Origin of the sequence: Mesorhizobium sp. Root102 (genome assembly GCF_001425625.1) — a bacterium.
Classification (GTDB): domain Bacteria; phylum Pseudomonadota; class Alphaproteobacteria; order Rhizobiales; family Rhizobiaceae; genus Mesorhizobium.
Genome location: NZ_LMCP01000046.1, coordinates 2,501 through 58,659, shown reverse-complemented (window position 1 = coordinate 58,659; position 56,159 = coordinate 2,501). Strand labels below are relative to the sequence as shown.

The 56,159-nt window shown below is 61.3% G+C and carries 55 protein-coding genes, 1 tRNA gene and 2 rRNA genes (1 of these 58 cut by a window edge); 25 read left to right on the top strand and 33 right to left on the bottom strand.

Features of this window, described 5'->3' with window-relative positions:
- The 4 genes from ASD12_RS28545 to ASD12_RS28530 all read right to left on the bottom strand — a co-directional run.
- A protein-coding gene (locus ASD12_RS28545; RefSeq protein ID WP_056594765.1) for a carbohydrate ABC transporter permease crosses the window boundary here: on the bottom strand, positions 1-939 show its 5' portion. The gene continues 21 nt to the left of window position 1, outside the view; the window shows 939 of its 960 coding nt (coding positions 1-939); its start codon is at positions 937-939; its stop codon lies beyond the left edge, outside the window.
- A gap of 1 nt (position 940) precedes the next feature.
- Positions 941-1,846, bottom strand: coding sequence for a sugar ABC transporter permease (locus tag ASD12_RS28540; protein WP_056594760.1), 906 nt, complete (start codon positions 1,844-1,846; stop codon positions 941-943).
- Positions 1,847-1,914: 68 nt separating this feature from the next.
- Positions 1,915-3,231, bottom strand: a complete 1,317-nt coding sequence (locus ASD12_RS28535; protein WP_056594757.1) for an extracellular solute-binding protein — start codon at positions 3,229-3,231, stop codon at positions 1,915-1,917.
- A 359-nt stretch (positions 3,232-3,590) separates the two neighbouring features.
- On the bottom strand, positions 3,591-4,286 hold the full coding sequence (locus tag ASD12_RS28530; RefSeq protein ID WP_056594754.1) for a TetR/AcrR family transcriptional regulator: 696 nt from the start codon (positions 4,284-4,286) through the stop codon (positions 3,591-3,593).
- A gap of 83 nt (positions 4,287-4,369) precedes the next feature.
- Here ASD12_RS28530 and ASD12_RS28525 point away from each other — a divergent pair, with 83 nt between their 5' ends.
- The 3 genes from ASD12_RS28525 to ASD12_RS28515 are packed head-to-tail and all read left to right on the top strand — an operon-like array spanning position 4,370 to position 6,870.
- The gene (locus ASD12_RS28525) at positions 4,370-5,566 is read left to right on the top strand and encodes a Tm-1-like ATP-binding domain-containing protein (protein WP_056594750.1); all 1,197 of its coding nucleotides are present in this window, start codon (positions 4,370-4,372) and stop codon (positions 5,564-5,566) included.
- An 11-nt stretch (positions 5,567-5,577) separates the two neighbouring features.
- On the top strand, positions 5,578-6,444 hold the full coding sequence (locus ASD12_RS28520; protein ID WP_056594747.1) for a phosphoenolpyruvate hydrolase family protein: 867 nt from the start codon (positions 5,578-5,580) through the stop codon (positions 6,442-6,444).
- 6 nt (positions 6,445-6,450) lie between these two features.
- Complete coding sequence (locus tag ASD12_RS28515) at positions 6,451-6,870, top strand: cupin domain-containing protein (RefSeq protein ID WP_056594744.1); 420 nt, start codon at positions 6,451-6,453, stop codon at positions 6,868-6,870.
- Positions 6,871-7,042: 172 nt separating this feature from the next.
- Here ASD12_RS28515 and ASD12_RS28510 read toward each other — a convergent pair whose 3' ends face one another.
- Positions 7,043-8,233 (bottom strand): Xaa-Pro peptidase family protein, encoded by a 1,191-nt coding sequence (locus tag ASD12_RS28510; protein ID WP_056594741.1) that lies wholly within the window; start codon positions 8,231-8,233, stop codon positions 7,043-7,045.
- 374 nt (positions 8,234-8,607) lie between these two features.
- Here ASD12_RS28510 and ASD12_RS28505 point away from each other — a divergent pair, with 374 nt between their 5' ends.
- The 6 genes from ASD12_RS28505 (at position 8,608) to ASD12_RS28480 (ending at position 14,240) form a co-directional block, all read left to right on the top strand.
- Positions 8,608-10,218, top strand: coding sequence for an ABC transporter substrate-binding protein (locus tag ASD12_RS28505; protein ID WP_056594738.1), 1,611 nt, complete (start codon positions 8,608-8,610; stop codon positions 10,216-10,218).
- A 129-nt stretch (positions 10,219-10,347) separates the two neighbouring features.
- On the top strand, positions 10,348-11,334 hold the full coding sequence (locus tag ASD12_RS28500) for an ABC transporter permease (protein ID WP_056594735.1): 987 nt from the start codon (positions 10,348-10,350) through the stop codon (positions 11,332-11,334).
- Complete coding sequence (locus tag ASD12_RS28495) at positions 11,331-12,161, top strand: ABC transporter permease (RefSeq protein ID WP_056594731.1); 831 nt, start codon at positions 11,331-11,333, stop codon at positions 12,159-12,161. The genes ASD12_RS28500 and ASD12_RS28495 overlap by 4 nt, the downstream gene beginning before the upstream one ends.
- Positions 12,158-12,955: an ABC transporter ATP-binding protein gene (locus tag ASD12_RS28490; protein ID WP_056594728.1), complete on the top strand. Its 798-nt coding sequence runs from the start codon at positions 12,158-12,160 to the stop codon at positions 12,953-12,955. The genes ASD12_RS28495 and ASD12_RS28490 overlap by 4 nt, the downstream gene beginning before the upstream one ends.
- Positions 12,952-13,737, top strand: coding sequence for a dipeptide/oligopeptide/nickel ABC transporter ATP-binding protein (locus ASD12_RS28485; protein WP_056594724.1), 786 nt, complete (start codon positions 12,952-12,954; stop codon positions 13,735-13,737). The genes ASD12_RS28490 and ASD12_RS28485 overlap by 4 nt, the downstream gene beginning before the upstream one ends.
- Positions 13,734-14,240, top strand: a complete 507-nt coding sequence (locus ASD12_RS28480) for an L-2-amino-thiazoline-4-carboxylic acid hydrolase (protein ID WP_056594719.1) — start codon at positions 13,734-13,736, stop codon at positions 14,238-14,240. The genes ASD12_RS28485 and ASD12_RS28480 overlap by 4 nt, the downstream gene beginning before the upstream one ends.
- 2 nt (positions 14,241-14,242) lie before the next feature.
- Here ASD12_RS28480 and ASD12_RS28475 read toward each other — a convergent pair whose 3' ends face one another.
- Positions 14,243-15,025: a DeoR/GlpR family DNA-binding transcription regulator gene (locus tag ASD12_RS28475; protein ID WP_056594716.1), complete on the bottom strand. Its 783-nt coding sequence runs from the start codon at positions 15,023-15,025 to the stop codon at positions 14,243-14,245.
- A 150-nt stretch (positions 15,026-15,175) separates the two neighbouring features.
- Here ASD12_RS28475 and ASD12_RS28470 point away from each other — a divergent pair, with 150 nt between their 5' ends.
- Positions 15,176-15,517, top strand: coding sequence for a hypothetical protein (locus ASD12_RS28470; RefSeq protein WP_056594713.1), 342 nt, complete (start codon positions 15,176-15,178; stop codon positions 15,515-15,517).
- Positions 15,518-15,569: 52 nt separating this feature from the next.
- Positions 15,570-15,956 (top strand): hypothetical protein, encoded by a 387-nt coding sequence (locus ASD12_RS28465; protein WP_056594710.1) that lies wholly within the window; start codon positions 15,570-15,572, stop codon positions 15,954-15,956.
- Positions 15,957-16,104: 148 nt separating this feature from the next.
- Here ASD12_RS28465 and ASD12_RS28460 read toward each other — a convergent pair whose 3' ends face one another.
- From ASD12_RS28460 to ASD12_RS28405, 12 genes are all read right to left on the bottom strand, one after another.
- A complete protein-coding gene (locus ASD12_RS28460) occupies positions 16,105-17,754 on the bottom strand; it encodes a GMC family oxidoreductase (RefSeq protein WP_056594707.1) in 1,650 nt (549 codons plus the stop codon).
- A complete protein-coding gene (locus ASD12_RS28455; RefSeq protein ID WP_056594704.1) occupies positions 17,718-19,232 on the bottom strand; it encodes an FGGY-family carbohydrate kinase in 1,515 nt (504 codons plus the stop codon). The genes ASD12_RS28460 and ASD12_RS28455 overlap by 37 nt, the downstream gene beginning before the upstream one ends.
- A gap of 22 nt (positions 19,233-19,254) precedes the next feature.
- Positions 19,255-20,073 (bottom strand): aldolase, encoded by an 819-nt coding sequence (locus ASD12_RS28450; RefSeq protein ID WP_200951027.1) that lies wholly within the window; start codon positions 20,071-20,073, stop codon positions 19,255-19,257.
- A gap of 14 nt (positions 20,074-20,087) precedes the next feature.
- Positions 20,088-21,785: a glycerol-3-phosphate dehydrogenase/oxidase gene (locus ASD12_RS28445; protein ID WP_056594697.1), complete on the bottom strand. Its 1,698-nt coding sequence runs from the start codon at positions 21,783-21,785 to the stop codon at positions 20,088-20,090.
- A gap of 21 nt (positions 21,786-21,806) precedes the next feature.
- The gene (locus tag ASD12_RS28440) at positions 21,807-22,802 is read right to left on the bottom strand and encodes an aldo/keto reductase (protein ID WP_056594692.1); all 996 of its coding nucleotides are present in this window, start codon (positions 22,800-22,802) and stop codon (positions 21,807-21,809) included.
- The gene (locus ASD12_RS28435) at positions 22,799-23,779 is read right to left on the bottom strand and encodes a sugar-binding transcriptional regulator (RefSeq protein WP_056594688.1); all 981 of its coding nucleotides are present in this window, start codon (positions 23,777-23,779) and stop codon (positions 22,799-22,801) included. The genes ASD12_RS28440 and ASD12_RS28435 overlap by 4 nt, the downstream gene beginning before the upstream one ends.
- A gap of 24 nt (positions 23,780-23,803) precedes the next feature.
- Positions 23,804-24,820, bottom strand: coding sequence for an ABC transporter permease (locus ASD12_RS28430; protein WP_244483006.1), 1,017 nt, complete (start codon positions 24,818-24,820; stop codon positions 23,804-23,806).
- Complete coding sequence (locus tag ASD12_RS28425; protein ID WP_056594676.1) at positions 24,810-26,345, bottom strand: sugar ABC transporter ATP-binding protein; 1,536 nt, start codon at positions 26,343-26,345, stop codon at positions 24,810-24,812. The genes ASD12_RS28430 and ASD12_RS28425 overlap by 11 nt, the downstream gene beginning before the upstream one ends.
- Positions 26,346-26,437: 92 nt before the next feature.
- Positions 26,438-27,469: a substrate-binding domain-containing protein gene (locus ASD12_RS28420; protein WP_056594673.1), complete on the bottom strand. Its 1,032-nt coding sequence runs from the start codon at positions 27,467-27,469 to the stop codon at positions 26,438-26,440.
- Between the two features lie 142 nt (positions 27,470-27,611).
- Positions 27,612-27,935 carry a hypothetical protein gene (locus ASD12_RS35910; protein WP_056594670.1) on the bottom strand — a complete coding sequence of 108 codons (324 nt, stop codon included), beginning with the start codon at positions 27,933-27,935 and terminating at the stop codon, positions 27,612-27,614.
- Positions 27,936-28,136: 201 nt separating this feature from the next.
- Positions 28,137-29,369: an MFS transporter gene (locus ASD12_RS28410; protein WP_056595228.1), complete on the bottom strand. Its 1,233-nt coding sequence runs from the start codon at positions 29,367-29,369 to the stop codon at positions 28,137-28,139.
- An 18-nt stretch (positions 29,370-29,387) separates the two neighbouring features.
- A complete protein-coding gene (locus ASD12_RS28405) occupies positions 29,388-30,053 on the bottom strand; it encodes a peroxiredoxin-like family protein (RefSeq protein WP_056594666.1) in 666 nt (221 codons plus the stop codon).
- Positions 30,054-30,163: 110 nt separating this feature from the next.
- Here ASD12_RS28405 and ASD12_RS28400 point away from each other — a divergent pair, with 110 nt between their 5' ends.
- Both ASD12_RS28400 and ASD12_RS28395 read left to right on the top strand, forming a co-directional pair.
- The gene (locus tag ASD12_RS28400) at positions 30,164-31,054 is read left to right on the top strand and encodes a LysR family transcriptional regulator (protein ID WP_056594663.1); all 891 of its coding nucleotides are present in this window, start codon (positions 30,164-30,166) and stop codon (positions 31,052-31,054) included.
- A gap of 147 nt (positions 31,055-31,201) precedes the next feature.
- On the top strand, positions 31,202-32,107 hold the full coding sequence (locus tag ASD12_RS28395) for a LysR family transcriptional regulator (RefSeq protein ID WP_056594659.1): 906 nt from the start codon (positions 31,202-31,204) through the stop codon (positions 32,105-32,107).
- On the opposite strand, the gene ASD12_RS28390 is transcribed toward ASD12_RS28395, so the two are convergent.
- From ASD12_RS28390 to ASD12_RS28375, 4 genes are all read right to left on the bottom strand, one after another.
- The gene (locus ASD12_RS28390) at positions 32,091-32,795 is read right to left on the bottom strand and encodes a peroxiredoxin-like family protein (RefSeq protein ID WP_056594656.1); all 705 of its coding nucleotides are present in this window, start codon (positions 32,793-32,795) and stop codon (positions 32,091-32,093) included. The genes ASD12_RS28395 and ASD12_RS28390 overlap by 17 nt on opposite strands.
- Before the next feature lie 284 nt (positions 32,796-33,079).
- The gene (locus ASD12_RS28385; protein WP_082525735.1) at positions 33,080-34,474 is read right to left on the bottom strand and encodes an NAD(P)/FAD-dependent oxidoreductase; all 1,395 of its coding nucleotides are present in this window, start codon (positions 34,472-34,474) and stop codon (positions 33,080-33,082) included.
- Positions 34,475-34,516: 42 nt separating this feature from the next.
- Complete coding sequence (locus tag ASD12_RS28380) at positions 34,517-35,674, bottom strand: patatin-like phospholipase family protein (protein ID WP_082525734.1); 1,158 nt, start codon at positions 35,672-35,674, stop codon at positions 34,517-34,519.
- A 26-nt stretch (positions 35,675-35,700) separates the two neighbouring features.
- Entirely contained in the window at positions 35,701-36,483 is a 783-nt protein-coding gene (locus ASD12_RS28375) for a 3-hydroxybutyrate dehydrogenase (protein ID WP_056594653.1), read from the bottom strand.
- A 278-nt stretch (positions 36,484-36,761) separates the two neighbouring features.
- Here ASD12_RS28375 and ASD12_RS28370 point away from each other — a divergent pair, with 278 nt between their 5' ends.
- Positions 36,762-37,673 (top strand): LysR family transcriptional regulator, encoded by a 912-nt coding sequence (locus tag ASD12_RS28370; RefSeq protein WP_056594650.1) that lies wholly within the window; start codon positions 36,762-36,764, stop codon positions 37,671-37,673.
- Positions 37,674-37,736: 63 nt separating this feature from the next.
- Here ASD12_RS28370 and ASD12_RS28365 read toward each other — a convergent pair whose 3' ends face one another.
- The 5 genes from ASD12_RS28365 to ASD12_RS35640 all read right to left on the bottom strand — a co-directional run bounded on the left by ASD12_RS28365 (position 37,737) and on the right by ASD12_RS35640 (position 41,534).
- The gene (locus tag ASD12_RS28365; RefSeq protein WP_244483017.1) at positions 37,737-38,180 is read right to left on the bottom strand and encodes a DUF302 domain-containing protein; all 444 of its coding nucleotides are present in this window, start codon (positions 38,178-38,180) and stop codon (positions 37,737-37,739) included.
- 63 nt (positions 38,181-38,243) lie between these two features.
- Positions 38,244-39,446, bottom strand: coding sequence for an MFS transporter (locus ASD12_RS28360; protein ID WP_056594644.1), 1,203 nt, complete (start codon positions 39,444-39,446; stop codon positions 38,244-38,246).
- A gap of 92 nt (positions 39,447-39,538) precedes the next feature.
- On the bottom strand, positions 39,539-40,021 hold the full coding sequence (locus ASD12_RS28355) for a cupin (protein WP_056594641.1): 483 nt from the start codon (positions 40,019-40,021) through the stop codon (positions 39,539-39,541).
- A gap of 194 nt (positions 40,022-40,215) precedes the next feature.
- A complete protein-coding gene (locus tag ASD12_RS28350; RefSeq protein ID WP_056594637.1) occupies positions 40,216-41,130 on the bottom strand; it encodes a LysR family transcriptional regulator in 915 nt (304 codons plus the stop codon).
- A gap of 245 nt (positions 41,131-41,375) precedes the next feature.
- Positions 41,376-41,534, bottom strand: coding sequence for a hypothetical protein (locus ASD12_RS35640; protein ID WP_244483005.1), 159 nt, complete (start codon positions 41,532-41,534; stop codon positions 41,376-41,378).
- Positions 41,535-41,868: 334 nt separating this feature from the next.
- Between ASD12_RS35640 and ASD12_RS28340 the strand changes: the two genes are divergently transcribed.
- The 6 genes from ASD12_RS28340 (at position 41,869) to ASD12_RS28315 (ending at position 46,279) form a co-directional block, all read left to right on the top strand.
- Entirely contained in the window at positions 41,869-42,711 is an 843-nt protein-coding gene (locus ASD12_RS28340) for a patatin-like phospholipase family protein (RefSeq protein ID WP_056594634.1), read from the top strand.
- A gap of 231 nt (positions 42,712-42,942) precedes the next feature.
- The gene (locus ASD12_RS28335) at positions 42,943-43,212 is read left to right on the top strand and encodes a DUF2282 domain-containing protein (RefSeq protein ID WP_056594632.1); all 270 of its coding nucleotides are present in this window, start codon (positions 42,943-42,945) and stop codon (positions 43,210-43,212) included.
- A 45-nt stretch (positions 43,213-43,257) separates the two neighbouring features.
- Positions 43,258-44,286 carry a DUF692 domain-containing protein gene (locus ASD12_RS28330; RefSeq protein ID WP_056594629.1) on the top strand — a complete coding sequence of 343 codons (1,029 nt, stop codon included), beginning with the start codon at positions 43,258-43,260 and terminating at the stop codon, positions 44,284-44,286.
- A 16-nt stretch (positions 44,287-44,302) separates the two neighbouring features.
- Positions 44,303-45,058, top strand: coding sequence for a DNA-binding domain-containing protein (locus ASD12_RS28325; protein ID WP_244483004.1), 756 nt, complete (start codon positions 44,303-44,305; stop codon positions 45,056-45,058).
- Between the two features lie 11 nt (positions 45,059-45,069).
- Complete coding sequence (locus ASD12_RS28320; RefSeq protein WP_056594623.1) at positions 45,070-45,546, top strand: DoxX family protein; 477 nt, start codon at positions 45,070-45,072, stop codon at positions 45,544-45,546.
- Positions 45,547-45,571: 25 nt separating this feature from the next.
- Positions 45,572-46,279: an NAD(P)H-dependent oxidoreductase gene (locus tag ASD12_RS28315; RefSeq protein ID WP_056594620.1), complete on the top strand. Its 708-nt coding sequence runs from the start codon at positions 45,572-45,574 to the stop codon at positions 46,277-46,279.
- A 189-nt stretch (positions 46,280-46,468) separates the two neighbouring features.
- Here the strand turns inward: ASD12_RS28315 and ASD12_RS28310 are convergent, their stop codons facing one another.
- The 3 genes from ASD12_RS28310 to ASD12_RS28300 form a co-directional block, all read right to left on the bottom strand.
- Positions 46,469-47,464 carry an alpha/beta hydrolase gene (locus ASD12_RS28310; protein ID WP_082525733.1) on the bottom strand — a complete coding sequence of 332 codons (996 nt, stop codon included), beginning with the start codon at positions 47,462-47,464 and terminating at the stop codon, positions 46,469-46,471.
- A gap of 195 nt (positions 47,465-47,659) precedes the next feature.
- Entirely contained in the window at positions 47,660-48,307 is a 648-nt protein-coding gene (locus tag ASD12_RS34985; protein ID WP_156398674.1) for a CGNR zinc finger domain-containing protein, read from the bottom strand.
- A 77-nt stretch (positions 48,308-48,384) separates the two neighbouring features.
- A complete protein-coding gene (locus tag ASD12_RS28300; RefSeq protein ID WP_056594613.1) occupies positions 48,385-49,317 on the bottom strand; it encodes a LysR family transcriptional regulator in 933 nt (310 codons plus the stop codon).
- Positions 49,318-49,435: 118 nt separating this feature from the next.
- Between ASD12_RS28300 and ASD12_RS28295 the strand changes: the two genes are divergently transcribed.
- From ASD12_RS28295 to ASD12_RS34500, 5 genes are all read left to right on the top strand, one after another.
- Complete coding sequence (locus tag ASD12_RS28295; protein WP_056594610.1) at positions 49,436-49,981, top strand: carboxymuconolactone decarboxylase family protein; 546 nt, start codon at positions 49,436-49,438, stop codon at positions 49,979-49,981.
- 213 nt (positions 49,982-50,194) lie between these two features.
- Positions 50,195-50,704 (top strand): DoxX family protein, encoded by a 510-nt coding sequence (locus tag ASD12_RS28290; RefSeq protein WP_244483003.1) that lies wholly within the window; start codon positions 50,195-50,197, stop codon positions 50,702-50,704.
- Positions 50,701-51,141: a GNAT family N-acetyltransferase gene (locus ASD12_RS28285; protein ID WP_056594605.1), complete on the top strand. Its 441-nt coding sequence runs from the start codon at positions 50,701-50,703 to the stop codon at positions 51,139-51,141. The genes ASD12_RS28290 and ASD12_RS28285 overlap by 4 nt, the downstream gene beginning before the upstream one ends.
- Entirely contained in the window at positions 51,138-52,124 is a 987-nt protein-coding gene (locus tag ASD12_RS28280) for a GNAT family N-acetyltransferase (protein ID WP_056594602.1), read from the top strand. The genes ASD12_RS28285 and ASD12_RS28280 overlap by 4 nt, the downstream gene beginning before the upstream one ends.
- Positions 52,125-52,150: 26 nt before the next feature.
- Positions 52,151-52,327 (top strand): hypothetical protein, encoded by a 177-nt coding sequence (locus ASD12_RS34500; RefSeq protein ID WP_156398673.1) that lies wholly within the window; start codon positions 52,151-52,153, stop codon positions 52,325-52,327.
- 282 nt (positions 52,328-52,609) lie between these two features.
- Here the strand turns inward: ASD12_RS34500 and ASD12_RS28275 are convergent.
- The 3 genes from ASD12_RS28275 to ASD12_RS28265 all read right to left on the bottom strand — a co-directional run bounded on the left by ASD12_RS28275 (position 52,610) and on the right by ASD12_RS28265 (position 55,906).
- A tRNA-Met gene (locus ASD12_RS28275) sits at positions 52,610-52,686 on the bottom strand.
- Between the two features lie 130 nt (positions 52,687-52,816).
- Positions 52,817-52,931: ribosomal RNA gene (gene rrf / locus ASD12_RS28270) — 5S ribosomal RNA — on the bottom strand.
- A 153-nt stretch (positions 52,932-53,084) separates the two neighbouring features.
- Positions 53,085-55,906, bottom strand: a 23S ribosomal RNA gene (locus ASD12_RS28265).
- Positions 55,907-56,159 lie beyond the last annotated feature (253 nt).

The window sequence follows — 56,159 nt, the reverse complement described above, 5'->3', positions numbered from 1 at the left end:
GGACATGCCGCGCAACAGATGGTTGCGAAGCAGGAAGGTAAAGATTGCGACGGGCAGCAGGAACAGGAAGGTTCCGGCGGCAATCACCGTCCAGTCCGGCAGACCGGAGCCGACCTGGCTGGGGATGAACGGCGGCGCGGTCTGGGCGCGGCGGTTGGTCATGATCAGCGCGAAGGCATATTCGTTCCACGCCGTGATGAAACAGAACACGGCGGTGGCGGCGATGCCGGTGGCGGCCTCCGGCAGCACGATCTTGAAGAAGGCCTCCATGCGCGTATAGCCGTCGACGAGGGCAGCCTCCTCATACTCCTTCGGTATCTCGTCCATGAAGCCCTTCATCAGCCACACCGAGAAGGATAGGTTGAAAGCGGTGTAGAGGATGATCAGGCCGATATGGGAATCGTTGAGGCCGACCGCCCGGTACATCAGGAACATCGGGATCGCCACCACGACCGGCGGCAGCATGCGTGTCGACAGGATGAAGAAGAGCAGGTCCGCCTCCCCCTTCACCTTGAAACGCGAGAAGCCGTAAGCGGTGAACGTTCCCATGCCGACCGCCAGCACCGTCGAGGTGATGGCGATGATCAGCGAGTTCAGGAAGCGGCTTGGATATCCCGACCACTGCACCTGGTCCTTGCCGTCACGCACGATCTTCTCGCCGCCGTCGAAGACGACGCGCTCCCACCATGGGGCGGCCGCATATTCTTCCGGCGTCGGCGGGCTGCGCAATTGCGAGCGCTTGGTGAACAGCTTCACGAAGGGCGAAATTTCCGGCTGGAAGACGACCGTCGGCGGGATGGTGGTGGCGAGATTGCGCGGCTTGAACGCAGTCGAGGCGATCCAGTAGATCGGTGCCAGGAAAATGATCGTCACCATCAGAACGGCAACGATGGCGACACGGTTGAAGCCGATTTCGGAAGAAGTGCGAACGGCCGCCATCTCAGCGCTCCTTCACCTTGTTGAGGTATTTGACGTAGATGTTGGTGATGGCCAGCACCATGATCAGCACGATGTAGGCGAGCGCGCAGGAGCGCCCCGTCTGCCACTCCTGGAACGCCATCTTGTAGAGCCGGATCGAGATCAACTCGGTGGTCGGCTGGCTGGTCAGGATGTAGGCGAGATCGAAGGTCTTGAACGCTTCCATGGTGCGGAAGATGACGGCGATCATCAGGATCGGCGCGACCAGCGGCAGCGTGATGCGGAAGAAGGTGTAGAACGGCCCGGCGCGATCGATCGCTGCGGCTTCGTAGAGGTGCTTCGGCACCGCCGACAGGCCGGCCAGCGACAACAGCATGACGAAGGGCGACCACATCCAGATGTCGGTCAGCGCAACGGCGTAGAGCGCCATCTTCGGATCCGACAGCCATTCGAAGGTGCCGAGACCGAGCGCGTAGTTGATGATGCCGAAGGACGGGTCGTAGAGCAGTTTCCAGAACAGGCCGACGACGGCCATCGACAGCATCATCGGCAGCAGGAGAAGCGTCGTCAGCAGACCCTTCAGCGGGATGTCGCGGTTGAGCAGCATCGCCACGCCGAAACCGACCAGCAACTGTCCGGCGACCGAGATGATGACGTACTTCGCGGTGATGGCGAAGTTGGACCAGACATAGGGATCGTTGAGCAGGTCGCGATAGTTTTGCAGCCCGACGAAATTCGCCGGCGCGTTGGTCGACGCACGAAAATCGGTGAAGGAATAGCCGAGCGAATAGATCAGCGGAAAGATGTTGAAGACGATCAGGAACAGGACCGTCGGAATGATGAAGAGGTTGCGGATCGAAATGTCGCTGAGGCCCCGCGCGGCCGCTCTTGAAGACCTGTCCAGTGTGGTGATCATCGTGGTCGCCAAGACCCTGCTCCCGTTTGCAGAAAAAGAAACGGAGGAGGCACCAACGCCCCCTCCGTGAGGCATGATTGTTACTGGCCGCGGCCGTACTTCTTGAAGGTCGCGGTCCAGTCGGCCGCCAGTGCGTCCAGCGTTTCCTTGGCGGTGCCTTCGCCGCCAATCATGTAGGGATAGACGCGCTGGTTGAGCTGCTGCAGCAGTTCGGCATATTCCGGCACAGCCCAGAAATCCTTCACCTTGAACATGGTCTCATAGAACGCCTTGTTGTAGGGCGTGGCATTCTGGAACTCAGCCGACTTCAGCACGGCCGCACTGCAGGTGTAGCCGCCAAGTGCCGCCCACTTCTTCTGGGTCTCGTCCTTGATGAACCATTCCAGGAACTTCATCGCCTCGTCCTGCTTCTGCGAGTAGGAGACGATGGAGATGCCTTGCCCGCCGAGCGCTGCGAACTGGTCGCCGCCAGGGCCGGGAGGATTGGCGAAGAAGCCGGTGTTCTTGGCGTTCGGGTTCGACGCCTCGTTGATCAGCGAGGGGAAGAACGCGAAGTAGTTCATGCTCATCGCGGCCAGGTTTTCGGTGATCGCCTGGTTGTCTTCGACGAAGAACGACTTGGCCCAGCCTGGAGGCGTGAACTTGTAGAGTTCCTTGTAGGCATCGAGTGCTGCGACCGCCTTGTCGGAGTTGATGAAGCCATCGACCTTGTAGGTCGAATAGTCACCCAGCTCGCCGCCATAGGAGAACAGCGCGTTCTCGAAGCCCATCGCCATCGCGTCATAGGAATTGTCGGTATAGATGGCGATCCCGTAGCGCTTCTGATCCGGCCGGTAGAAGAATTCGGCGATGTCGCGCAGCGCCTTGAAATCCTTCGGCACGTCCAGGTCGTAACCGTACTTGGCCTTGAACGCTTCCTTCTCCTTGGGGTCCTCGAACCAGTCCTTGCGATAGGACCAGCCGACGGCATCGCCTTCGAGCGGAATAGCCCAGTATTTGCCGCTGTTGCCGGGATATTCTGCGTAGTATTTCACCGTCGCCGGCGCCATCACCTCCTTCAGCTTGTACTTGTTGAAGAAGTCGGTCAGGTCGACATAGTGGCCACCGGTCGAGCCGGCGCCGAGCCATTGCGAGTCGCCGACGACCAAATCATAGGCGTCGCCATGGGCGTTGAACTCGGTAAAGGCCTTGGTCTGGAAGTCGGACCAGGGTGTGGTCTCCACCGTGATCTTGACGCCGGTTTCCTTCTCGTACTCGTTGCCGAGTTCCTGCAGATAGTTGGCCGGATCCCATTCGGCCCAGAAGATGGTGAGCGACTTTTCCTGCGCGTAAACGGACGTTCCGCAGGCAAGCGTTAAGCCGATACCAGCAAGTACGCTGGTCACTAACTTGCGCATAATGATTTCCTCCCTTGTGCGCATTCTACCTGGTCATGCGAGCCGGCAACGGGACCGGCCCGGGTAGTTCCTCCCGTGATCGCACCATTCCGGTTCTGAGCCTCCTCGCCCTGCCGGAAAATGGATCGCAGCCCTCACTTTCGATCCGCTTTTCTTACTTGATCTGGTATTACCAATTCTGCATGCGCGTCAAGCCCTTTCTTGGCAGCTCGACTTGCCCATTGCTATCGGATTCCGGCTTTATCTGCCTGTTTTACCAAGATTTTCCTACTCAGTGATACGCGCAGGTGTTGTCCCGTACCCCGCATTGCGGTTAATATCGGCAGTCGGCATGCCAATCTGGTCGAACCAGATAGGCGCTATTTCACGACTGCCGCCCGATTGATGTTGTCTCCGTCACCGATTGATTCCGCGACCGCCGCACGCACCAGCGCCCCGGCCGCCCATTGTGCGACCGACATCGTTCGGCGACTGTCCAACCCCCATATATCCTTGAGCACGATCAGCACCTCGACGCCGAACATCAGCGACAGCGCCTGCGCCAGCCGCTTGAAGTCGCGCGGCGGCAAACGGCCCTTGAGCGGCGCGATCGCCTCTTTCAGCAAGTCGATGCGGTGGCCGCGCGTGAAAGTCGGCTCGCCACCCAGCGTGCCGGCCTGCCGCCGTGCCCATTGATCGAGCGACAGCTTCAGTGCTGCCTTGAACGTGGCTTCGAAGGCCTCGATGCGCGGCATGGCCGTGTCGAACAGCTCGGCGATCCGGCGCTCGGCATCGACGGAGGTCGATTGCCAGGTGAGGATTGGCCCCAGCCCCTCGTCGACCACAGCTTGCACCAGTGCCGCCTGGCTCGGGAAATAACGATAGGCAGTGGCTCGGGAAACCTCAGCCGCCTCGGCGACCTCGCTGACTGACGGCGTGACGCCCGCCTGCATCAGCCGCGTCGCCGTCTCCAGCATCAGCCGTTTCGTGCGAGCGCGCGGGCCGCGCTCTATCGCCTGGCCGTTTCCTCGCTCAGCGTCGTCGCTCACCGTGGATTGTTGACGTGAGACTTCCATATCAATACGATACGCACGTCTCAAAAAATTGCAATGGCCTTCGCTTGCGGAAAGGCCGGGCAAACAGCCGGCGGGGAAACGCGATGAAGCGCATCTATGTGGTGGGCACCGCCGACACCAAGGGCGAAGAGCTTGCCTTCCTGGCCGATGCGATCACTGCTGCGGGCGCAGCAGTGTCCCGCGTCGATGTCGGAACGCGCGACGCAACCATTCCCGTCGACATCACCGCAAAGGAAATTGCCGGCCACCACCCCGACGGTCGCGGCGCCGTGCTTGATATCGACGACCGCGGAACCGCGGTTGCCGCAATGGGCATCGCCTTCGCCCGCTTCGTCCAATCGCGAAACGACATCGCCGCCGTCATTGGCATTGGCGGCGGCGGCGGCACCTCGATCATCACGTCGGGCATGCGCGCGCTGCCGCTAGGCCTGCCCAAGATCATGGTCTCGACGCTCGCCTCCGGCGACACAGCGCCTTATGTCGATGTTTCCGACATCATCATGATGCCTGCTGTGACCGATATGGCCGGACTGAACCGGCTGTCCCGTGTTGTCTTGCACAATGCCGCCCAGGCAATCGCTGGCATGGCAGCCAGGCCGGCGCCGCCACCCGACGGCAAACCGTCGATCGGCCTCACCATGTTCGGCGTCACCACGCCTTGCGTGACGGCCATCGCCGACCAGCTCCGTTCGACCTATGACTGCATAGTCTTCCATGCCACGGGCACTGGCGGTCGCAGCATGGAGAAGCTGGCCGACAGCGGCCTGCTGTCCGGGATCATCGACATCACCACGACCGAAGTCTGCGATCTCCTGTTCGGCGGCGTCCTGCCGGCGACCGAGGATCGTTTTGGCGCAATCGCCCGCACCAGACTGCCCTATGTCGGTTCGGTCGGCGCGCTCGACATGGTGAACTTCTGGGCGCCGTCGACGATTCCCGAACACCATCGCGGCCGGCTGTTCTACGAGCACAACCCCAACGTCACGTTGATGCGCACCACGGCGCAGGAATGCCGCAAGATCGGCGAATGGATTGGCACCAGGCTCGCCCTTTGCGAGGGGCCAGTGCATTTTCTCATTCCAGAAAAAGGCGTCTCGGCGCTCGACATCGAGGGCGGCGCCTTCTTCGACCTGGAAGCCGACGCCGTCCTGTTCAAAGCCATCGAGCGCACCATCCGTCCGAATGACACGCGGCGCGTGACGCGCCTTCCGCTCCACATCAACGACCCCGAATTCGCCAAGGCCGCGGTTGCGGCTTTTCTCGACATCGCCAAACAGTGAGACCCAAAAAAATGCCCGCCATACCGCGCAAGGACATACTGAAGAGGTTCCGGGGGATGATCGACAAGGGCGTGCCGATCGTCGGCGGCGGCGCCGGCACCGGCCTGTCTGCCAAGGCAGAGGAAGCTGGCGGCATCGACCTCATCATCATTTACAATTCCGGCCGCTACCGCATGGCCGGGCGCGGCTCGGCCGCCGGCCTGCTCGCCTATGGCAATGCCAACGAGATCGTCAAGGAGATGGCCTACGAGGTGTTGCCGGTGGTCAAGAAGACGCCGGTACTGGCCGGCGTCAACGGCACCGATCCCTTCGTCATCATGCCGCTGTTGCTGGCCGAGTTGAAGACGATGGGCTTTTCTGGGGTGCAGAACTTTCCCACCATCGGCCTGTTCGACGGCAGCATGCGGCAGAGTTTCGAAGAGACCGGTATGGGCTTCGGGCTCGAGGTCGACATGATCGCCGAAGCGCACAAACTCGACCTCTTGACCACGCCCTATGTCTTCAACCCGGGTGAGGCCCGTGCCATGACCAAGGCAGGCGCCGACATCGTCGTCGCCCATATGGGCGTGACGACAGGCGGCTCGATCGGCGCCACCTCGGCCAAGTCGCTCGACGACTGCGTCGTCGAGATCGACGCCATCGCCAACGCGGCCCGCTCGGTGCGCAAGGATGTCATCCTGCTTTGCCATGGCGGGCCGATCTCGATGCCGGACGACGCCCGCTACATCCTCGACCGCTGCAAGGGCCTGCACGGCTTCTATGGCGCAAGCTCGATGGAACGGCTGCCGGCCGAAGCGGCGATCGCCCGCCAGACGGCGGATTTCAAGGCCGTGACACTCGGTGGTGAGAAGACGATGCCAAAGAAAAAGAAGGGATGATGAGAGATGACCGACAAGAGCAAGGTGTTCGTGTACCCGAAGGACGTCAGCGCCTTCGGCTTCGACTGGGGAAAGTTGTCGTTGACGGTAGCGCCCGAAGTGAATGGCGCGACCCGGTTTTCAGGCGGCGTCGTCGACCTGCCGTCGGGCAAGGGCCACACGCGCCACAATCATCCCGGTGCCGAGGAAATCATCTTCGTCATCTCAGGCCATGGCGAGCAGATGGTTGAGGACGAGAAGGGCAATCCGGTGGTCGAGAAGGTCGGCCCTGGCTGCACCATCTATGTGCCGGAGAGCCGCTTTCATTCGACGCTCAACACCGGTGACGGGCCGATGCAGCTTTTCGTCGTCTATTCGCCGGCCGGCCCGGAGTTGGTCCTGCGCGAGCTGCCGGATTTCAGGCTGATCCCGGCGGGCGGGAAATAGCTATTTTTGGGCAGCGCCGCCCCTCATTGTCCTGCCGGACATTTCTCCCCGTAGAACGGAGAGAAAGACGCTGTCATAGGCGCTTTCGCCAATCGCCGGAACTGCTCCCTTCTCCCGTTCTACGGGGAGAAGGTGCCGGCAGGCGGATGAGGGGCGGCGCCAGCCTTCGTCTTTATAGGGTGCCACCCCTGTTCCAGCCTCGACCCCGGTCGCCGAACATCACATAGCCGGCGTCAGTCACCGCAAGCGTGTCCTCCAGCTTGATGAACCCCCGCGTCGGGTGGAGCATGGTTGTCTCCACCGACAGCACCATGTTCTTCTCCAGCGGCTTTGCCGAATAGGTGCCCTCATAAGTCACCGGATGGTTGGTCATCAGGAACGGCGCCTCATGCGTAATCAGGCCCATGCCATGGGCGAAGAAATCCGTGTAGGCCGCGACCTTCGAGGCCTTCAGCACGCCCTCTGCGTGCGAAATCATGTCGCCGCCCAGCGTGCCTGCCTTGACCTTTGAAAAGGCCGCCTGCTGCACCGTTTCGACCTCGGCCAGCAGATCTTCGAGCTCGGCATCCGGTTCGCCCAGAATGCCCATCCGGCAGAGGTCGCCTATATAGCCGTGATAGTTGCCGCCGGAATCGATCGACAGCACCTCGCCCCTCTTCCACGCCTGCGGCGAGGCGGCACGGTTATGGCTGGAGCCCAACGTCAGCAGGCAATATTCGAAATGGATGCCGCGATTGGTTTCCTCGCGCCGCAGCTGCTCGATCATCTCGCTCTTGGTCGTGCCTTCGCGCGCCCAGGCAATGGTTGCCAGCATGGAATCAGTGATCAGTTCGGAGGCCGTGCGCAGCTTCTCCAGCTCGGCATCGGTCTTGATGGCGCGCATGCGTTCCAGCATGTCGGTGGCATCGATCAGTCTGGCGTCCGGCAACGCCTTGCGGATCAGCGTATACGCGTCCGACGGCAGGAAGCCGGGCTCGATGCCGATGCGGGCATTGCCCTTGCCGATCTTCTGCAGATGCTCGACGGCGAGATTGGCGGCATCGAGCGTGCCCCAGCAGGCGGCGTGCAGCGTCGGCGTCCAGAACGGGTTGTTCTGATGCTCGCCGCCTTCCATGCGGTTGCCGATATAGGCGGCATGGTCCGGCCCGCCCTTTTCGTACACGACGATCGGCAGGTAACGGCTATGGCCGATCGCATCCATGGCGGCGAAGAAGATGAACTTGTAGCCGCCCAACAGATATTGCGTGTTGTGCTTGGAGGTGGCGAGCAGCACATCGATGCCGGCCTCCTCCATCAGCCGGTCGACCCTTGCCTGGTCGAACGGGATATTGCCGACGGCATTCTTGCCCGGAGCAATGTTCATCTCTCTCTCCCTGAATTGCCTGGGAGCGCCGGCCGTTCTGCTCCCGATCCCTTGGCTATGGCTCAAATCTGCACCATTTTGCTCACTCTGGTCCAGCCAGAAATAGGAAAAACAGCGCCGTTCGATGTCACCATATCGTCATCCGCCGCATGTCAGATGAATCTGGTCCTACCAGATTAGTCGAATTGAGCCGCTTCCCTCAAACTGGTCCAGCGGACGAAAATTTCAAAGCCAAGTGAGGATGCGCCAATTCCGTCTCTGGCGAAACCCTCGGCAAGGCTCATAATCGCCACCGCATGGATGCTGGCGGGCTTGCCGGCGTCTGGGGGGTATTGGCGCACCCGACCGGGTTGCGGAGAGGACGGAGTTCGATCATGTCAGGTTTCACGATTTCCAGACGCACGATGCTTGCCGGCTCGGCGATGCTGCTGGCCTCCACCGCCATGCCGACATCAGGCTGGGCGCAGACTCCGAAGAAGGGCGGACGGCTGGTGCTTGCCGCCGATTCCGAACCACGCAACCTCAACCCGGCGATCGTCGCCTCCAATGGCGTGTTCTTCATCTCCAGCAAGATCGTCGAAACGCTGGCCGAAGCCTCCTTCGACGGCAAGGACGGGCTCGCTCCAAGGCTGGCGCTGAGCTGGGAGGGTGCCGCCGACGGGCTCTCGGTGACGTTCAAACTGCGCGACGGCGTCAAATGGCATGACGGCAAGCCGTTCACCTCGGCCGACGTCGCCTTCTCGGCGCTGCAGATCTGGAAGCCGCTGCAGAACCTCGGCCGCACCGTGTTCAAGGATCTGGCCGCCGTCGACACCCCTGACGATCTCACCGCCGTGTTCAAATTCGCCAAGCCGACGCCCTTCCAGCTGATCCGCAACGCGCTGCCGGCGCTGAGCAGCGTGGTGCCGAAGCACATCTACGAGGTCGGCAAGATCGAGGACAACCCGGCCAACAACGCGCCCATCGGCACTGGGCCGTTCAAATTCGGCGAGTACAAGGCCGGCCAGTATTACCGGCTGACAAAGAACGCGGATTACTGGGGCAAGGACGAGCCCTATCTGGACGAGATCATCTATCAGGTGCTGCCGGATCGCACGTCCGCGGCGAGCGCGCTCGAGGCCGAGGAGATCCAACTCGCAGCCTTCTCCGCCGTGCCGCTGGCCGATCTCGAACGCATCTCCAAGGTGCCGGGCCTGAAGGTGATCTCCAAGGGTTACGAAGGGCTGACCTATCAGCTCGTCGTCGAGATCAACCATCGCCGCAAGGAGCTGGCCGACGTCAAAGTGCGGCAGGCGATCGCGCATGCCATCGACAAGGATTTCGTCGTCAAGACGGTGTTCCTCGGCTATGCCGCGACAGCCACCGGTCCGGTGCCAAAGAACGATCCGCAGTTCTACACCGCCGACGTACCGACCTATGCCTTCGACGTCGCCAAGGCCAACGCGCTGCTCGACGAGGCCGGCTACAAGAAAGGCGCCGACGGCAATCGCTTCTCGCTCAAGCTGCTGCCGGCGCCCTACTTCAACGAGACCAAGCAGTTCGGCGACTATCTGCGCCAGGCGCTCGCCGCCATCGGCATCGATGCCCAACTGGTCAACAACGACTCGGCCGCGCACATCAAGGCGGTCTACACCGACCACGCCTTCGACCTCGCGGTCGGCCCGCCGGTGTTCCGCGGCGACCCGGCGATCTCCACCACCATCCTGGTGCAGAGCGGCATTCCGGACGGTGTGCCATTCTCCAACCAGGGCGGCTACAAGAACGACGCTCTCGATGCGCTGATCGCCAAGGCATCGGAGACGCTCGACACGGCTGCTCGCACCAACCTCTACAAGGAGTTCCAGAAAGAGGTGGCCACCGACCTGCCGCTGATCAACGTCGCCGAATGGAGTTTTATCAGTGTTGCCCGCGACACGGTCGGCAATATCGCCAACAATCCGCGCTGGGCGGTGTCTAACTGGGCGGACACGTATTTGGCGGGTTAACCGCCAGACTTGCAGATCGTCGGTCTGGGTGCTCAGGTTCGACAATGAGAGTTCCTTCGCGCCCCCTCCTATCCTGCCGGATAGCGCCGCTGGCCTTACCCTCGCCCTTGTGGGGAGGGTAAGGCGACGATGACCCGCGCCCTCACCCTGCTCCGCCGTCGCCTCGTCGGCAGCATCTTCGTGCTGCTGATCGTCGTCGTCGGCACCTTCCTGCTGCTCGAAGCCGCGCCCGGCGACGCGGTCGACGCCTATATCGTCTCGACCGGCGGTGACGCCGGCATGATCGAGTTGTTGCGCCATCGCTGGGGCCTCGACCAGTCGGAGCTGACCCGCTTGGCCAACTACCTCTGGGCCCTGTTGCATCTCGATCTCGGCCAGTCGGTGACGTTCTCCCGACCGATCCGCGACGTCATCCTCGAACGCCTGCCCAACACGCTGCTGTTGATGGTCAGCGCCACCGCGCTCTCCTTCGGGCTTGGCTCGGCACTTGGCATCTATGCCGGCGCGCGGCCAGGCAGTTTCCGCGATCGCTTCCTGTCGATCGGCTCGCTGGCGCTCTATGCCGTGCCGGGTTTCTGGCTCGGACTGGTGCTGATCGTCGTCTTTGCCGTCGACCTGCGCTGGCTGCCGATCGGCGGCATCGAAACTCTGGCTTCTGACAAGACCGGTCTAGACCGTGCCGCCGACATCGCCGTCCATCTCGTCCTGCCTGTTTCCGCCCTCGGCTTCATCTATCTGGCGCTCTATCTGCGCATGATGCGTGCCGGCATGGCCGAGGTCTGGCGCCTGGATTTCGTGTTGGCCGCCCGCGCCAAGGGATTGTCACGCCGCCGCATCGTGCTCGCCCACGTCGCCCGCAACGCACTGTTGCCACTGGTCACCATGCTCGGGCTGCAGTCGGCGCAGATGCTCGGCGGCAGCGTCGTCATCGAGAGCGTCTTTTCCGTGCCCGGCCTCGGCCGGCTGGCGCAGGAAGCGGTGGCAGCGCGGGACACCCCATTGCTGCTCGGGATTATTCTCACCAGCGCCGTCCTGGTCATTGTCATCAACCTTGCCGTCGACATCGCCTATGCCTTCCTCGATCCCCGCGTCGGCGCTGGCGAGGCTGGCGCATGAGCCCGCTCCGCCGCTTTCTGCGCACGCCCGAGGCGGTTGCCGGCGCCATCCTCCTGGCGGTGCTGATCGCCATGGCGCTGTCCGCACCCTTGCTCTTCCCTGGCGATCCGCAGGCCATTGCCGGACCGGCACTGCTGTCGCCGTTCCAGGACTGGTCGCTGCCGCTCGGCACCGACCGGCTTGGACGCAACGTGCTGGCCGAGCTCTTTCATGGCGCCCGCACATCGCTGGCTGTCGGGCTCGCGGCCGCAGCCGCCGCACTTGTCGTCGGCGCGGTGGTCGGCACATTGGCCGGCTTTGCCGGTGGCCTCGTCGACGAGGTGCTGATGCGCATCACCGACGCCTTCCAGACCGTGCCGAGCTTCCTGCTGGCGCTGGCCTTCGTCAGCGTCGTCGGATCGTCGCTCGGCATCGTCGCGATTGCCATCGCGCTCGGCACCTGGACCGGACCTGCCAGAGTAGCCCGCGCGGAAGTCCTCTCCATTCGCGAACGCGATTATGTCGCCGGGGCCAGGGTCATCGGCATGCACCCGCTGGTGATCGCCTTCCGCGAGGTGCTACCCAATGCCTTGCCTCCGGTGCTGGCGATGTCATCGGTGATCGTCGCCGCCGCGATCCTCACCGAAGCGGCGTTGTCCTTCCTCGGCTTGGGAGATCCCAACCGGGTCACTTGGGGCGGCATGATCGCCGAAGGCCGTGCCGTCCTGCGCACCGCGCCCTTCCTGTCGATCGTCCCGGGCATAGCGCTGGTGCTGACCGTGCTCGGCGTCTATCTCGCCGGTGAAGGCATCGTCGAGACGACCGCGGTCAGAAGAGGCCTGTCGTGACCGCCCTGGCTACGATCCGCGACCTCACGGTGACCTACCGCCGCGACGGCAGCGAGGTTGCGGCGCTGAAGAGTATCAACCTCGACATCGCCGTTGGCGAACGCCTCGCCATCATCGGCGAAAGCGGTTCGGGCAAGAGCACGCTGGCACTGGCCATTGCCCGCCTGTTGCCAGCTTCTTCGGCGGTCAGCGGAGGAATCGAGTGGCCTGGCCTTGCCCACGCGCCCCTCGGCGGTCGCGACATCGGCTTCGTCTTCCAGGATCCTTCCGCCAGCCTCGATCCGGTGATGGCAATCGGCAAACAAATCGCCGAAGTCGCGCACACCCATCTCGGCCTCACATGGCCACAGGCCTATGCGAAGGCAAAGCACCTGCTCGAACGCGTCCGTCTGCCGGACCCGGGCTCGGCCTTGCGCGCCTTCCCGCATCAGCTCTCCGGCGGCCAGAAGCAGCGTGTGGCGATCGCCGCAGCCATTGCGGCCGGTCCGAAATTGCTGATCGCCGACGAGGCGACCAGCGCGCTCGACACCATCGTGCAGGCTGAGATCGTTGCCTTGATCCGACGATTGGTGACCGAGGACGGCATGACGCTGTTGTTTATCAGCCATGACATTGCGCTGGCGGCCGAGCTTGCAGAGCGCATCGCCGTTTTCCGTCATGGCCAGTTGGTCGAGCTTGGCACGACAGCGGAGATCGTCGGCGCACCGGCCCAGGCTTATACACGCACGCTGCTCGATGCCCATATCGGCCTCGACGCCAAGCCCTTGCTGAACCGAGCCGGGCTCGACGTATGAGCCTGCTGACCGTGTCCAACCTCACCAAACGCTACCATCGCGGCGACAAGACCATCGCTGCCGTCGACGATGTCTCCTTTCACATTGACTCCGGCGAAACGCTGGCGCTGGCCGGACCCTCCGGCAGCGGCAAGTCGACAATCGCACGGCTAGTGCTGCGATTGATCGAGCCGGACGACGGGCGCATCGACTTCGAAGGCGACGATTTTCTGGCTTTGAATGGCGCTGCGCTGCGCGTACGCCGCGCACGCCTGCAGATGGTGTTCCAGGACCCGTTGGCCGCCTTCAACCCGCGCGCCACGGTGGCGCGTGTGCTCGACGATCCCTTGCGCATTCATGGCATTGCCTCCCGCTCCGAGCGCCCGCGCCGCATCGCCGCCTTGCTGGAGCGCGTCGGGCTGACGGCTGACCTCGCCCCGCGCGCCATTCATGAAATCTCAGGTGGCCAGCGGCAGCGCGTCGCCATTGCCCGCGCCGTCGCGACGAAGCCGTCACTGATCGTGCTCGATGAGGCGGTGTCGGCGCTCGACGTTTCCGTGCGCGGACAGATCCTTGACCTTTTGCTCGACCTGCAACGCCAGGAACGGATCGCCTATCTCTTCATTTCGCATGATCTCGGCGTCATCAGGGCGATCGCCCACCGCGTCGTCCTTCTCGATGCCGGGCGGATTGCCGAGAGTGGCGATGCCTGTGCCGTCATCGACGCGCCGCAATCAGCCATTGGCAAGGCGCTGGTGGCGGCCGCACCGAGATTGAACCGGACCAAACAGGACGCATCATGACCAACGCCGAAGCCAGAGCCGAGAAACTGTCGCGCGAATTCGATTCCGCCTTTCGCAACCGAGCCGATCTGTACCGCCTGTTCCTCGAAGAACTGAACGGAGAGCTGGGCGCCGAAAAGGCCGAAGCGATCATGATCCGCGCCATCGAACGGCGCGGCAAGGAAGTCGCGGCAGCCACTTTCGCCAGCTTCGGCGCCAACGACGCCCGCGCGATCGACGAAGCCTTCCTGGCGGTCAGCCCGGATGGCGGCCTGATGTATCCGACCGATGTCGAACGCCACGACGACCATATCGCCTTCAAGGTGAAGCGCTGCCCGCTGAAGGACGCCTGGGTCGAGGCCGGTTTCGGTGACGAAAAACTCGCCGCGCTCTGCCGCATTGCCGGCGCCTTCGACCGTGGCCTGTTCGAGGCGACCGGCCTGCGTTTCGACAATGTCACCTGGACGCCGGGCCATGGCTCCGGCTGCTGTCATATCGCGCTGACAAACCGGGGTGCCGGATAGGCTCAGCCGCCGCCAAAGACGTGAAGTTCCGTTCCAGCCGATTCGATGACGGCGCGCAGCGCCGGCTGCGGCTCGCGATCGGTGACGATGTCAGAAAGCTCGCCGAGGCCGCACACGCGCTCGAGGCTGTTGCGGCCGAACTTGTCGTTGGTCACCACCAGCGCTGTCGACAGCGTTCGCGAGATCATCGCCCGCTTGACCGCCGCTGCTCCCGAGATCATGTCGCTGGGCCCATCCGCGGACAGACTCGAGGCGCCGATGATGGCAAGGTCGGCATTGTAGCGCCTGATGAATTCGACCGTATCCTCGCCGAACACGCTGGCTTCCCGGCTGTCATAGGTGCCAGGGCAAAGGACAACCCGGAAAGTCGGATTGGCGCCGGCTACCGAGGCCACGCCAATGGAGTTGGTGATGATGGTCAGCTCGCGCCTCAGCTGCGAGAGATTGCGCGCCACCTCATAGGTTGTCGAGCCCCCGTCGATCATCACGATCTGGCCTTTCTTGACCAGTCCGGCCGCGCCACGTCCGATCCGGGTACGCTCCTCGACCATGGTCTGGCTGCGCTCGGCAATCACCGGCTCCGACGTCACCAGCGAGATCGTCGCGCCACCATAGGTTCGGTTGAGCAGCCCCGCATCACCAAGCTCGATGAGGTCGCGACGGATCGTCTCGCCGGCGACCCCGAGGCGCATGGCGAGCCTGGAGATACGGATCGAGGCCGACCGTCGCACTTCCGACAAGATCAGCTCATGCCGCTCCTTCTTCGAAAGCCGGCTATGCTCCATGATCAATCCTCCGCCAAGTCGAGGACATTAGCGATGCGGGCGCCGGTGGGGAAGCAGCGTGAGTGGCTCAAAGCCGATATGGGCTGACAAGCGCGTTGATGGCTGGTCTGATGAAGCCTTGACGAATCCACGGGCCGTCAGGAGAGCCCAATGCATGTCGTGACATTGTTGAAAGCGAACATGTTCGATGTCGAGATCGACGGCAAGCCCGCTTCGATCGCCGAGGCTTTGCCGGACTGGAACCCGCATGCCCGTTTCGGCCTGGTGATCGACGACGCACTTGGCGGCATCGGCGCGACCCATCTGCCGCAGATCGCCATCACTTCGTTCTACGACGTCAAACCGAGCCGCCGCACCGAGTTGACGGTCTATCCGGAAATCTATGCATTCCTTATCGGCAAGGGCATGGCGCGCATGCGCCCTATGATTTCTGGCCGGCTCGGCGCGAGGTCATCACCTCGCGCGATCACCGTGAGGTCCTCGACGCATTAACGATCGCGGCATCACCTGGCTTGCCGTCCCCGATCGCCTGCCGCGAGACGTCGTGCACCGGCCGAAGGAAGTCGACGCGGCGCTCGACCGGATTGTCTCGGCATTCGTTTGCAGCCCGTCGGGCCGGGTTTCTGATCCCGACCTCGTCATTTGGGGCAACGACAGGCGAACTGAATACACCCCCAACAGCGCCTTGCGGCCTCGCTATGCCGACAACCGGCCGGCTTCGATTTCGACAGCGGCCAAGCCGGTCAAGGAGGTCGATCCGTCCTACCAGGAATGGCTGCGCAAGCGAGAGCACGACCTGACCAGCGAGGAACGCGCCTTTGTCGAACGCCGCCGCGAGGCGCTGAGACAGGACGGCCTCGTCCCCGAGACCCACCGGCGTGCCGGTGTCCGCGAAGCGCTGATGCGGCGGGCTCGGCCGGCCCTCGATTGAGGCTCGGGCGCCGCCCGTTCGATCAATTCGAGGTCGCCGGCCGCCGGCCCGGTTCCGGCCCGCCAAGGTGCGCGCCTTCGTCGATCTGCTCGCGGCCGCAGAGAAAAGACGATCGCGCGGTGGTGCCACGGCCTGAAGCCGATGATGGTCAGCGGGCCTCTTGCAGGATCATCTCGGCTGCCTTCTCCGCGATCATGACGACCGGAGAATTGGTGTTGCCCGAAACGATTGTAGGCATGATCGAGGCATCGACCACGCGAAGTCCGGCAAGCCCGTGAACATGCAGGCCGTCGTCAACCACCGCCATCGAGTCTGAACCCATCTTGCAGGTACCGACGGGGTGGAAGATCGTCGTGCCGATATCTCCGGCCTTGCGGATGAGGTCTTCGTCGCTGTCATATTGCGCGCCGGGCAGCATCTCTTCCGGCGAAAAGCGCGCCACGGCGCGGGCTTTCATCAGGCTGCGGACATGGCGCAACGAAGCGATGGCCACGCTGCGGTCTCCTTCGGTGGAAAGATAGTTTGGCCGGATCTTCGCCGCCTCCCGTGCATCGGACGAACCCATATGTACGGTGCCCCGACTTTCCGGACGCAGATTGCAGACCGAGACGGTGACAGCGGGAAAGCGATGCAGCGGCTCGCCCAGCCGGTCGGTGCTCAGTGGCTGCACATGATATTCGAGGTCGGGCGTTGCAAGGCGCGGATCGCTCCTGGCGAAGATGCCGAGCTGGCTTGGTGCCATCGACAGCGGCCCGCTGCGCTTAAGTGCATATTCCAGCCCCATCGACGCACGGCTGATCAGATTGTGGTAGCGCTGGTTGAGCGTCGCGGCATTGGCGACCTTGAAAACGGTGCGGATCTGCAAATGGTCCTGCAGATTTTCACCGACGCCCGGCAAGGCGTGACGGACATCCACGCCAATGCTCGAAAGCAGGTCGGGGCGGCCGATGCCGGAGAGTTCGAGGATCTTCGGCGAGTTGATGGCGCCTGCGGCGAGAATGGTCTGGCCGGCTGACACACGGTGCTGGACACCGTCTTTTCGGAAGACGAGTCCGGTTGCGTGCCGGCCGTCGAATTCGAGCCGCATGGTCTCCGCGCCAGTCACCACACGCAGATTCTTGCGCGTGGCAATGCCGCGCAAAAACGCCTTCGATGTGTTCCAGCGCACGCCTTTCCGCTGGTTGACCTCGAAATAGCCCGAGCCTTCATTGGTGCCTGTGTTGAAGTCCTCGGTGCGGGGAATGCCGAGTTCCTCGGCCGCGTCCCGGAAGGCGTCCAGGATCGGCCATGACAGGCGTTGCCGTTCGACCCGCCACTCGCCGCCGCTCCCGTGCATGGCGCTCTTGCCACCATGGAAATCTTCCGATTTGAGGAAGTAAGGCAGGACATCGTCCCAGCCCCAGCCGGCATTGCCGGCCTGACGCCAGCCGTCATAGTCGGCTGCCTGGCCGCGCATGTAGATCATGCCGTTGATCGATGAACAGCCGCCAAGCACCTTGCCGCGCGGATAGTTGAGGCTGCGTCCGTTGAGACCGGCTTCCGGCTCGGTCTTCATCATCCAGTCGGTGCGCGGATTGCCCATGCAGAAGAGGTAGCCGATCGGGATATCGACCCAGTGATAGCGGTCGCTGCCGCCGGCTTCGAGCAGCAGCACACTGTTGCGCGGATCGGCCGAAAGCCGGTTGGCGAGCACGCAGCCGGCGGAGCCGGCACCGACGATGACGTAGTCGTAACTGCCGAACGGGGACGGTGAAGGTTCGGTCACGTGCGCGCCTGCTGTCCGCCGATGCGCTCCCATATCGGGGTCATCGCCTGGTTGATCTCGCCGTACAGTCGATACCGCCGTGCATAGGCGTCGGCAACCGCCTCGTTGGGTAAAAAATGTCGGGCGGCTGCCGTCATGGCGGCGGCACCGGCATTGTAGTCCGCGAAGATGCCCACCCCGGTACCCGCAGCGATCGCCGCTCCCAGGGCTCCGGTTTCGCGGCTGCGCGCCACGGTAACGGGCACGACGAGCACATCAGCGAAGATCTGCGGCCAGACCGTGCTGCGCGAGCCGCCGCCAGACAGCACCACCTGGTCGAAATCGGCGCCCGCTTTGTGCAACGTCTCGACATGGCGCTTGTGCTCGAAGGCGACGCCCTCGAACAGCGCACGAAGCAGATGTGCCCGGCTGTGCCAGCCGGCGATGCCGTAGAAGCCGGCGCGCGCGTGCCCATTCTGCTGCGAGCCGTACAGGAAAGGATGATAGATCGGGATGTCGCTGTTCGGGTCGACGGAAGCGACGAGTTCGCTGCACAATTCGAACGGCGACTTGCCGGCTTCGCCGCCATGTTCGAGGAATTCGCGAACGATCCATTCGAGATTGGCGGCCGATGTGGCGCTGGATTCGATCGCCAGATAGCGCTGGCGATCGAAAGTCGACAGCATGAAGATTGAGGGGTCGCGGATCGGTTCGTCGGTGATGACCTGGTTGATGCTCCAGGTTCCGGCGATGACCGAGGCGGCACCGGTTCTGGTCACACCCGAACCGACCGCGCTGGCGACGACATCGAACAGCCCGGCCACGACGGGCGTGCCGGCGCGCAGTCCCGTCAGGGCCGCCACCTCCTCGCTGACATGACCGGCAATGTCGGCCGATTCCAGCACTGGCGGCAGCAGGTCCGTGCAATCGCCCAGCCCGTAGGCGGCAAGCAGGTCCGGCTCGTAGCGCCGAGCCCGCATCTGCAGCAGGCCGCAGCCCGACATGTCGGAGGTGTCGCTGCAGCGCACGCCGGTCAGGCGATTGACGACGAAATCCTTGCACAGGAAGACCGTGCCTATCCGAGCGAACAGCGCCGGCGAAAAGCGCTTGAGCCAGGCAAGCAGGGTCGGCGTCTGCGCCGCCCACGGCCGTTGCAGGCAGTGTGCATAGGTGCGGTCGCCGACATCCTGTTTTGCCCATTCGGCAACGATGCCGACCGCGCGTGTGTCAAGCGACTGGATCCCGATCAGCGGCGCACCTACGCGATCGAGCGCGTAGAGACCGTTGCCATGGCCGGCGCAGCCGATGGCGACGATCTCGCCGGCGTCGATGCCGGCCTCGGCGATGCATTGGCCGATGACCGAAACCGCGTTGCGCCAGAGTTCGTCGAGGTCGCGCTCGACATGTCCGGGCTTTGGCATGGATGAGCGGCCATCGCGGGCGGCAAGCGCCAACTCGCGTCCCGACAGGTCGAAGAGGATGGCCTTGATGACCGTGTTGCCGGCATCGAGGCCGAGGATGTAGTTTGCCATTGGCGCCTCCCGAGGCCGCAGCCTATGCCTGGTTGTACAGGTCCCAGGCCACGCCGCCATCGGCATCGTCATGGATGATCGCCATCAGCCCGCGCACGACAGCTCTCGGGTTGGCATGCTGGTAGATGTTGCGGCCATAGACCATGCCAAGCGCACCTTGTGCCATCAAGGCAGCCGATTTGTCGAACACAGCACGCAGGTCCTCCTTGCCGCCGCCGCGCACCAGCACCGGGCACCGCGCGGCCTCGACGACGCGGTGGAAATCGTTCGGATCGGTGGTCGGATCGGCCTTGACGATATCGGCACCCATCTCGCGGGCAAGCCGGGTCAAGGTGACGATCTTTTCGGCATCGCCGTCAACCATGTAGCCGCCATGCTCAGTGACCGGCAGCATGGCCAGCGGCTCGATCATCAGCGGCAGGCCGTATTTCTCGCAATCGGCGCGCACGCGGGCGATGTTCTGCACGCATTGCCGGAACAGATCCGGCTCGTCGGGCAGCATGAACAGATTGACCACGACGCAAGCCGCATCCATCTCGATGGCGCCAAGCAAGGGTTCGGCATCGTTCTGCAGCACCGCCCACATCGCCCGGTGGCGTGTCCTGTTGTAGGGATTGCCCATGTCGATGCGCATCACCAGCGCCGGCTTATCCTTGCCCGGTACGGACTGCAGCAGATCGGCCTGGCCGTAGTTCATCTGGATGGCGTCGGGGCCGGCCTTGACCAGCTGTGTGACGACACCGGCCATGTCTTCGAGCCCGGCAAGAAAGCTCGGTTCGTTGCAGACACCATGATCGATCGCCACGTCGAGGCAGCGGCCACCGCTGAACAGCCGGTTCATGCGGACTTTCTTGTTTACGCGCATAGGGCGCTCCTTTGATGCGTCTGGAGATCGATGCCGTGCCGGTCGGCCAGCAAGGCCAGGAAAGTCGAGCGTTCGGCGGCGGCCTCGCTGGCGCTCCAGCCCTTGTGCGCCGCCAGCATGTCGAGAACGGCGTTGATGAGGTCGAAGCTGAGGCCGCCCGAAATGGCGATGGTGGTGCGGCGCAGGAACAGGTCGGCAAGGCACTCGACCTGCTCACGCTCGATGATGCGCCCGATCTCGCTTGCCGAGTAGTCCGAGCGCGGCAGCACCTGTTCGCCAGCTGGATGCCAAACGAAGTCCCTGGCCGACGTGCCATAGCGCTGCAGCAGTGTCCCCGCACGCTCGACCGGCAGGCCGTGCTCGGCGGCGAATGACGCACACCAGGCCTGCGGATCGGCCGGAAAGTCGCGACCGCCGCCGATGGCCATGTCCTGCGTGCCCATGCTGCGCACGAGCCCGAGTCGCTTCAGCGCCATATCCGCGGCCAACGCCCCGAACGAACGGAAGGTCGTCCATTTGCCGCCGATCATGCACAGTGTCGCCGGCAGGTGTCCGGCCGGCTCGACGAACTCGCAAAAATGGTCGCGCGGTATGCGGCCGGTGAAACTATCTTTGCTGGCGGGCAAGGGACGTACTCCCGCGAAGCGGAACACGATCTGGTCGTCGGTAACCTTGATCGAGGGAAAGACGAAGGCGAGCGACTGCAGGATGTAGCGCTGCTCGTCCTCCTCGCAACGGACCTGGTCGGGATCGTCGACCCGAATGTCGGTCGAACCGATCAGCACCTTGCCGAGATAGGGAAACAGGATGCAGATGCGCCCGTCCTCGTTCTCGTAATAGACCATGTGGCCGCCGAGCGCGGCGTAGAGTTCTGCGTTGTCGACGATCAGATGCGAGCCCTTGGTGCCGCCCATCATTCTCTGCGCCGCTGCCCCGATGGCCTTGTTGGTCAGGTCGATCCAGCCACCGGTGGCGTTGATGACCAGTTGCGCCCGCACCGGCAGCTCTTTGCCCGTCAGTCTGTCGGTAATGGCAAGGACGTCGCCGGTCGATGATACCTGTGCATAGTTCAAGGCGCGCGCGTTCTCCCCGCTCGCCGTGGCGTCCAGCAGCATCTCCAGGCCGAGGCGTTCGGGCCGGCTTACCCAGGCGTCGTAGTAGGTCGCCGAATTGCGGATCGCCGGATTGATCGCCGGCCATTTTTTCAAGGTCTCGGCACGCCCCCTGAACCTGTGCGTCGGCATCAATCGACGTGCGGCGGTGAACAAGTCGTACATGGCAAGGCCGGCCTTGATCACCAGAGCGCCGCGCCGGCTCGGCCGCCGCGTCAGCCCCAGGAAACGCACCGCACCGTTGGCGAGGCCGGAAAACATATCGAAGATCGGCACCGTCGTCGGCAACGGGGCCACATAGTGCGGCGCATTCCTCAGCAGGCGGTCGCGTTCGAGCAGCGATTCGCGCACCAGTTTGAATTCACCGTTTTCGAGGTAGCGCAGGCCGCCATGCACCATGCGCGACAGGGCGGCACTGGCGCCGCTGCAGTAGTCGCCCTTTTCCGCCAGGACGACATCGACCCCTTGCAAGGCCAGTTCGCGAAAGACGCTGATGCCGTTGATGCCGCCACCAATGATGAGCACGGCAATATCAGGCCGGTCGCGCAGACCGGCGAGTGTTTGGCTACGGTTCATCGGGGCTGTTGCCTTTTTTGCTCAGGCATCCATCGCGGTGAGATGCGCGGCTGCCGCAGCGTCGATGGCTGCAAGATCGCTTGCCGCAAGCGTGATCTCGCCGGCCCGCGCATTGTCGAGCGCCTGTTCGGGATTGCGCGCGCCACACAGGGCGAAGGTGATACCCGGCTGGGCAAGCGTCCACGCGATGACGATCTGGGCCATAGACGCCTGGCGGCTTTCGGCGATCGGGGCGATTGCCTCCTTCAGCTTTGCCACCTTCTGCCGGTTGCCCATGGAGAAGCGTGGATTGTCCTTGCGCTGGTCGTCACCACAGAATGTTCGGCCGGGGTCGACAGTGCCTGTGAGCAGGCCCAGCGCCAGCGACGAGTAGCTGAGGGTGGCGATGTCATGGCGGCGGGTGATCGGCAGCAGGCTGCTCTCGATGTCGTGGTCGATCATCGAATAGCGCTCCTGGATCGCATCGAGCTGGCCGGCATCGATATAGTGGCTGAGATCCTCGGCGCTGATATTGCTGGCGCCGACAGCGCGGATCTTGCCGGCCGCCTTGAGTCTTTCCAGCACTGCCATCGTCTCGACGATCGGTGTCGTCGGGTCCTGCCAATGGGTGATGTAGAGGTCGATATGATCGGTGCCGAGACGCCGCAGGCTCTGCTCGACTTCATAGGCGATGCCGTCGGCGCCAAGATAGCGATGCACCGGCTTGCCGTCCTGGTCGAAGAAATGGCCCCCTTTGCCGGAATGCCAGTTTAGCCCGCATTTGGTCGCGATCACCACCTTGTCACGCTTGCCCTTGATGGCGGTGCCGACGATCGCCTCGCTGCGGCCAAGGCCGTAGGCCGGTGCGGTGTCGATCAGGCTGAGGCCGGCGTCGATCGAGGCTTCAATCGCCCGCACCGACTCCTTCTCGTCGGTGCCGCCCCACATCCAGCCGCCAATGGCCCAGGTGCCGAGGCCCACAGCCGACGCCGATATGCCGGACTTGCCGATCTGCCGCTGGATCAGTCGAGAATTCATGCTGCCTCCTGTTCGGCCAGCTCGAGCATCTGGAGCCCGGTGGCCTCGTCCGTGACGATGGTGTCGAGATGGTCTCCGCGCAGGGCGGCGAGGATCGGTGCGACCTTGCTGGGGCCGCTAGCGATGCCGATGGAGCGCGGGATGGTCGCGAACTCGTCAAGCGTCAATGAGACCAGCGAACGATTGAGCGAGTAGTTGCAAAGCTTGCCCTGGCGATCGATGAGATGAGCGAGCAGCTCGCCTGTGGCCCCGGACTTCTCGATCGCCTGGCGATCGGCATTCGAGGACGGATGAAGATCGTAGTAGCTGGAATCGTCGGTCAGGATGGAGCCGACGCCCACGACAGCGACATCGGCCTCTCGCGCCTTGCGAAACACGTCGGCGACCGAGCTGATGCCCATCAGCATCTCGCGCTGCTGCGCGGTGTCCGCAAACAGCGGTGCATGGATCTGGTAGGCGCGTCCGCCGAGCTTGTCGGCCATCAGCGAGGCGACATGGTTGACGTCTGTGTAGTGCTTGCCCTGGACCAGTCCGGTGGCGGGGATGATCTCGACATCGTAGCGGCGCCCCGGCTTGAGACCGGCGACCAGCGCGCTGACGCCCTTGCCGCCCGTAATCGAGATGGTGTCGCCATCCTTGATAGTGTCGAGCAGCAACCGTGCCGCCGCCTCGCCGACCCGCTGCAGGGCGGTGTGCGGATTTTCGGAGACTGACGGCACCACCACCGCCCGTTCGATGCCGCCCAGCGCCACCAGCCGCGCCTCCAGGTCGACCAGATGGTCGATCGGCGACTTGATCTTGATCTCGACGAGGCCGAGCTGGTGGCCGCGCTTGATGAGCCGGTTGACGGTGGCGTGCGAGATGCCGAGTTCCCTGGCGATCTCGGCCTGGGTCTTGCCTTCGACATAATGCAGGACAAGCGCCTGGTGCATCTGGCGGACAGCGGCGATGTCGTCGCGGGTGTTGGGAGGGGCCATGGTCTTGCTCGGTGCCTTGGAGGTTCAGGACTTCTTGCGGTGCAGGAAGTGATCGATCGATACGGCTGCGAGCAGAATGCATCCCTTGATCATGTCCTGCCAATAGACCGAGATATCGAGCAGGATGAGCGAGCTGGTCACCACCGAGAGCAGCGCCATGCCGAGGATCGCCCCGAAGATGGTGCCCGAGCCGCCATTGAGCGAGGCGCCGCCGATGACCGCCGCGGCGATGATGTTGAGCTCCATGCCGGCGCCGAAGGTCGGCGTCGCCGCGCCAAAGCGCGCCATGTAGATGACACCGGCCAGTCCGGCGAGGGTCGAGCACAGCACCGTGACCCAGAACTTCACCTGGTTGGTCCTGATGCCCGAGAACTGCGCGGCCTTCTCATTGGAGCCGGTGTAGAAAACCTTGCGGAAGGCCGTGGCGCGACGCAGCAGGAAATCGAAGATCGCCACCACGACGACGAAGATCAGGATGACATAGGGGATGTTGTTGAAACTGCCCTGGCCGATGGCCTTGAAAGCGGGCGGCAGGGTGAACAGCGACAGCGGCGTACCTTTGGTGACCACCAGGCACATGCCGCGCACGATGACCATGGCCGCCAGCGACGTGATGAAATGATTGAGGCCTATCACCGTGACGAAGAAGCCCATCGCCGCGCCGATCAGCGCGCTGACGCCGATGCCGATCAGGCTTGCCGTCCAGGGATCGAGGCCGGCGAGGAACAGCGCTCCGGAGACCACCATCGAGAAACACACGACCGAGCCGACCGACAGGTCGATGCCGCCGACGATGAGCAGGATGGTCATGCCGACAACGACGATGCCTTCGATGGAAAAGCTCATCAGCATGGCGCGGAAATTGCCCCATGTCAGGAAGTGCGGCGAGGCTAAGCTCATGGCGATGCACAGCGCCAGGATGATGACGATCAGCCCGGCCTCGCGCATCGATGCGAGCTGAGCGAAATTGATGCGCCGCGCGGCACTGGCGACCTTGATCTCGGCGTGCACGAGCACTTCTCCCGATTCCCTAGGCGACATTCTGGGCCTGCCTTTGAGTTGAACTGTTGTGGACGCCCGAGGCGAGCATGATGATGGCTTCCTCGCCGAGTTCGCTGGCGGCGAGTTCACCGGCGATCCTGCCTTCGCGCACCACCATGACGCGGTCGCACAAGCCGATCAGCTCCGGCAGTTCCGACGAGATGACGACGACGCCGACACCGCTGCTGGCAAGCTGGCGCAGCAGCCGGTGGATCTCCACCTTGGCGCCGACATCGATGCCGCGAGTCGGCTCGTCCATGATGATGACCTTGGGATCGACCGACAGCTGCCTGGCGATGGCGACCTTTTGTTGGTTGCCGCCGCTCAGCGTCGAGACGGCGGCCTCGATGCCAGCCATGCGTACGCCGAGCCTGCCGGTCAGCTCTCTCGCCTGACGATCCTCGGCCTTGCGATCGACCAGGCCCAGCGGTCCGGTCAGCCTGGCGAGGTCGAGCGCCGAGATGTTCGCCGCGATCGGCAGATCGAGGAACACGCCGGAGCCCTTGCGATCCTCCGAAAGGTAAACCAGGCCTGCTTTGACCGCATCGCCATAGCCGCGCAGCCGCAGCTGCTTTCCGTCGAGCGCAACGGTTCCTGCCGTCATTGGTCTGAGGCCACAGACCGTTTGCGCGATTTCGCTGCGGCCGGCGCCGATGAGGCCGCCTATGCCGAGAATTTCACCAGCGCGAAGTTGAAGATCGACGCCGGCGAAGCGGCGACCATCGGAAAGCCCCCCGACCGACAGGAGCAGGCGCCCCGGCTCTTGCGGCGCCAGCTTGTCGGGATAGAGCTGGCTGATTTCGCGGCCCACCATCTTGCGCACGACATCGTCCGGTGAGACGGCGGCGATCGGATCGGTCACCACGTAGCGGCCATCGCGGAAGACGGTGACGCGGTCGCACAGCGAAAATATCTCGGCCATGCGATGGCTGATATAGACCACGGAAATGCCACGCTCCCTGAGCCCGCGCACGATCGAAAACAGGCGCTGTGCTTCGCTTTCGGTGAGCGCTGCGGTTGGCTCATCGAGCATCAGCACCTTGCAGTCGAGCGTCAGCGCCTTGGCGATCTCGACGAGCTGCTGGCTGGAAATGGAGAGATCCGCGACCCTGGTGCGCACCGGAATGGGCGCGAGCAGGTCCATGACCTTCTGGGCATCGGCGTAGAGCCTCTGGAAATTCATCAGCGGCGCGCGCCGGCTGTTGATCGCGGCCATATAGATGTTTTCGGCAACCGTCGCGTCCTGACACAGCGCTATCTCCTGGTGGACAAGCGCGATGCCGAGGCGTTGGGCGGCCGCGGGCGAGTGGATCGAAACACGCTCCCCATCGATCAGGATGTCGCCCTCGTCGGGCTGCAATACACCGGCGATCATGTTCATCAGCGTCGACTTGCCGGCGCCGTTCTCGCCGCACAGCGCATGGATTTCGCCGCGCCGCAGCTCGAACTGCACATCGCTCAGCGCCTTGACCGGGCCAAACGCCTTGGACAGGCCGCGGATTTCAAGAATGGGCGACTGGGTCACGCCATGCTCCTGCGATGCTTGCGGGGAGGAAGGAGGCCGAAGCCTCCTTCCCGGTTGGTCCGGCCTTGCCGGCCGGGGCAGCGAGATCGAGGCTATTCCTCGATACCCTTGGTGCCGCGACGCTTGAGGTACTTGTCCCAGTAGAAGTCGTCCGCATTGTCCTTGGAGACGATGGAGAAGCCATTGTCGACGAACGGCACGCTCATCGGGTTGAAGCCCGAACGCTTGGCATCGTTCATCGGGTCGATCAGGCCGGGATGCTTGGCCATCCACAACAGCATGAAGCCCATATAGCCTTGCATGCCCTGGTTGGGATTGACCGAGCCAAAGATCTCGCCGGCCTTGATCATGTCGAGGATCTTGGCATTGACGTCGGCGAGCATGACGCGGATCTTGCCGCCGCCTTCCTTGGCTGCCTGGGCGGCACCAATGGCCGAATTGGCCTCCGGCATGAACACGGCACCGAGGTCAGGATGCGCCTGCGCCAGACTCAGAACGGCCTGATAGGCCTTGGTCGGATCCTGGTTCGAGGCGGCCCGGCCGACGAGCTTCATGTCAGGCCATTTGGCTTCCATGCGAGCGACGAAGGCGTTGACGCGCTTGTCGTGATTGTCCTGACCGGGATTCTCCAGCACCGCATATTCGCCCTTGCCGTCCATCGCCTTGGCAACGGCGTCGGCGGCATAGGTGCCTTCGGCATTATTGTCGGAGGTGATGTAGGAGACACGCTTGGAATTCGGCGAGTCTGCGGCGAAGGTCACCACCGCGGTGCCCTGCTCGATGGCGCGGTTGATCGGCTCGATGAACGGGTCGGAGTTCATCGGGTGCACCAGAATGCCGGCCGGCTTCTGCGCGAGCGCCTGGTCGAAGGTCGCGATCTGCTTGTTGACGTCGTATTCAGGCGTACCGGTATAGGCGGTCTCGCAGCCGAACTGCTGGCCGGCCTGCTTGAACATTTCATAGACCGGGAACCAGTATTCGACGCCCGAGACCATGACGTTCATGACGTATTTTTCACCCGGCTCGCATTTGAACGGGTTGGGGGTTTCGGCGCGTACCTGCATCGGCCCAAAGCAGGTCGATGCAGCCGCCGCGATTGCGAGCGTGCTCAGAAATTTGCGCAAGTTTCCTCCCTTGGCCGAAGCCATCCTCAATGACCGTCGCAGGCGCTCAACGAGCGCTGCCGTATGGATCTGATGAAGCCGACCTTCCTCCGAAAGCCGACGATTGGGACAGTACAGCCCGGGCGCGTATTGTCAATATAATTCACATAGTGAAATATATTTCATATCGTACGGCGGGACGCATGCGGTCTGGTTCGGCGAGGCCGATCGCGGCCGCGCCAAGGTTGCGCGCATGCTGGGCAAGGCCTTTCTCGCCTTTGGCGCCGAACCGGATATGGTAGAATATTGGCACGGGACTTTCGCAGTGATGCCCGACCGCAGGCCGCGCCTTTATCGCCTGGCGCACGATGGTCGCTTCCTCCGGCACGATCTCGCGATCGCCACGGATGGGCTCGCCTTCGGAATCGAGTTTCTTCATCACCCGGTAGCCGTAGCACAGCCCGCCCCCGGCCTTGCCCTTCTCCACCCTCCCCCGCAGACCACGATGGGTTTGCCGGTATTTCTCTGTCGAGACGCCCTTCGCGAAGAGAGAGACTCGGAAAGGAGAATCTTAATACATCTATATAAATCAATAACTTATGTCATACTTTGTAACATTGTGACGACCGACAAAATGACCCCGACAGACGGCTCCGGTGCAACATTAAGGTGAGCACCGCTGAAACCTTTACATCAGTCCATGCGCTATTAGTCGCGCAGCCGGCATCCGCCGCAGCGCTACCATTGCGACAACGCCAAGCAGCGGGCCAGGCGCGAGGATCAGGAAGCTCCAGCGCCAGCCGAAAGCCTCCGCCACCGACGAGGTCAGGTGGATCGAGACAAAGGTGAGCGCGATGCCGACGCTCAATTGCAACGACAGTGCCGTGCCGACATAGCGCTGGTCGCTTAATTCGGTGGTCATGGCGGAAAACTGCGCGGAATCGCCGATGACGGTCATCCCCCAGAGAATGGCAATGGCGATGAACAGCCAAAGCGGCCCCTCGAAAGCGAGGCCGATCGTCAGCGCACAAAATCCCGAAAGCGTCATCATGATTGCTGCTGTTGCCGTGCGGCCGATGCGGTCGGCGACAATCCCGCCCAGGATCGACCCGATCCCTCCAGACGCGACGACAAGGAAGGCAAGCAGGGACGCCGTCCTTGAGCCATCGATGCCGAGGCTGGGGGTCCCCGCCCTGATATAGGCCAGCATCCAGCCCCACATGGCGTAGAGCTCCCACATGTGTCCGAGATAGCCGAGATTGGCGAGAGCCAGCGGGCGGTTCTGCAGGACCGCCCGGATATGGCGGCGGTCGAAGGTCGATTTGGCGAAGGGATATGGGCCTTCACTGCCAAGACACAGGATCAGGATTGCGCCAGCCAATGCAGCGAGCGAGGTCGCGATGATGACATCCTGCCAGGAGACATCAGTAGCAAATGCGGACAGCAGATGCGGAAACGCCGATCCGAGCGTCAGCGCCGCGAGCAAGGCACCCAGTGCCATGCCGCGCCCGCGGCGGAACCAGGTCGAAACCAGTTTGAGCGACGGTGGATAAACACCTGCCAAGGCAACGCCGGTGGCGAAGCGGGCAAGCAGCAGCAAGCCGACGGACGGGGCGACCAGCAGGCAGAGATTGGCAATGGCGGCGATCAGGGCACTGATGCCGATCACCTTGCGAAGCGAGACGATGTCCAGCAGGCCGGCAATGCTGGAGGCGAGCGCGCCAACCGCAAAGCCGACCTGCACGGCGCCTGTGATCCAGGCGCCTTGCGCTGGCGACAACCCCCAGACTTGCGTCAGCTGCGGCGCGATCGCGGTAGCCGAAAACCAGGCAGTCATGGGCAGGAAGGCGCCGGCGCAGATCACCGCCAGCATCGACCAGCGCCGGCCAGCGCCAATGCCGGCCGGGTTCATGGCTGCCATGGGTTCCATCTGGCGGTCTCAGACGGTGACGGCGTTTTGCAACCGCTTCAGCAGTGGAAGCAGACCGGCCGGGTCGGGTCGGATTGTGTAGTCCGGGCTCACCTCCTTATAGACGATGATGCCATCGCGCCTGATCACGAACCGCGCCGGCATCGGCAACGTCCATGACGGGTCTTCGTTGATGGCAGGTAGGTCAACGCCGAAGCTCTTGTAGAGCGCGATCAGATCGTCGGGCAGGCGGAAGCGCAGGCCAAAGGCGTTGGCGACCTCGCCGTTCGGGTCGCTCAACATCGGGAACGCAACCTGCTTGTCGCGCTTGGCCTTGCGACCGTTCGCCGGTGATTGCGGGGAGATGGAGGCCAGCTGCGCGCCGGTGGCGTTGATTGCCGGCCAGGTTTCCTGCAGTGCGCCAAGTTCGATGTTGCAATAGGGGCACCAGACACCGCGGTAGAAGCTGAGCACCAGTGGGCCGAGCGCCAGCAGGTCGGCCGACGAAACGAGGCCGCCATCAGCCTCCATCAATGCGAAGGTCGGGGCGACAGCACCGACTCCCAGGGCGCGGGCGGCCTGACCGGAAGCGATAAGCTCGGCGGTGGCGCGATGCATGATCTCGACCGCCTGTCTGGGCGCCTTCTTGCTCTCAAAGTCGGCCTTGAAGGCATCAAGCTTGTCTTGAAGCGACATGGAATTACTCCGAAGATTTCTCACCGCTCTCAAAGCGGCGGAAACGTCCTCGCCTATTTCCCAAAACAGGGGTAGCCTGCCGGAAAGGATAGCAATCATTCGGAAAATGGATGGCTGACCGGCTCCAGGAACTTGAAGTGTTTATTCGGGTGGCGGAGCGTGGCAACCTTTCACAGGTCGCCCGCGAAATCGGGCTGTCGCAGCCCTCAGTGTCGCGGATCCTGAACGATCTCGAGGGGCGCATCGGCGCCCGCCTCCTCGTCCGCACCAGCCGGAAGGTCGGGCTGACCGAGGCGGGGCATGGTTATCTCGGACAGGTCCGGCCGCTGCTTGCCGAGCTTGGGGCGGCGGCCGATACTGCGGCCGGCAATGAGGAGTTGCGCGGGCTGCTGCGGGTCGAGCTGTCTGTCACTTTCGCCGTGCGCGCGCTCATTCCGCGGCTGCCCGGCCTTCTTGCCGAGCATCCCAACCTCTCCATTGAACTGATGATGGACGATCGCAGGCGAAGCCTTGTCGAAGAAGGCGCCGATGTCGCGGTGAGGCTCGGTCTGCTCGACAGTTCCAGCCTGATGGCGCGCAAGGTCGGGCAGACGCCGCGACTGCTGGTGGCCTCACCGGACTACATCGCCCGGCGCGGTTTGCCGCAAAGCCCTGGCGATCTGGTTCAGCACGAGGTCATCTTCGGCCCCTCCGACAGCAGCGGCGCTACTTTTCAAGAACTGATCGGCCCGGAGGCCAACTTTACTCTGCCGGAAAGCCCGCGCATCCGGGTATCGAGTTCAGCCGGCGTCACCGCCTGCGTGCTGGCTGGACTTGGCGTGGCCTTCGGTTCCGGCTGGATGTTCAATGCCGAGCTCTCGGACGGCAGCCTTCGCCGGCTGCTACCGGAGTTTCCGCTGCCGACCATCCCCATCCATGTCCTGTTCCCGGCCGGGCGCCAGCCGAGCAAACGGGCAAGAGGGTTTGCCGATTGGCTAAGCAGATCGCTCAGTTCGTCATGACTCTAGATTGTCAGAGTCTTGATTGTCTTGCCGTCGGCGCCCCATTCGCACCATGGTGCAGGCCACTTTGCTGAAAACGATTTATTGCGTTAATCTTCGAATATGCACCATCGCTGATAGATCATTTCGCTGAGGGGGCGAAAATTCATGGAGATGCAGCAGGTCCGCTATTTTCTGGCCCTGTCCAACACGCTAAATTTCACCCGAGCAGCGGAAGAGTGCAATGTCACGCAGCCGGCCCTGACTCGCGCAATCAAGACCCTCGAAGACGAGTTGGGCGGTGAGTTGCTTCGTCGCGAGCGCCAGCATTCCCATCTGACCGAGCTTGGCCGGCGCATGCTGCCCCTGCTGCAACAATGTTACGATGCTGCGACCTCCGCAAAATCTCTCGCAAAGGCCGTGCAAAGCAGTGACGTCGCCCCACTCAACGTAACCATTTCCAACAGCGTCAACATAGCGCTGCTGGTCTCTCCCTTCACCGAGCTTTTCCGAGCCTACCCTGGGGTGCATCTCAAGATCAGTCGCGGTTCCCCGACCGCTGTCATCGACGCCCTAAAGAACGGCGAGGTCGAACTGGCGGTTGCCGGTCCGCTGGGACAGGCTTGGGATCGGCTCGACACGTGGCCGCTTTTCCAGGAGGGGATCGAGCTCGTCGTGAACTCCGATCACCCTCTTGCCCGCCGAAACGAAGCGGATGTAGCGCTGAGCCAGTTAGCCGCAGAACCCGTGCTCAGTCGGATCGACTGGGAAACGAGCGAAGATCTGTCGCGCGGTCTCTCGGCAAAAGGGATTACGCCTCGCACCACACATGAGGTTGAAACCGACCAGGATTTGCTGGCGCTGCTGGAAGCCAATGCAGGCGTTGGCTTTGTCTCGATGACCGCACCCCGCTCGCCCAACGTCCGCAGACTCAAGCTGCGTGATCTGGATGTTTCTCGGATCGTCGCCGTCTACGCAGTCGCCGGCCGACATCGCTCGCAGGTGGCCGTGACGCTCCTCAACCTCCTGCGATCAACCGACTGGTCGACATTTGGCGTCAGCGAGCCCGCCTGAGCGCCGCGATCAAGTCGTCAATGTCCATCCGCCGACGATAGTCGGGATCGACGAACCGATCTGTGACGATGCCATCAGTTCCAACGACGAAAGTAGCAGGGATCGGCAGGAACCAGCTGCTGTTGCCCTGATAGTTCGGCAGATCGAGGCCGAGGCCCATCAACCGCTCCATCTCGGCTCCCACCCAGATCGCCAGGTTGAGGGACAAGGCGTAGCCATTGTCGATATCCGTCAGGAAAGGAAACTGAGCACCAACCGAGGCCTTCATTGCCTTTGCGAATTTGCGCCGCTCCGGCATGATCACCACGACTTGGCCGCGCAGCGTCGAAATCTCTTGTTGGGCTTCGACGATGCCGATCGCATTCAGGCGACAATAGGGACACCAATGTCCGCGCTGAAAGGTAATGACGGCCGGCCCGTGGCTAAGGATTTCAGATAGGCTCACGAGCCTGCCCTCGTCATCAGGCAACAGGAATGCGGGCATAACATCGCCGGGGGCGGGAGCACTTGCACCAGCTCCCTGTTCCTTGAGGCGCGCCACGAGCCGGTCAACCGCGTCAGCGAACTCCGAGTTCAGTCGGCGCACTGCGCTCGCGATCACCGCCAGCCTCTCGTTGAGAGGTGCATCGAGTTCGATGGCAGCCTGGACGGACTGTTCAAATGTCATTGGCTGGTCGTCGGCGGCCATTTCTGCACCTTCGCAATTTCCATGCAGCCTAACATTGAAGCCCCACGGGCACGGCCATGCTTTTCTTGCATGGAGTCGATGCCCTGCGTGCATCGAAGCTATGCGGATTCATCTTCTGTTCGGTATTGCGGCTCGAATCGTTACATCAGATAGCCAGACTTCCGAAGCGGAAGTCTGAAAGCGGCATCCAGGCATCGCGTGTGGCTACTGTCACAGCCATCCCTGCACCACCGCCACCGAGGATCGCGACATCATATTTTTCCACCGTCCCGGCCTATCGAGATTCAATGCAATTTGACCCGCGGTTTGGTGCGGTGCGACAGGATTCCCACGATCGTATCCCGCATGGTCTTGAAGGTCCCGTGCACCGCCTTGAGATGCATCTTGTAGAGCGAATGATACATCAGCCGGGCAAGAAAACCCTCGACCTTCAGTCCGCCCACCAGGCTGCCAAAGGTGCCGTAGTCGGCCAGTGAAACGAGAGAACCGTAGTCGCGGTAACGGAACGCCGGCGCCTCCTGCCCTTCGAGGCGTGCCGCAATCACCTTGACCATATGATCGGCTTGCTGATGGGCCGTCTGGGCGCGCGGCGGCAAGGGATCTTCGCTGCCGGGCAACACACAACGCGCGCAGTCGCCGATCGCAAACACGTTTTCGTCTCCCATGGCCCGCAGCGTCTCATCCACGACCAGGCGGTTGATGCGATCCGTATCGAGGCCATCGAGTTGCTTCAGAAAATCCGGCGCCTTTATCCCCGCGGACCATACGACGAGTTCAGCTGGCACGAACAGCTTCTCGCCAAGCCTGATACCGTCTTCTGTCACTTCGGTGACCTTTATGCCGCATCGGATCTGGACGCCGAGATCAACAAGCCGGCGCGCGGAAGAGCGCGCAAGGTGTTCCGGCAAAGCCGGCAGGATGCGCGGTTCTGCCTCGACGATGGTGATGCGGATCAGCCTTTCGAAATCGATGTTGTCGAGATTGTGCGAGGCGATTTCTCGCATCGACTTATGCAACTCGGCGGCCAGTTCAACGCCGGTGGCCCCGGCGCCAACGATGACGCAATGGAGTTGGCCTGGTGAAAGCTTCTCGTATTGGGCGTTCGCACGCAGGCAGGCGTCGATCATGCGCTTGTTGAAACGGGAGGCCTGACCGGTCGTGTCGAGCGCAATGGCGTGACGCGCCGCCCCCGGCGTCCCGAAATCGTTGCTGACGCTGCCCACGGCCAGCACCAGCGTGTCGTAGCCCAACACCCGCGGCGGAATGATCCGTCTGCCGTCGTCGTCGAAGCTCGGCGCCACAAAAACCTGGCGCTTGGCGCGGTCAATGCCGACGACTTCACCGATCCGGTAGCGATAGTGGTGCCTGTTGGCATGTGCGATGTATTCCACCGCATCGCTCGACGGGTTCAACGCACCGGACGCCACCTCGTGCAGAAGTGGCTTCCAGACATGTGTGCGATTGCGATCGACGAGCGTTATGGAAAGCCGCCGCTTGCCGAATTTCCTGCCGAGCCGTGTTGCCAACTCGAGTCCACCGGCACCTCCGCCGACGATGACTACGCGATGCCGTGAACTGTCGGCGTGGGATGGCGTCTCTGGTATCGTGCGTAAAAGCGCGGCGTCGTTGGCGAGCACGGCTTCCGGAACCAGCCGCATCCCAGGAGTGATGATCTGCATCGGTAGTCTCCGTCTTTTCCTCGGGCTCGCCGCTGGAACAACTCACTCTTGCGATTCGTGAATAACGATGCCCTGGAGCAGGTCGACGTCGCATTCCCACGGCTTCTCCAAGAGGACGCGTTGCCCGTGCTCGTATCCGGCCTCCCAGCGGGTGCGAATGCCTGCGCGGGTAAAGTCGATATCCTTGGTGTGATCCTCTCCGTCGAGGCGCGGTGACAGCAGCCGCACAAGATGCATGACCGACGGACAGCCGTAGGCCGCAAGCTCCTTGAACATTAGATCCTCGCGCCGCTCTTCAGGGACCAACTTTCCCATTTCGCGCACGACGTGGCGCAAACGATGCAGTTGCTCCTGGCGGGCGACGTGGCTACGTCCGCGGCTGGCGTATTGAAGATCCTTCTGCCGGCCCATGACCTGCCAGATCGATTTCGGTTCAGTGGCGCGCGGTTGCCACATGTTGACGGCGAAGATCAGCGCGTCGCGCCGCGGACGCTCGTCCAGCACGACCTCGATAGGCGTGTTCGAATAGATGCCGCCATCCCAGTAGGGCTCGCCGTCGATGCAGACTGCCGGGAAAGCCGGCGGCAAGGCGCCCGACGCCATGATATGGGCCACCGACAACGGCATCAGGCTGCTATCGAAATATTTGAGTTCGCTGGTGTTGACGTTGACAGCGCCGACTGTCAGCCGCGTGTAACGGCGGTTGAGGCAATCGAAGTCGATAAGGTTGTTTAGCGTCCGCTTCAGCGGATCGGTGGTGTAGTAGGATGCATTCTCCACACCCACTTCGCGATTGACCCCGAACATTGCGCTTGGGTTGGGCTCGAAGAATCCCGGTATGCCACGTATCACCGTGCCCATATTGGCAAAAATGTTGCTTGGAACCATCATCCGGAAGAACTCGTCGAGCGGACTGCTGCGACCGACGCCATCCCAGAATTCGCGCAGTCTTGGCAGGCGGTCTTGTGGTTCGTTCCCGGCAATGAGCGCGGCGTTAATTGCGCCGATCGAGGTGCCAATCACCCAGTCCGGCTCGATACCGCCTTCGACCATCGCCTGGTAGACGCCGGCCTGATACGCGCCCAGCGCGCCGCCGCCCTGCAGGACCAGCACGGTCTGTCGCTGGACCGAACCATCGGCCACACTGGCGGCCGCTTGCACAGGTTCCGACGCCGAAGGATTTCTGGTGATCTTGTTCATGGTTGTTCAGCTCCTCGTTGCCGGATTCAATGGGCGGTCCAGCCGCCTTCGATCGGCATGATCGCGCCGGTGATCGAAGCCGCATCCTCTGAGGCCAGGAATAGGCAGAGCGCCGCTACCTCAGCTACAGTCACGAACTGTTTGGTTGGCTGGGCTGCCAGGAGCACGTCCTTGATCACCTGTTCTTCCGTGATCCCGCGTGCCTTGGCTGTGTCGGGTATCTGCTTTTCGACCAATGGGGTGAGGACGTATCCTGGGCACACCGCGTTGACGGTGATGCCTTGCTCAGCGACTTCAAGCGCGACCGTCTTGGTCAGACCGGCGACCCCGTGCTTGGCAGCGACGTAAGCGGATTTATACGGTGAAGCGACGAGCGCGTGGGCAGATGCAACATTGATGATGCGACCCCATTTGCGCTCTTTCATGCCCTGCAGCGCGCGCCGGATCGTGTAGAAGGACGACATGAGATCGATCGCCACGACCGCCTCGAATTTCTCGATCGGAAAGTCGTCGATCGGCGCGACATGCTGGATGCCGGCATTGTTGACGAGGATGTCTACTGCGCCGAACTCGGCGATTGCCTTGTCCATCATCGCGGTGATCGCGCTGCCCTTGCTCATGTCCGCGCCGTCGTAGCAAACAGTCACACCATGGTTCGCGGCAAGCTTTGCCCTCAGCGACTCGATCGCACCGGGATCGCCGAAGCCGTTCAGAATGATGTTGCAGCCCTTCGCGGCGAAGGCTTCGGCAATGCCTTGGCCGATGCCGCTGGTCGAGCCTGTGATCAGTGCCGTCTTTCCTCTGAGCATCGTTGTTTCCTTCGGTTGAAGCTGCGGCCGAAATGGCCTGCAAAGGGCTGCGAGCAACGGGCCTTAGCACCCGGGTCTCGACTTCTGGGGCCAAGTATGGCGGCTGGCTCGGGACAGCGGAAATGCCGTTGAGACATGGATTCGATAGCCGACCGTCAGATCGTCAATCTGTCGCCTGGGTTTTCAATGCCGGATCGGGTTGTTTGACGTTGGGGCAACTAGTAAGATCACCGGGCAATGCGGGTCGTGCCGTATGCCAGCCGCTGGGGGAGCGTGCAGTGGAGATCAGCCAGGTCAGGTATTTCTTGGCCGTCGCCAAGGAAATGAATTTCACCAGGGCGGCCGAGCTGTGCAACGTTACGCAGCCGGCACTGTCACGCGCGATCAAGTTGCTCGAAGATGAGTTCGGCGGCGCGCTTTTTCACCGTGAACGGCGCTTCACCCATCTGACTGAACTCGGTCGCATGGTCGAGACCTATCTCGAAGGCGTTTTCGAGAACTCCAGGCAGGCAAAGCAGATCGCCGAGCAATACGTGCACCTGAAGAAAACGCCTCTCCGGGTCGGCATCATGAGCACGATTGCTCCGGATGAAATCATCGAGCTCATCTCGTCCGTGCGAACGCACCATCCGGGCGTGGAGCTTCATCTTTGCGATGCCGATGCACCGAGCTTGCGCAAACGACTGCTCGGGGGAGATCTCGAGGCAGCAATTTACGCGTTGCCGTCAAACGTGCCCGATGAGGAGGTTCACTCCTTGCCGTTGTTCCAGGAACAGATGGTGATGGCAGTTCATCTGAACCATCGCCTGGCCAACCAGCGCAGCGTGCGGGTGACGGATATGAGCAATGAGACCTACATCCACCGCAACAATTGTGAATTTGCCGGTTATACCGATGCCATTCTTGCCTCGCAGGGCGTGACCGTCAGTCACGTTTACTGGAGCGATCGTGACGATTGGACACTCGCAATGATCGCCGCCGGGCTTGGTTTCGGATTCATGCCTGAGCATACCGCCAAGCACCCCGGAGTGGTGCCGTTGCCGATCACCGATCCGGAATTCTGGCGCGAGGTCAATCTCGTCACGGTGCGCGGCCGCAGGCATTCGCCGGCGGTTGGCGCACTCGTGCGCGAGGCCACGCAGAAGAAGTGGTTCGGCGAGCGTGCAAAGGCGTTGTCCGCCGCTGAATAGCCTCTGCGCGCAAACACGTTCTTTCCCATGCCAGAGTGATGGATCTCCGGCACATGCCCACGCTCAGTTCTTCCTGATTGTCGAGGTCACCGACTGGATGACCTCGGTTGCCATCTTGAACTGCGGGGCGCGGTCGGTGATGCCATGACGCTTGGCGATCCAGTCGAAGTCGCTATAGGCGGCGTAAACCGCGCCATCCGCAGTCTGATAGACGAGCACGCGCACCGGCCAGTCGAGACCGGCTTCGGGATTGGATGTGATGAAGGTTGTCCCGAGGGCCGGGTTGCCGAACATCACCAGTCGCGACGGCTTGACTTCGTTGCCGGCATTTTTGCCCAGCTTTGCCTGGTCGATGACGCCGAAGAACTTGATGCCTTTCTTGAGGACATCCTTCTTGATGCGGGCGACGGTCTCAGTGACGGAATAGTCGCTCTTCACCGTGACAACGCCATCAGAAGCGGCGGCTGGTATGGCGGCAGCTATCAGTAGGGCGGCTCCAGCAATCATGGTCTTGAGGTAGTTGGTCATGTCAGTCTCCTTTGTTGAATGGTCATTTTTCGGTCTTGGGTGTCACGTCTTTGGAGGTTGCAGCACGCGCGCCACCGCGATGGCGCCGGCAAGGAAGGCGGCGAGCACGGCCACGCATGCCGTCCACCCGATCCGGTCGTAAATCTGTCCGATGACGAAGCTGCCAGCGAGCCCGCCCCCATAGTAGGAGGCCAAGTAGATGCCGCTCGCGGCGGTGCGATCGCGCGAAGCGGCCCGGCTGACGTGTCCCGTTGCTATCGCTTGCGCCAGGAAGGTTCCCATGGCGACCAGCGCCATCCCTGCAAGGACGATCGGCAGGCTGGTTGTGAGCAACAGCAGCAGCCCAACGATTGCCATCGCAAGCGTTGCACCGATGCCAATCCTCGGGCCGAGACCGGCCGTCACACGTCCGGCGAGTGGCGTGGTCAGCATCGATGGCAGGAAGACGAAATAGATCAGTCCGAGTGCCATCGGTGACAGCGACAGCGGCGGGGCGACAAGCTGGAAATTCACATAGGTGAAGGTGCCTATGAAGACGAAAAGGATCAGGAAGCCGATCGCGAAACAAGCACGTAGTTCGGCATTCTCCAGAGGGCCTTTCCAAGATGCGCGGGCAGAATGACCGACCGTATCGACGCGCATCGCTGCCGAAGTCTTTTGTAGCGTGAACCAGACAAGCGCCGCGCCAGACAAATTGAGAGCCGCGAAGGTCAGAAAGTTGGTGGAGATGCCGAATGTGTCGGCGACGGCGGCCGACATCAGTCGTCCGAAGAAATTGCTGGCGACATTGCCCGTTACATAGGCGGCGAGCGCACTGGTCGTCTGCCGTGCGGAGAAATGTTCGGCCAGGTAGGCCATCGTCAGCGTGAACGCGGTCGACATGCACAGGCCTTGCGCAACGCGCAGGAGGGCAAAGACGACTATGCTGTCGGTCTGCGAAAGCAGTGTTGTCGGGATCGCCAATATGGCCAAGCTGATCCAGATGCCATTGCGGCGATCGATGCCGCGCCCGAAGAGGGCAACAGCGATACCTGCCACCGCCATGCCGAACGTGCTGGCGTTGACGGCGAACCCCATAGTTGCACGGCTGACGCCGAATTTTATCACCAGTGACGGCAGTATTGCCTGGGTGGCGAACAGATCGACAAGCGTAAGAAATGCGATCAGCGCAACAAGGCCAAAGCGCCGACTATCTGCGGCCACGTTGTGCAGCGGCGTCATTTCTGTCTGTTCACTGGTTGTCATGACGAGGCTCCGTGGCCGGACGTCCCCAGGCGATTACCTGAGGACGCGCATTCGGTTGCTGAGTGTGGGAACTGTCCGCCCAAACGTTCGGATCACATCATGTGGTCGTCGTGCATCGCGGGCGGAAGGACGTCGGCGGAATAGAGCACCGCGGGCACCTTTCCGTTGTTCTTCCACCAATGGGCGAGCTGGCCGAACTCAGCGGTCACATCGCCAGCAGGGTGCTCGATTCCGACCTTGCAGGTGCTGGCGTATTCAGTGATCGAGCCCTCGACGACGATAATGTTAGCGGGGCGAACCGTGTGCTCATGCCACGGCACCACGCCGCCCGGCTGAACGACGAGCTTGCGCAGACGCAGCATGTTGCCCTTCCAGGCTTCGCCCTTCGGGCTGAGATCGATCGCCGAAAGAACGGTGTCGGTCACGCCGATCGGCTTGCTGGGATGTTCCTGGATGTCGGTCGTGGCGGCCTGTCCGGCGGGGCAGTCGCCGGCGAAGGCTGGAGCAGAGGAAAAAGCAGCGGTTGCCGAAAGCAGACCTGCCGCAAACGAAAGGGTGAGTTTTTTGGTAGCCATCTTGTATTTCTCCTTTGTCGGTGCCCAAACGCGGGAGGCGGGGCATGACGCGGAGGGTGACGGGAGCGATCCGAAAAGAGAAATGCTGACTGGCTCTGAAATCGATACCTGAAAACTATCGTGGACCATCGCAAATGCATGTGGGGCACACGCGGCAAACCGCCACGTGCGACCCCTTAATTCTTTGATTTGCTTCAGGCAGCGGTCTTTTGGATGGCCTGGACGATTGCGCTCTCAGGCCAGCCATACGCCTTGACGCTGTTTACGAAAGCCGATGCCGCAGGCGAGAACCTGCGCCCCGCAACGACAACCAGGGATACTTCCCGCCAGACCTCAGGATCAATCACGGGACGGACCTGCAGCCCTGGAATCACCGCACTGAATTCCGGGATGAAGCAGATGCCCAGTCCTCCCGACACCATATTCTGGATCCAGTCCTCGCGTTCGCTGGCATAGGAGATCCTGAGCTTCACGCCCCGATCCGTGCACAGACCCGCGAGGTGATCGCGATACTCGCAATTGAGCCGCCTGAGATAATTTTCACCATCGAGTTCGGAGATGGCCACGTTGTCATTGCGGGCCAGCCGATGGCCGTTTGGAAAGGCGAGGACAAAGCGCTCGCGATAAAGCGGTGTGACGTCGAAGCGGTCCGGAAAGCTGTCGCTTGACGCCATAATGGCGACGTCGATCTCGCCGGACTCTAGAAGTTGGGAGAGTGATGCCGGGACGCCCTCAACCAGTTGCAGCTGGATGCCCTGCTGACGCCGGTTAAAGTCGGTCAGCAGACCGGTGAAGCGACGGGGGCCGATGGTGCACATGACGCCGACCTTAAGGTTGGCGTTCTCCAGGCACAGGAACCTTGATGCCTCCTGCCGCACTCCAGTCAGTTCGTCGAGGATCTGCTGAAAACGGGGGCGAAGCAGCACACCTAGATCGGTCAGGTGGGTCAAGCTTCGTTCGCGGCGAAACAGTAGCCCTCCGACCTCCTCCTCAAGTTGCTGAATGGCGCGGGATAGCGCCGGCTGAGTGACGTTGCACTTTTCACCTGCGCGCGTGAAGTTTCGCGTCTCGCACACGGCCAGGAAGTAGCGGATGTGGTGAATGTCCATGCCGATTTGTCCCCGAATTGCAGACGTGGCTGTTCGTGCTTCGGAGACTGCCGTAAGGCTCGCTTTGGCGCCAATGCACTGCGGCTATAAAGTCGATAGCGGTCTGTCATGGCACGCGGTACGGACAAATTGGGTAGCGGAGCAGCTGACCACCTTCGAAGAGGACGGCAGGCCAACCGCTCGCCATCGTTGACATCATCCCTGGCTGCCCGAGCCCTGGGGCTGCGGTTAGCGGCCGGAGCAGCTCAATTGGCGCCGCCAAGCGCCAATACATTGGCGCAGAACGCAGCTTGCGGCTTGCTCATGGCGGCGTCATTGCACATCTTCATCATCGTGTCCCGATCCTTCCGAGGCGCAGCCAGCCAGGCCTTCTTGAAACAGGCCATCGGCTTCATCGTTTTCATTCCGGCATCGCTATGAATGATGGCAGCGACGCCAGATCGCTGAAGGCATCGGCGGATGCGCGTCTGGCCAAAAGACTGAAGGCGAACACCCCACACAGACAGTTCGTATTCTCATGACACGCTCTTCCTTGTGCTGAAGGCTTGCCAGCGACCGTCGTCGCGCCAAGCAAGATCCTCGCCTGGCTGGCACAAACCTTGCGCCGCGCGAGGGATTGCAGCCAATGCAATCTGCCTATGGAGTTCATGCCACCTTGGCATTTCGCCAATGGCGGATCATGCGGCAGTGTCTCCATCAAACGCCTTGCCGGGCGTTCTTCGGGAGGAGACTCAAAAGATGCAAATCCAGGCCGCAACCGACCAAGCCTTCATTGCCGGTGCGAGACCCGCGACGGAAGACCGCCAGCTGATCGACATTGCGCTAGCAAGCGACGCACACGGCGCATTTGTCTGGGGCGTGCTCGATCGTCTGCTGGATGAACCTCGTCTTTCCTTCCGCAGCATCACCGCATCCGGTTTCGGGGGCATAGAAGCGGCGGTTCTTGCCTACGGACTGGCTTTGGGCGGCAGGCGTGGGGCAAGGACGGCGCTTACCAATTTCTGGCGGCGCGTCAGCCACGCATCGACGTCTGTGGCCGCGACAGCCAATCCATTGAAATCGATCCTGGAACAGTCGATCGACATTGCCGAGTTGCACAAAAACAGCTGCCAGTTGGAGCTCAACATCCTGACTTCAAATGCACGCACCGACACAGTGACGATTTTCTCCGGCGACCAGTTGTCGATCGACGCTATTTTGGCGGGGGCGACAGTCCCATTTCTATTCCCGCCCGTGGAAATCGATGGCGATACGTATTGGGGCGAATGCGATTTTTCGACCTTGCCAGCAGTGCAGCCGATCGAGGCTGGGCATTGGCTCATTGTCAGCGGCAAACCCTCCGGGTGCATGACGCCTTGTGCGGCTTACTGCCTCGCCGCAAATGCCGTGAACTCTGGATCTATCCTCTTCGACAGCCATCACAGAACAAGCGCTGCCTTGTTTACCAGGCCTTGGATCGACTGGGGCGAATTGACCGACATGCGTGACCGCGGTCGCCAGCGAGCCGAGGACTGGCTTCTCGCCGACCATCCAACCTTGAGCGAAAGCTCGGTCGTCGACAACAAAAATCGATACGTCTAGGCGCCTCCCTCCGCCTAGCCGCGCCCGCTTCGCTCCGCTCACGAAGTGCAGGCGCCAAAGCCCTCCGGTTCCCCGCCGGAGGGCTTTTGCACGTTATCCTCCTCAACATAGTGACCGCGTATCAAATCCATGCCGAGACAGCATTTCAGCTTCATCGCACGTTCGACGACACTGTTTGCAGACAGGCCGCTAGGTCAGTCTTCCCTCGAAACGCAATCAGGAGAAACGACCGTGATCAACACCAAGACCCTCATCGGATCGGCCCTCGCGGCCGCCACCTCGCTTGCTGCAACTGCAGCCTATAGCGGCCCCGCCGCTCAGCCCAGCTTCTCGTTCGAGAAGTGCTATGGCGTCGTCAAGGCTGGCCAGAACGACTGCCAGACTGCGACGCATTCATGCGCCGGCACCTCGACCGCCGACAACCAGCCGGACTCCTGGCTCTACGTGCCGGCCGGCAGCTGCGCCAAGATCACCGGCGGCAGCGACAAGCCGAAAGCCTGACCGACCCAGACTTCAAGCCAACCCCCTTTGGAAGGGAGCAGACCGATGTCCCGTGCATTTCAGCCCCTCACGATCCCGGCATCCGCTGGCATCGGTCTGCGCTCTCCTCACATCAGCGAGATGCTGACCCGCAGACCCTCCGCTGGCTGGCTCGAAGTTCATGCCGAGAACTATATGGGCGACGGCGCCGCCGTCGAGGCGCTTGAACGGCTGCGCCAAATATATCCGCTGTCGGTGCATGGCGTCGGCCTGTCTCTGGGCAGCGCACAAGGCGTGGACCGCGATCATCTGGAAAGGCTGCGCAAGGTCTGCGAGCGGTTCCAGCCTGATCTTGTTTCGGAGCATCTTGCCTGGAGCGTTGCCGACGGAGCCTATCTCAATGACCTGCTGCCGCTTCGCTATGACGAAGAGGCGCTGGCGATCGTGGCGCGCAATGTAGCGACCATCCAAGATACGCTGAAGCGGCGTGTGCTGATCGAGAACCTGTCCGCCTATGTCGCGTTTGCGGACTCCTCCATGAATGAAGCTGAATTTCTGGCTGGGCTGGTGGCGCAAACTGGCTGCGGCCTGCTTCTGGACGTCAACAATGTCCAGGTTTCGGCGCACAATCTCCAATACGACGCCAAGACCTTCATCGACGCTTTGCCTGCCGATGCCATCGGCGAAATTCACCTTGCCGGTCACGCGACCAATCAGGTCGGCGGCGACACGGTGCTTATCGACGACCACGGCTCTCGCGTGCCGCCAGTTGTCTGGCACCTCTACCAGCATGCCATCACCAGTCTTGGACCGCGCCCTACGCTGATCGAATGGGATACCGATGTGCCGGTTCTCGACGTTCTGCTTGGTGAAGCCATGTGGGCCGACATGCTCACCGCTTCGGTCATGTTCAACCGCAAGCAGGCCGCGCGGCACATCGCCACGACTATGGCCCCGCCGGCGCACACGCTACCGGCTTTCGAAAGCTCTCAGACAAGCATGCCTGTGCTTGCGGCATTTGCCGCTGCCAGAGCCAAACCGGCCATGCACATGGCCTTGCCGACAATCGAGGGAGGATATCATGCTGCCGCTTGAACATCTGCAGACCATCGTGGCGCGCTCGGTGCTGGCCATGGAGCCAGTGATCGACGCAAAAATGCTGACCGCCGGCAAGGCCGACCCAATGGCTCGCCTGCGCATCTACCAGAACAATACGCGCAGTTCGTTGACTGCTGTGCTGATGGCGGTCTTCCCCGTTACGGCTCGCCTCGTCGACGAACGTTTCTTCCGCTTTATGGCGAGCGAATTCATTCGACGGCATCCGCCGGCGGAGTCACGCCTGGCGCGTTATGGCGCGGGCTTCCCTCGCTTCCTGAAAACCATCGACACGCTGTCCGACATGCCAATCGTCGCCGAGACCGCGCGGCTCGAATGGGCCATTGCCGAAGCGCTCGATACAGCTTCGCTGCCGGCCCGCAGTCTCGCAGAATACGACAGCACCGACCTTGGGCTGTCGCCGGATATCCTGCTCCAGCCTTCACTGCGACTGATCGTCTCCCACTGGTCGATCCTATCGGTATGGATGGAGCATCAAAAGGAGACTGCGGTCGATGAAAAAATCACCTGGACAAGGCGCCCCGAACGGGTGGCGCTTTGGCGATCGAGGAACTACGTGCGGCTTTTTCTGCTCGACCGCGCGAGCTTCGCCTTCTGGCATTCGCTGAAGCACGGCTTCGGCCTTGAGCATGCCACTGGCCGCGCCTTGGCGCTCGACCCGGCCTTCGACCTGGTTTCAGCGCTTGTGCGTCTGTTCCGCGACAGGCTCGTCACCGACGTGCGCGTCCCGGTGCACCCTCTCTCAAACTGAAGGAAACGACCATGACTGCGATACCGGAATATTCCCCTCCTCGCCCTGCCGGCCTTGTTGGTCTTTACCGACGAGTGATCAAGTTGCCGGAGCGTATCCCATTTTCGCTGGTCCAGCTCGCAGCTCGCGTGGCGATTGCGCATGTCTTCTGGCAGTCTGCACAATCGAAGCTGGCGTCTTGGCCGGTGACGCTGCAGCTGTTCGCCAGCGAATACAATCTACCGCTCATCGATCCGTCGATCGCGGCGCCGCTGGCGACAACGGCAGAGATCACCGGGGCGGTGCTGCTTTTCCTGGGACTATTCTCTCGCCTCGGCGCACTGCTGCTGCTCGGTGTCGTATCGGTAATCCAGATCTTCGTTTTCCCGGAGAACTGGGCCGAGCATCTGCTGTGGGCCTCGCTGCTGCTGCTCGTGCTGACCCGGGGCGCCGGCGCCTTCTCGCTCGACTATGTCGCCGAGCGGACCTTTTCAGCGTCTGGAAAATGAACATCTCGACCAGCAGGGAAGCACGGTGCGCATTTTCATCGTTCATGCCCACCCGGAGCACAACAGCTTCAACGGCGCCCTAACCCGCTCGGCGCAGGACGCACTGTCTGCGGCGGGGCACGAGGTCGTTATCTCCGATCTCTATGCCATGAGCTTCAATCCGGTATCAGACCGGCGCAACTTCACGACCATTCGAGACGCGAACTACTACCACCAGCAGTCTGAGGAGGCGAATGCGGATGCCCACGACGGATTCGCTCCAGACATCCAGGCCGAGATGGACAAGCTTTTCTGGTGCGACGCCTTGATCCTGCAGTTTCCGCTCTGGTGGTTCGGGCTGCCGGCGATCCTCAAGGGCTGGGTTGACCGAATGTTCGCGTCGGGTGGCCGCATCTATGGCGGCGGCAAATGGTATGATCGCGGCGTCTTGGCAGGAAAGCGCGCGATGTGTTCCGTCACAATCGGCGGGCCTCCGCTGATATATTCCAACCGCGGACTAAACGGCCCAATCGCCGAGATCCTGTTCCCAATCAACCACGGGATGCTCTACTTTGTGGGCTTCACCGTGATCGAGCCATTCCTCGTGCATGCGCCAGCGCGCATCAGCGACAGCGAGCGCCGGCAGTGCCTCGTTCGTTACCGCGAACGCGTCCTCGGGCTCCTGTGTGCCCCGACAATCGCGTATCCGAAGCTTGCCGACTTCGACGAAACCTATGTCTTGAAATCGATGTGAATGAAACCTCGTGCAGTTGATCGGGACAGAACGCCGTATTCAGGCTGTGGCCCTCGGGGCCAGCACGTCCCGCTCTTGCGTCAAACCATCCTGGGACCGGCTGGCCGGGACATCCGCGGCTCCGCTTTTGGTGGAGGAACATGGGGCGCGGCGCTCCGACAAATGCATCGGAACGCCGCCTCAAGTCGATCAATTGATCTTCGGCAATCGCGATAGGAACTCGAGCGAGGTTGCGGCGATCTCGTCACCATATGTTTCGAGCGCGAAATGACCGGCGTCGTAGAGATGCACCTCTGCACCCGGAACCAACTCCTTGAGATAGTCCACGCCCTTCAGCGTGAAATATGGGTCGTTCCTGCCCCAGACGATGAGGAGTGGCGGCTGTGCCGATTTCAGAAACGCACCCCACGCAGGATAGAGAGCGACGTTTGTCTGGTAGTCGTGGAAATACTGGAGTTGGATGTCGACATTGCCCGGCCGGTCGAGGCCCGCCTGATCGACGGTCCAAGCATCTGGCGACAGTTTGTCCGGTTGCGTGGTGCCGTGCGTGTATTCGAATTTCGTGGCGTCAGGCGTGAGAATGTCGCGGATTGGCTTTTCCGTCTCTGCGTTGCGTTTCACCCAGAAAGGCGAAAGCTGCTTCACCACGTCAGGGTTCCAGCCTTCGACGTTTGCGACCGCGTTCTGTATGATCAGGCCACGCAGACGCTCCGGATGCTTGACCGCCAGTCGGAAGCCGACGGGGCCACCATAGTCCTGCATGAAGAGCACATAATTCTTCGCTCCGACAGTCTGGGTAAAGTGGTCGACGATGTCGGTGACCGCACCAAACGTATAGGCGAAATGGTCAAGTGTTGGCGCTGAACTATAGCCAAAACCTGGATAGTCCGGCGCGATGACCCGGTAGTGTGCCGCGAGCCTGGGGATCAGGTTGCGATACATGTGCGAGGAAGAGGGAAAACCGTGCAGCAGCAAGACGACTGGCGCGTCCTTTGGCCCGGCCTCGCGATAGAAGATGTCGAGCCCATCCACCTTCACCGTCTTCGAAAGTGTCTCGACGTTGGCCGCTTGGCCCGCAAAGACGGATGGAATCGAAGCCACAGCAGCGAGTAGCGCGCCGATCAAACCGCTGCGCCAGGAGCGGGAAAGGGCGGAACTGCCCGGGAGAGATGACGTCTGGAACATGTTGCGAACCTTGTAACCGTTAATTGTACGTTTTAATGGTGTCGAATTTGTCGAAACCTGTCAACGTCATTTTTATCGGTTACACAAGGGGCGCGTCACGATACCGTGACGCGGCACCCAGTGCGCGACTGCCCGTTTGTTTCTCGGATGGCTCTGACAGAGCCAGCTCACAGCTTAATGAGAGTCGATTGGACCCTAGTCGCAGACGAGCTTCCTCGCGCGGTGCGTCTTGACCTTGTGGCGGTTGCCACACAGGGCCATGGAACACCAGCGCCGGGTGGCGTTGCGGGCGGTGTCGTAGAAAGCCAGCGTGCAGTCCGGCCCGCTGCAGTGCCGCAGACGATGTGGTTCGAAACCAGCGGCAAAGTCGGCAAAATCCTGCGCGATAGCAGCCAGCGCATCATTGCCACCCGTGGTCGCGGCACCAATGGCCAGCACGCCGTCGCGAATCTGGAGTTGCTTGCGGACCCCAACCTCTCCCAGATGCCGGTTGACGGCGTCGATGGCTTGCTGAGGCGGCCTGGTTTGCCGGATCAGATGCGCCAACAGGGTCGTTAGGGCCGTCCGCAGGTCACGCGCGGGTCCGACATTCGGCACTTCTCCTGTTGACGCTGGCGGCAAGTCCGCGGCCGCAATCCAACGGCGCCACCCGTCGGGCGTTTCAAGGAAATCGCCCATTGTTGCGGTCGCCGAATTGACGAAATCGATCCAGAGCTTGCCTCCAACGAAGGGCATACCGTCGCGAAGTTCGCCAATCATTTGCTCACCCATTTTCGACTCTTTTCCGATCATTTCAGCAGTGGCAATTTGTAACCCTTTAATAAGTGTCAGAATGGTTTCCAACAAGGCCGCACTGGACTTATCAGCACCATCCGCGGCTCGAACGCGGAGCCTTCACCCCGGGGAGATCACCTTGTGCATCAATGACGGGTTGGCCATCCGCCGTGCTTCGGCGGCAGAAGGGCCTTGCGCAATCGCGGGGCCACAAAATCAAGAAAGGATCGCATCTTGAGGGGCAAAAGCCCCTGACCTGCATGGAGGAGGCTGACCGGCATGGGTTCCGGCTCGAACCCTTCAAGAACGGCCACCAGCTTTCCTTGCTCGATCGCCTTTGCCGCTTGATAGGAGAGCACCCTGGTGACACCTACACCTGCCACGGCCGCGTCGATCGCAGCTTCCGCGGTATTCACTGAAAGACGTGAGCGGATGGCTACGGTCTGCTCGGCATTCGAGCCTGGCGTGGCAAAACTCCAGGATGTGGCGGACGCCAGGACATCGAAGGTGACGCAAGAGACCGCGGAAAGTTCGGCCGGCGCCCTTGGCAAGCCATGGTCAGCAAAATAGGCAGGACTGCCGCAGACAACACGACGCACGGATCCTACCCGCGTCGCCACCATGCTGCTGTCCGGCAAAGGGCCAATTCGAACGGCCATATCGACATGGTCATCGATGAGATTCACATTGCGGTCTGACAGCACCAACCGCACGTTGATGTCTGGAAAGTGCGAGAGGAAATCATTTATCGCCGGTAGCACATGCAGTCGTCCGAATACGACGGGAGCCGTAATGATCAGATCGCCCTTTGGCGCGTTGTATTCGCCGGATGCGGTTCGCTCCGCCTCGCCCACCTGCTCCAGGATTCGCTTGCAGGCGGCCACATAGGCGGCTCCGCTATCGGTCAGGATAAGTCGGCGTGTCGATCGGACGAGCAAGCGGGTGTGGAGATAGGCCTCCAATTCCGTAACCTTGCGACTGATGGTTGGCAGGGGTGTTCCGAGTTTGCGCCCCGCCGCCGACAGACTGCCGGTTTCGACGGCGGCGATCAAAATTGACATGGCTTCGAGACGGTCCATGGGGCATCATCTTCCAAATAATGAGAGGTCGTATCTTGTGGGCATCCAATACTCTCGCATAGCGGAAGATAATAGACAGCTCCTGTCGCACCGACATCATCGAACAGGAGAGATATGAATGTCCCGCATTGCCATCCCAACCCGCGAAGCAGCCCCAGTCGCCTCGCAACCCATTCTCGACGCCGTGAACAAGCAGCTTGGCGTCGTTCCCGGCCTCTTCCGCCTCGTTTCGATAAGTCCTGCAGCTCTGGCGGGCATGACCAGCTTGTCCGGTGCTCTCACCAGAGCATTGGACGTAAAGACCCGCGAACGCATTGCATTGGCCGTTGCCCAGGTGAACGGTTGCGATTACTGCCTGTCTGCTCATACCTATCTCGGTCTCAACCTGGCAAAGATCAGTGCCGAGGAGATTGCGCTCAACCGCAAGGGCGCGTCGGGCGATCCGAAGGCTGACGCGGCGGTGCGTTTCGCGGCCAGGGTGGCGGAGACCCGCGGCAAGGTAAAGGATGCTGACATTGCCGCCGTTAAACTGGCTGGCTTCACCGAGGCTCAAGTCATCGAGATTGTCACCGTCGTAGCCGAGAACTTCCTGACCAATCTCATCAACAATGTTGCCGAGACCGATATCGACTTTCCCGTCGTTCGCGCCGCCGAAGCCGCCTGATCGACCGCGCTTCCATCACGCCCGGTCTACCGTGTGAGGTTGGCCGGGCGATTTTGGTTCTGCTCTCGCCGAGGCATCCCTAAACGGCGGTAACGTTGCTGTGAGGCCGTAACGGGCAGTCACCATGGGCGAATAGCAGACTGTAGCTCAGTCCGTAATGTCGGGCTTTTCAGGTGGTGCCCAACTTCAGGCACACCGCACACAGAAGAGGGTATGCCGGCAATGCATTTCCGTAAACTTGTCTCAAGAACCACACTCTCCTCATCCAGCGCTGCCGCCGGATGGGCGCCGTTGCCGATAAGGTTGATCGTGGGCTTTGGCTTTCTGGCCCATGGCTACGCCAAGCTCAGCAGGGGACCGGAAAGCTTTGGCGTGGTGCTTCAGATTCTGGGAGTTCCCGTGCCGCAATTGCTGGCATGGCTGACGACGCTGGTTGAACTTGTCGGCGGCGGTGCTGTGCTGGCGGGCGTGTTTATTCCGCTAGTCAGCGTGCCGATGGCGATCGTGCTTTTGACGGCATTGTTCACGGTCCATTCCCAATATGGATTCTTCTCGGTGAAGTTTGCCGAAGTGACGTCGGCAGGAATCCGATTCGGGCCCGTCGGTTACGAGATCATCCTGCTTTACCTAGCCGGCCTCGCAACGCTTGCAGTAGGCGGTCCTGGCCGTTTGTCGCTTGAGACGGTCTTGTCTCGACCCAAGGGAAATGAGCGCTCGAAATGACCACCCTTGCCCAACCCCAGCACGATCTTTCTGCAATTGAGATCGACGCCTTCGAAGACAGGATCTACGCCTACAACCGGGAAGCTGTAGGGCGTGATGACGCTCAGGGCCTTGGCTTTGTGATTCGCGACGCGGTTGGACGCATCGTCGGCGTTGCAACGGGATTTTCCTGGGCAGGCACTTGCGAACTCAAACAGATGTGGATCGACGAGGCGCATAGGGGACGTGGCTATGCGCGAGCGTTGTTGAACGCCTTCGCGGCCGAGGCCGACGCCCGCGGCGTTCGGCGGATTTGGGTGCAGAGCCATGATTTCCAAGCGCCAGGAATGTATGAAAAAGCCGGGTTCGTGCGCGTAGCCGAATTTGCGGATTGGCCTGAGGGATACTCCAACGTCATTCTCTGCAAAATACTGGAAGCCCCGACTGCAACCCAATGACCACCATCCGAATTGCGCAAGACGCTGACGCGGAAGCACTACCCGATATCGAACAGTCTGCGGGTGAGGCTTATCGGTGGATCGAGGAGCTTGCCTGGATCGCTGATGACGACAACCAGACAGTCGAGCGCCACCGTGAACTCATCGCCAAGGGCACGTGCTGGGTCGCGGCGGAGCTCGACGACCCGCCGATCGCATTCCTGAGCGCGGAGATCCAGGATGACACGTTGCACATCTGGGAACTTGCCGTGCGCCTTGATCGACAACGCTTGGGTATCGGACGCGCCTTGCTTAGAAAAGGCCATTGCGGATGCGAGGCGTCGCCGCCTTGTCGCTCTTACTCTGAGGTCGCGCTCGATCGCTGGTTTCCAGCTTTGCTACTAGCCGCTCGGCGAGACGTTCTTGTGGACATTATCTGGGGGCAGTCTTCAGAGAAGAAGGGCCAAAATGACACGTTAATTGCTGCAAACGCACTGCGAGCGCGTTTCTCAAAAGAGGGGGTTCAATCTCGTGTCCGGGTCCATGCTTCGCCCAGCAGATCCCATGCGAAGATAATTTTCGCCGACACCGGTGAGCCCCATATCTATCAGGCCGTGGTTGGTTCCTGTAACTGGCTCGCATCCAAATTCGATGCATTCGAGACTTCGGTGCGTCTGCGTGACTCACACATTCTGGCAGACGTCGCTTTTGAACTCGCGGAACTCGCTAGACCGCCGGATGGCAATATCGGTACTTTCAGTACTGATATGCTTGCCATTGGTCGGCAGCTAGCGAGGGAGCCGGCACCGGTAGGTCTGACGAGCACCGCAAGGATAGTGTTGGGGAGCGAACACGCCGACGTTGTTCTTGACGCCAGAGACAATGCCAAGGACCGAATAGTCCTCCTTAGCCATCAGATGGGATATGCGATGGGCCCAACGCTAGAGGCCCTGGAGACTGCAGCGCGACTTCAGCACTCCGGGATTTTTCAAAGCGCAATTTAAGGGTGTCACCCGTTCAACGCCCTCGATTGTACGCCAAGGTTCTGGGCTGGGACGTCAGCAATCTGCTTGTCACGAGTCAGAACCTGCTGTCATCGGATCCTTCTGGCGACAACCTGCGCCAAGAAATTGGCGTACAGATCGTGCACAACAACTTCGCCCGCATTTTTCGTGAGCGGTTCGTCGCGGCGAAGGATTTTTCGTAAGCAGAGGGCTCGCTGCCGAGGAACACCTCGTACTCGGGGGATACACTCGGGAGTACGCAGCCCCCCTTGCTGGTGTGCGTAGCCGAACGGCACTTAACGTGCTCGCATGATGACTGCGCTTCCGTCAAAACGCAAAAACCGCCCTGGTTAGACCGGGACGGTTATTGATTTATGATGAAGTTGGTTGCGGGGACAGGATTTGAACCTGTGACCTTCAGGTTATGAGNTAAACGCAAAAACCGCCCTGGTTAGACCGGGACGGTTATTGATTTATGATGAAGTTGGTTGCGGGGACAGGATTTGAACCTGTGACCTTCAGGTTATGAGCCTGACGAGCTACCGGGCTGCTCCACCCCGCGTCAACCTTTGCTGCAAGCCGAGGCCTACAAATGGGTATATGGCTGACCAACTGAAAGGGCCGCTTACGCGGCCCGTGATCCCTTGGCGGGCCTTGTTCATAAAGAGAAGATTTCAACGTGCGTTTGGCAGACCTGGCAGCGACCTACTCTCCCGCGTCTTGAGACGAAGTACCATCAGCGCTGGAGCGTTTCACGGCCGAGTTCGGAATGGGATCGGGTGCAGCCGCTCCGCCATAACCACCAGGTCGGCAAAACGCACGTTGTTCGAGAAGCTTTTTGAGCGAAGAAGCACAAGAGACATCGGCAGCGGAGCTGTCGGGTGCCTCTCGGGGCTGTTCGCTGGTCTTTGTTGCGCCTCACATCACTCCTGTTTGGAGCGATGGGCATAAGGAATGAGAACGATCAAGCCGATCGAACTATTAGTACCGGTAAGCTTCAAGCGTTGCCGCTCTTCCACACCCGGCCTATCAACGTGGTCGTCTTCCACGGTTCTCAGGGAATACTCGTTTTAAGGTGGGTTTCCCGCTTAGATGCCTTCAGCGGTTATCCCGTCCGGATATAGCTACCCTGCTATGCGGCTGGCGCCACAACAGGTCCACCAGAGATCCGTCCATCCCGGTCCTCTCGTACTAGGGACAGATCCTTTCAATATTCCTACACCCACGGCAGATAGGGACCGAACTGTCTCACGACGTTCTGAACCCAACTCACGTACCGCTTTAAATGGCGAACAGCCATACCCTTGGGACCTGCTCCAGCCCCAGGATGCGATGAGTCGACATCGAGGTGCCAAACAACCCCGTCGATATGGACTCTTGGGGGTCATCAGCCTGTTATCCCCGGCGTACCTTTTATCCGTTGAGCGATGGCCCTTCCACGCGGGACCACCGGATCACTATGACCGACTTTCGTCTCTGCTCGACTTGTCAGTCTCGCAGTCAGGCAGGCTTATGCCATTGCACTCAGCGAACGATTTCCGACCGTTCTGAGCCCACCATCGCGCGCCTCCGTTACTCTTTAGGAGGCGACCGCCCCAGTCAAACTACCCACCATACATTGTCCCGGACCCGGATAACGGGCCGCGGTTAGACATCCATAGTAATAAGGGTGGTATTTCAAGGGTGGCTCCACCTGAGCTGGCGCCCAGGCTTCAAAGCCTACCACCTATCCTACACATGCCACTACGAATGCCAATGTAAAGCTATAGTAAAGGTGCACGGGGTCTTTCCGTCTAACCGCAGGAACCCCGCATCTTCACGGGGAATTCAATTTCACTGAGTCTATGCTGGAGACAGCGGGGAAGTCGTTACGCCATTCGTGCAGGTCGGAACTTACCCGACAAGGAATTTCGCTACCTTAGGACCGTTATAGTTACGGCCGCCGTTTACTGGGGCTTCGATTCAGAGCTTGCACCCCTCCTCTTAACCTTCCAGCACCGGGCAGGCGTCAGACCCTATACGTCGTCTTGCGACTTCGCAGAGCCCTGTGTTTTTGATAAACAGTCGCTACCCCCTGGTCTGTGCCACCCTCCTCTACTTGCGTAGAAAAGGGTCACGCTTCTTCCGAAGTTACGCGTGCAATTTGCCGAGTTCCTTCAGCATAGTTCTCTCAAGCGCCTTGGTATACTCTACCAGACCACCAGTGTCGGTTTCGGGTACGGTTTATAAGGAGGAGCTATTTCCTGGAACCACGCAGCAGCCCGTTCAATCCGATAAGATTGGACTACCTCAATGATCCGTCACTACCTCCAAGCCCACGAATATTAACGTGGTTCCCATCGACTACGCGTTTCCGCCTCGTCTTAGGGGCCGGCTAACCCTGCTCAGATTAGCTTTAAGCAGGAACCCTTGGTCTTTCGGCGGGGGAGTCTCTCACTCCCCTTACGTTACTCATGTCAGCATTCGCACTTCTGATACCTCCACCACCCCTCGCGGGTATGGCTTCATCAGCTTACAGAACGCTCCGCTACCGCTTGGCCCTTGCGGACCAAACCCTAAGCTTCGGTGTATGGCTTTAGCCCCGTTACATTTTCGGCGCAAAGACCCTTATTTAGACCAGTGAGCTGTTACGCTTTCTTTAAATGATGGCTGCTTCTAAGCCAACATCCTGGTTGTTTTGGGATCCTCACATCCTTTCCCACTTAGCCATAACTTGGGGACCTTAGCTGTAGGTCAGGGTTGTTTCCCTTTTCACGACGGACGTTAGCACCCGCCGTGTGTCTGCCGACTAGTACTCCCAGGTATTCGGAGTTTGGTTAGGTTTGGTAATCCGGTGAGGACCCCTAGCCCATCCAGTGCTCTACCCCCTGGGGTATTCGGTCGACGCTCTACCTAAATAGATTTCGCGGAGAACCAGCTATTTCCGAGTTTGATTGGCCTTTCACCCCTAGCCACAAGTCATCCCGAACTATTGCAACAGTTATGGGTTCGGTCCTCCAGTAAGTGTTACCTTACCTTCAACCTGCTCATGGCTAGATCACTCGGTTTCGGGTCTAATGCGACGAACTGAACGCCCTATTCAGACTCGCTTTCGCTGCGCCTACACCTAGCGGTTTAAGCTTGCTCGTCACACTAAGTCGCTGACCCATTATACAAAAGGTACGTGGTCACCCAGGACGAACCTTGGGCTTCCACTGTTTGTAGGCAATCGGTTTCAGGTACTCTTTCACTCCCCTTGTCGGGGTGCTTTTCACCTTTCCCTCACGGTACTAGTTCGCTATCGGTCATGCACGAGTACTTAGGCTTGGAGGGTGGTCCCCCCAATTTCAGACAGGATTTCACGTGTCCCGCCTTACTCGAGGACGATTGATTGCATTACGCGTACGGGGCTGTCACCCACTATGGCCCTACTTTCCAGAAGGTTCCGCTTGTCTCTCAATCGCCACTGGCCTGGTCCGGGTTCGCTCGCCACTACTTCCGGAGTCTCGGTTGATGTCCTTTCCTACGGGTACTTAGATGTTTCAGTTCCCCGCGTTCGCCACTTTACCCCTATGTATTCAGGGTAAGTTACCTATTATCGATACTTGGAAACCACAGCAGCAAGTCGGCCTTGCGACCTTCTGGCTGCTCTGATTTTCCAAGTACCTTAGGTGGGTTTCCCCATTCGGAAATCTACGGATCAAAGGGTATTCGCACCTCCCCGTAGCTTATCGCAGCGTATCACGTCCTTCATCGCCTGTGCATGCCAAGGCATCCACCAATTGCCCTTAAGACACTTGATCGTTCTCATTGCCAATGCCCACCCGCGCAATCCCGAAGGGATTGTCGCCTGAACCAGATCCTGTGCGGGATCCAATTCGATGTCATTGGCACAAAAAGACCAGCTTCTCGAGATCGGTTCGAGGGTGCGGTTAGGCAAGCCCATCATATGCGGGAGATTGAGCGTCTCCCGCGACAAATCACGACCCTTTCGGCTCATGAAGTTCGAACAAATCTTCTCTTTACAATGTCAAACAGAACAAGCGGCGAGCTAGC

Coding starts and splice junctions, on each gene's coding strand:
- ASD12_RS28290 (WP_244483003.1), top strand. CDS start 50,195: ATGCCGGCAATGCATTTCCGTAAACTTGTCTCAAGAACCACACTCTCC.
- ASD12_RS28380 (WP_082525734.1), bottom strand. CDS start 35,674: ATGAACAAGATCACCAGAAATCCTTCGGCGTCGGAACCTGTGCAAGCG.
- ASD12_RS28350 (WP_056594637.1), bottom strand. CDS start 41,130: ATGGACATTCACCACATCCGCTACTTCCTGGCCGTGTGCGAGACGCGA.
- ASD12_RS28515 (WP_056594744.1), top strand. CDS start 6,451: ATGACCGACAAGAGCAAGGTGTTCGTGTACCCGAAGGACGTCAGCGCC.
- ASD12_RS28365 (WP_244483017.1), bottom strand. CDS start 38,180: ATGATTGCTGGAGCCGCCCTACTGATAGCTGCCGCCATACCAGCCGCC.
- ASD12_RS28405 (WP_056594666.1), bottom strand. CDS start 30,053: ATGTCGCTTCAAGACAAGCTTGATGCCTTCAAGGCCGACTTTGAGAGC.
- ASD12_RS28320 (WP_056594623.1), top strand. CDS start 45,070: ATGACTGCGATACCGGAATATTCCCCTCCTCGCCCTGCCGGCCTTGTT.
- ASD12_RS28395 (WP_056594659.1), top strand. CDS start 31,202: ATGGAGATGCAGCAGGTCCGCTATTTTCTGGCCCTGTCCAACACGCTA.
- ASD12_RS28410 (WP_056595228.1), bottom strand. CDS start 29,369: ATGGCAGCCATGAACCCGGCCGGCATTGGCGCTGGCCGGCGCTGGTCG.
- ASD12_RS28375 (WP_056594653.1), bottom strand. CDS start 36,483: ATGCTCAGAGGAAAGACGGCACTGATCACAGGCTCGACCAGCGGCATC.
- ASD12_RS28500 (WP_056594735.1), top strand. CDS start 10,348: ATGACCCGCGCCCTCACCCTGCTCCGCCGTCGCCTCGTCGGCAGCATC.
- ASD12_RS28525 (WP_056594750.1), top strand. CDS start 4,370: ATGAAGCGCATCTATGTGGTGGGCACCGCCGACACCAAGGGCGAAGAG.
- ASD12_RS28430 (WP_244483006.1), bottom strand. CDS start 24,820: ATGTCGCCTAGGGAATCGGGAGAAGTGCTCGTGCACGCCGAGATCAAG.
- ASD12_RS28475 (WP_056594716.1), bottom strand. CDS start 15,025: ATGGAGCATAGCCGGCTTTCGAAGAAGGAGCGGCATGAGCTGATCTTG.
- ASD12_RS28460 (WP_056594707.1), bottom strand. CDS start 17,754: ATGGGAGCGCATCGGCGGACAGCAGGCGCGCACGTGACCGAACCTTCA.
- ASD12_RS28495 (WP_056594731.1), top strand. CDS start 11,331: ATGAGCCCGCTCCGCCGCTTTCTGCGCACGCCCGAGGCGGTTGCCGGC.
- ASD12_RS28445 (WP_056594697.1), bottom strand. CDS start 21,785: ATGAACCGTAGCCAAACACTCGCCGGTCTGCGCGACCGGCCTGATATT.
- ASD12_RS28285 (WP_056594605.1), top strand. CDS start 50,701: ATGACCACCCTTGCCCAACCCCAGCACGATCTTTCTGCAATTGAGATC.
- ASD12_RS28385 (WP_082525735.1), bottom strand. CDS start 34,474: ATGCAGATCATCACTCCTGGGATGCGGCTGGTTCCGGAAGCCGTGCTC.
- ASD12_RS28510 (WP_056594741.1), bottom strand. CDS start 8,233: ATGAACATTGCTCCGGGCAAGAATGCCGTCGGCAATATCCCGTTCGAC.
- ASD12_RS28360 (WP_056594644.1), bottom strand. CDS start 39,446: ATGACAACCAGTGAACAGACAGAAATGACGCCGCTGCACAACGTGGCC.
- ASD12_RS35640 (WP_244483005.1), bottom strand. CDS start 41,534: ATGAAAACGATGAAGCCGATGGCCTGTTTCAAGAAGGCCTGGCTGGCT.
- ASD12_RS28355 (WP_056594641.1), bottom strand. CDS start 40,021: ATGGCTACCAAAAAACTCACCCTTTCGTTTGCGGCAGGTCTGCTTTCG.
- ASD12_RS28480 (WP_056594719.1), top strand. CDS start 13,734: ATGACCAACGCCGAAGCCAGAGCCGAGAAACTGTCGCGCGAATTCGAT.
- ASD12_RS28470 (WP_056594713.1), top strand. CDS start 15,176: ATGCATGTCGTGACATTGTTGAAAGCGAACATGTTCGATGTCGAGATC.
- ASD12_RS28295 (WP_056594610.1), top strand. CDS start 49,436: ATGTCCCGCATTGCCATCCCAACCCGCGAAGCAGCCCCAGTCGCCTCG.
- ASD12_RS28450 (WP_200951027.1), bottom strand. CDS start 20,073: ATGAACCGGCTGTTCAGCGGTGGCCGCTGCCTCGACGTGGCGATCGAT.
- ASD12_RS28400 (WP_056594663.1), top strand. CDS start 30,164: ATGGCTGACCGGCTCCAGGAACTTGAAGTGTTTATTCGGGTGGCGGAG.
- ASD12_RS28390 (WP_056594656.1), bottom strand. CDS start 32,795: ATGGCCGCCGACGACCAGCCAATGACATTTGAACAGTCCGTCCAGGCT.
- ASD12_RS28280 (WP_056594602.1), top strand. CDS start 51,138: ATGACCACCATCCGAATTGCGCAAGACGCTGACGCGGAAGCACTACCC.
- ASD12_RS28485 (WP_056594724.1), top strand. CDS start 12,952: ATGAGCCTGCTGACCGTGTCCAACCTCACCAAACGCTACCATCGCGGC.
- ASD12_RS28505 (WP_056594738.1), top strand. CDS start 8,608: ATGTCAGGTTTCACGATTTCCAGACGCACGATGCTTGCCGGCTCGGCG.
- ASD12_RS28520 (WP_056594747.1), top strand. CDS start 5,578: ATGCCCGCCATACCGCGCAAGGACATACTGAAGAGGTTCCGGGGGATG.
- ASD12_RS28330 (WP_056594629.1), top strand. CDS start 43,258: ATGTCCCGTGCATTTCAGCCCCTCACGATCCCGGCATCCGCTGGCATC.
- ASD12_RS28310 (WP_082525733.1), bottom strand. CDS start 47,464: ATGTTCCAGACGTCATCTCTCCCGGGCAGTTCCGCCCTTTCCCGCTCC.
- ASD12_RS28300 (WP_056594613.1), bottom strand. CDS start 49,317: ATGGACCGTCTCGAAGCCATGTCAATTTTGATCGCCGCCGTCGAAACC.
- ASD12_RS28440 (WP_056594692.1), bottom strand. CDS start 22,802: ATGAATTCTCGACTGATCCAGCGGCAGATCGGCAAGTCCGGCATATCG.
- ASD12_RS28455 (WP_056594704.1), bottom strand. CDS start 19,232: ATGGCAAACTACATCCTCGGCCTCGATGCCGGCAACACGGTCATCAAG.
- ASD12_RS28435 (WP_056594688.1), bottom strand. CDS start 23,779: ATGGCCCCTCCCAACACCCGCGACGACATCGCCGCTGTCCGCCAGATG.
- ASD12_RS28535 (WP_056594757.1), bottom strand. CDS start 3,231: ATGCGCAAGTTAGTGACCAGCGTACTTGCTGGTATCGGCTTAACGCTT.
- ASD12_RS28340 (WP_056594634.1), top strand. CDS start 41,869: ATGCAAATCCAGGCCGCAACCGACCAAGCCTTCATTGCCGGTGCGAGA.
- ASD12_RS28530 (WP_056594754.1), bottom strand. CDS start 4,286: ATGGAAGTCTCACGTCAACAATCCACGGTGAGCGACGACGCTGAGCGA.